Origin of the sequence: Streptococcus sp. 27098_8_82 (genome assembly GCF_041431615.1) — a bacterium.
In the GTDB taxonomy this organism is placed as follows: domain Bacteria; phylum Bacillota; class Bacilli; order Lactobacillales; family Streptococcaceae; genus Streptococcus; species Streptococcus sanguinis_K.
Genome location: NZ_JAPVYB010000001.1, coordinates 287,296 through 344,966, shown reverse-complemented (window position 1 = coordinate 344,966; position 57,671 = coordinate 287,296). Strand labels below are relative to the sequence as shown.

Genomic DNA, 57,671 nt, shown 5'->3' with positions numbered 1-57,671 from the left:
TAGAGAGGATAAGGCTTTCATAGGAATATTACAATTTCGCCGATTTAAAATATCTCAAATGCGCCTCAAATTTTCCTTAACTGGAGAAATTATGTTATACTTAGAGGAGAAAATTTTTAGGAAATAAGACAAGGAAGTAACTTTTTGTGAAAAAAATAACCAAGAATTTACTCAACTTCATGAGTACGAGACTAGGTTTTGTCTTGATTTTACTGGTCCTCTATTGGATAAAAACCATGTGGGCCTACACGATTGATTTTAACCTTGATATTCAAGGTGCCTATCAAGTATTTTTAGCTATTATCAACCCTTTCCCTATCAGCCTCTTGCTGCTAGGACTAGCACTTTATGTAAAACGAACCAAATTATTCTACAGCCTAGCCTTCGGAATCTATCTGCTCCTCTTTGCTTGGCTGGTATCTAACTCCATTTACTACCGCGAGTTCAGTGACTTTGTTACAGTCAATACTATGCTGGCTTCTAGCAGCGTTTCAGCTGGACTTGGGGAAGCAGCACTGGAGCTCTTTCGCCCTTGGGATATTCTTTATCTGATTGATTTCCCAATTTTGGCCTTCTTATTTTTTAAGAAATACATCCGAATGGATGACCGGCCTTTCAATAAACGCGCCAGCTTTGCTGTGACCTCCCTGTCTGCCATGCTGTTCTCTGCCAACTTATTCTTGGCTGAAATTGACCGGCCTGAGCTCTTGTCACGTGGATTTTCCAACTATTATGTCGTTCGGGCTCTGGGCTTGCCAGCCTTTCTAGGTTACAGTGCTAACCAGACATATACCGCCAATCGTGAGCGCTCCAAAGCTTCTGAAAAAGACTTGGAACCAGTAACAGAATATATCCAATCCCATTATGCGGAACCAAATCCAGAATATTACGGGATTGCCAAAGGCCGCAATGTTATCTATGTCCATCTGGAAAGCTTCCAGCAGTTCCTGATTGACTATAAGCTGCAGGCAGATGGGAAAGAGTACGAGGTGACACCTTTCCTTAATTCCCTCTACCACTCCAATTCGACTCTGGCTTTCTCTAATGTCTTCAATCAGGTCAAGGCTGGTAAGACTTCTGATGCTGAAACCATGATTGAAACTGGTCTCTTCGGTCTCAATCAAGGATCCTTCATGGTCAACTACGGTGGTACCAATACCCAGCAAGCTGCACCTTTTATTCTTTCCAAAAACGGCGGCTACACTTCTGCTGTTTTCCATGGAAATACAGGAAGCTTTTGGAACCGCAATACAGCTTACAAGCAATGGGGTTATAACTATTTCTTTGATGCGTCTTACTTTACCAAGCAGGACGACACCAACTCCTTCCAGTACGGCTTGAATGATAAGATTATGCTGAAAGATTCCATTAAATACCTGGAACACCTACAGCAGCCTTTCTATGCTAAATATATCACAGTTTCCAACCACTATCCTTACACGACTAGCTTGATTGGTGACGAGATTGGCTTCCCTCTGGCTAAGACCAAGGATGAGACCATCAATGGCTACTTTGCCACTGCCAACTACCTAGATTCTTCTGTCAAGGCCTTGTTTGATTATCTTAAAGAATCTGGCCTCTATGACAACTCTATTATCGTTCTCTACGGAGACCATTTTGGAATTTCCCAAACCCGCAATCCTAACTTGGCCCCTCTTGTAGGCAAGACTTCTGAGACTTGGTCCAACTACGACAATGCCATGATGCAGCGCGTGCCTTACATGGTTGTAGTCCCTGGCATGGACAAAGGAAAGATAATTGATACCTACGCCGGTCAAGTAGATATGCTGCCAACATTGGAGCATTTACTGGGCATTGACTCTAAAAACTACCTTCAGGTCGGTCAAGATATGTTATCAACTCAGCATCAGCAAATCACAGCATTCCGATCCAGCAATAACTTTGTCACTCCAAAATACACTAGCTTCAACGGACGGACCTACTACACCCAGACCGGTGAGGAAATTACTAATCCGGACGAAACCATCAAGAAAGAACTGGATGAGATTCGCAATGCCGCCAATACCCAGCTTAAGATGAGTGATGCTATTCAAACCGGCGACTTGATTCGCTTCTACAAGGGAAATGACTTAGGCAAGGTCAACCCTAAAGATTACTCTTATCTTAATTCAATGAAGGCCTTGTTGGCTATTGAAAAGGAAAAAGGCGGCCAATCAACCAGTCTTTACTCTAAGCGAGGCAATGTCTCCACTGTGGACCTCTTTAATTCGCCAAGCTATCGTGCACTGCATCCAGAGCAGTTCCAAACTAGCAGTAGCGACGAAGACAGCAGTCAAGAAGACTCGAGCTCTTCCAGCTCTAGTTCCACAGCCAATCCGTAGATAGCAAGAGCCTTAAGTCCAATGGACTTAAGGCTTTTCAGGCTCTATAATTTCTGTAGTGGGTAAAACCGCTGTAGGAATGATGGAGCCTATTTGTTGTAGAAAAAAAGTCCCATAAGTCCTATAATGAAAAGCAACGATTCGCAATCACTTTCTGCGCTATTCCAGACAGGTCCGAAACCAAGTCAAAATCATTACCATGGACATGTTTAGTCCCTACTACGATATTGCCAGAAAACTATTTCCAAACGCTAAAATCGTTCTGGATCGTTTTCACATTGTACAACATCTCAGCCGGGCTATGAACCGCCTTCGCATCCAAATCATGAATCAGTTGGATAAAAAATCGCACAAATATAAGGCACTCAAACGCTACTGGAAACTCATTCAACAGGATAGCCGTAAACTCAGCCATAAACGTTTTTATCGTCCAACTTTTCGCATGCACTTGACCAGCGGAGAGATTCTAGAAAAACTTCTCTTTTGCTCTCAAGAACTCCGAGAACACTATAAACTCTACCAACTCTTTCTGTTTCATTTTCAAGAGAAACAGGCTGACCATTTCTTTAGTCTCATTGAAGATACCATTTCTTATGTAAATCCTATTTTTCAAACTGTTTTTAAGACCTTCTTGAAAAACAAGGATAAGATCCTGAACGCACTGGAACCGCCCTACTCAAATGCAAAACTAGAAGCTACTAACAACCTCATCAAAGTCATCAAGCGAAACGCTTTCGGCTTTCGGAACTTTGACAATTTTCAAACTAGAATCCTCATCGCTTTGAACATCAAAAAGGAGAGGACTGATTTAGTCCTCTCCAGATTATAACTTTTCATCAACCCACTACAGTTGACAAAGAGCCCGAAAAAGAGGGATAAGTTGCAGATAAGTGAAAACCTCTAAAGTTGGAAAACTTTAGAGGTTCATGCTAAGGTTGAAAATGCTGGTGCAAGATAGCAAAGTAGTCTTCTGGATTGTGGAGAAATGGGAAGTGGCCGCTGTTTTTAATGGTGAACACCTGAGCGCTGGGATAGCGGCTGATGACAAAGTGCATGCTAGCACCAAAAATATCATTGTCACCGAAAGTCACGGTAATAGGAAAAGCAGGATCTTCTAGTCGGGGCAAGAGAGGATAGGCCATAATTTCCTTTCTTGTCTGATTGCCTGCTTGGACTGAAACATTGCTCATGTCTAGTTTCACATCATGAAAGGCTGGATAGTCGGCATTGTAATTACGGACAACTTGGCGAAAGAGAGCTTGCGAAGCCTTGGAACTACCAAGATTGCCGAGCAGAGAATAGATTCCCATTTTTAGCCATTCGATAGTCGTGCAGTGATTTTTATTGTAATTCATCATCTCTTTTTCCATTTGCTGCCACTGCTTGCTCGTGCCTGTTCCCGGAGAGGAAAGAAAGAGACTAAGAACCCGCTCAGGGATTTTGCTGGCGTAGATTTGCGCGTACAATCCGCCCCAGGAATGTCCCAAAAGGTGAAATTTATCTACATTGAAGTGGTCGGCAATCGTGTTGATGTCCGCAATGTAGGCTTCCATGCTGTAGTCGCCACTCAGGCAGGGCGATTTTCTCGTTCCCCGCTGGTGAAAGACAATCAGTTGATAATCTTTTTCGAGCTTAGGGATAAAGAGCTTGAAGTCATCAGGCGTTCCCGGTCCACCGTGTAGCAAGATAATCGTTTCTTTGTCGGGATTGGGGTAGCAGATGGTGTAGAGCTGGTCGGAGCCATTTCGGATCATCGTTTCGATTTTTTGAGAATGGGTCATAGCTTTCCTTTCTTTTAATAGAGCGTCCACCACTGATAAAGAGACCAGTAGAGGAGATTGAGTATTGTAATAAGCGAAGCGCTGCTGGTCAAGTAGGTCAAGATTTTTCGACCCTTGCTCACTTGGAAGGTTGAGCGCAGGAAGAATGAGGCAATAAGGCTAACCAGGAGGCTAACTCCCACAGCTGCAAAGCCCATAGAAAGCCAAACACGGCTGTTTGGTGAGGAATGTAGACTCAGGACGCTTTGGATAAAGAAGTAAAGCAGGAGCATGGTAGATAGAATGAACCCGCAAGTCAGGTATTGCCAGAGCGACCAAGCAAGCGGTGTAAGTTTGTGATTTTTCCGCTTGAAAAGAAGCCGATAGAGTTTGACCAGTAAAGCAGATACAGGGATGAGGAGGGCATAGAAAGCAGCGAGGCACCACAAGACGAGACTGCCGTAATCCTTGACTACATCCCATGTGGAAAGTTTAAGGTAGTCTGCGATAGGCAATTTCAGCAGTTCTTGCTTGCCGTTTTTCTCCAATTCCCAGTATTTTTGAGTGACAAATTTACTATTTTTCTCAAGATAGTTAGTTATTGGCGGAGCAATGCGCGTGATTGATAAGGCATTGGTGAAAACGCGACTTGAGCGATAAACGCCCGGTTTAAACTCTGCTTTTATCTTCTCTGAAGTAGTTGCCTTGTTTCCATAAATCAGCTCAGGAATTTTTTTAAGATAGTTACTTTCGTATTGTTGATTGGTTAAAATGACGGTAGCGATACCTGATTTGAAATCCAAAGTTAATATGGATGAAAAGCCAGCCGTATTACCACCGTGACCGAGGATAACGCGGTCTTGATAAAGGTCACTCCAAAATCCGTGAGCATTGATTGGGAGTTTGCTATCAGGAAAAGTCGAAGTCGCCGTATAAAGGGTGTCCCAAGTTTCCGCGCGCCTAAAAAGTGTCTTCTTTTGCAGGAGTGCTTGGGCAAAGGTCTTAAAGTCTTTCAAAGTTCCTGTTGCTCGCCCGCTCGGATAGTAAGGATTAGGCTTGTTTGCCTCGCCAATCAGCTGACCGTCTGAGGTGTAGCCCTTGATTTCCTTGCGTTTTTCGACCACATAGTCATTATCCGAAAAATCGGGCAAAATAGCGGTGTGCTTCATACCTAAGGGCTGAAAAATATGCTCGTGCACATAGTCAGCGTAAGATTGTCCGCTAATCCGCTCGACGATGTAGCCAGCAAGCACCGTTCCAAAATTGGAATAAGCAGTTATTGTCCCCGGCTCATAGGCTTGAATAATCGGCGCCTTTTGTAGCGTATGGGCTAGGTCTTTGTCTTCATTTTTGGCCAAGTCAACATCTGCGAAGCCTGCTTGGTGGTTCATGAGGTCAAGCATGGTAATGGGTTTGTCAAATTTGAGCTTGCTTTTGAGAAAATCCTTGGGCAGATACTCTTTGATGTCGGTTTTTAGGTCAATTTTCCCCTCTTCCCAGAGCTGCATGACGCTGACCCAGACGGTTAATTTCGTTACAGAGCCCCACTCGAAAACTGAGTTGTCATCCACCGCCCACTTTTTTTCCTTGTCTACATAGCCAAAATTATTTTGGTAAATGGTTTGACCGTCCTTGTCAAAAATAGATGTTGCCAGTCCTGCGCTGGTTTTCTCGTTTTTCTGATAATAATCCTCAATCTTCTGTCCGATTTGGTCGTAAGATGTCCCCGACGGCAATTTTTGCTCATCGGCTCGAACTTGCGCTACTCCAAAAGCGAGCAAGCCGCAAGTCAGCAGCGCCACAGTGCTCTTCAAAAATGATGTTTTCATGATACTTACCTTTCTATTAAAGTGCCCACCATTGGTACAGGCCCCAATAAAGGATATTGAGAACGACGATAAGTGAAGCGCTGCTGGTCAAGTAGGTCAAGATTTTTCTGCCTTTGCTGACTTGGAATTTTGAACGCAGAAGAATTGGCAAAACAGAACTAGCAAGAAGCAGCAGACCCGTTATTGCAAAGATGACATAGAGCCAAGCACTGTTATTTGGCGAGCCGCTGATGTTCATATTATATTGCACGATGAGAATGGTTATGAGTACAGTGGACAAAACAAGTCCGCAAGTCAGATAATGCCAGAGCGACCAAGCAAGTGTCACAGGTTTGCGGTTTGTCCGCTTGGCAAGGAGCCGGTAGAGCTTGACCAGTAAAGCAGATACCAAACTAAGAAGAGCATAGAAGATTGCTAACCCCCATAGGATGACACTGCCGAATTCTTTGGCAACTTCCCAGTTAGATAGTTTAAAGTAATCAGAAACTGGGCGCTTGATAAATTCTCGCTTACCGACTTTCTCCAAGCTCCAGTAAAATCGATTTTCACTATTTTTATCAATATAGAAGGTCGCCATATTTAGTCGCGCAATGGATAAAGGCCCAAAGAATTGACTAGCGTCACGATAAAAGCCGGGTTTGAGTTCTTCTTTCTTTTTGTTGGGAACATCTTTCTTTTGCCCATAGACCAGCTCGGGAATTTTCTCAACATAATTTTTCTCGCCCAGTTGGTTCGTTAAAATGACAGCAGCGATACCTGATTTTAAGTCTAAGGTCAAACTTGATGAAAAACCAGCTGTATTACCACCGTGCCCGAGGATAACTTGGTCTTGATAAAGGTCACTCCAAAAACCATGAGCATTGGTAGGAAGATCGCTATCAGGATAGTTAGAGGTTGCTGTATAAAGGGTGTCCCAAGTCTCTGAACGCTTAAAAAGTGTCTTCTTTTGCAGGAGTGCCTGAGCGAATGCCTTGAAATCTTCCAAGGTTCCTGTTGCTCGCCCAGCAGGGTACATTTCTATTAGATATGGAGCTTCGCCAATCAACCGACCGTCTCTAGTGTAACCTTTGACTTCCTTACGTTTTTCTACTACATAGGGATTATCTGATAAATCGGGTAAGAGAGCGGTGTGCCTCATATCTAAAGGTTCAAAGATATGCTCGTGGACATAGTCAGCATAAGATTGTCTGCTAATCCGCTCGACGATATATCCTGCCAGAGCCGTCCCAAAGTTAGAGTAGGCTGTCACTGTTCCCGGCTCATAGGCTTGATAGATATGTACTTTTTTGAGCGTATCTCCCAAGTTCTTACTAGTTCCCTTGGCAAGCCCCGTGTCTCCAAAGCCTGCTTGGTGGTTCATCAGATCCAGCATGGTGATTGGCTTGTCGTATGTGAGCTTGCCTTTGAGAAAATCCTTGGGCAGATACTCTTTTATATCTGTTTTAAGGTCAATCTTGCCTTCTTCCCAAAGCTGCATGACGCTGACCCAGACGGTCAACTTGGTGGCAGAGCCCCACTCGAAAACTGAGTTGTCATCCACCGCCAACTTTTTTTCCTTGTCTACATAGCCAAAATTATTTTGGTAAATGGTTTGTCCGTCCTTGTCAAAAACAGATGTCGCCAGTCCCGCACTGGTTTTTTCGTGTTCCTTGTAGTAATCCTCAATTTTCTGACCAATTTGGTCGTAAGGCGTGCCTGACGGCAACTTCTGCTGGTCAGCGTAAGCGTGACCAGCTCCCAGAGCGAGCAAGCCGCAAGTCAGCACAGTTAAGCAATGTTTAAAAAATGATGTTTTCATGATACTTACCTTTCTATTAAAGTGCCCACCACTGGTAAAGGCTCCAATAAAGGATATTGAGAACGACGATAAGTGAAGCGCTGCTGGTCAAGTAGGTCAAGATTTTTCGACCCTTGCTCACTTGGAATTTTGAACGCAGAAAGATTGGCAACCCAGCATTGACTAAGAAAATCAGTGCAAGCAGGGCAAAGAGAATGGCTTGCCAGCGATAATCGGGCATGTACTTGCCCGAAACGGCAACTATGACGAGACCTGCTAGATTGACTAGGCTAACCAAAATCAGTCCGCAAGTGCCATAATGCCAAATTTTCCAACTTCTTGGAGTCGGTCTTTTGCTTTCTTTTCCAAAAAGTGAGCGATATATCTTGCTCAAAGCAGCTAACAGAAGAACAAGTACGGCATAAACCGATGCCAGTCCCAGCAGAGCGACAGAGCCATAATCCTTTATCACCTCCCAAAGCGAGAGCTTTTCTAAATTATTATAGGTTGTTTCAACTTCTGTTCGGCCTTGGCGCTGTTGCAAAAGCCAATAGTTGCTGACTAATAAATGACCGTCTTTTATCACATCTTTCACATAAAAGGTATAAGCGGGGGCAAGGCGCGAAATAGAGGTCGGGCCTTGCTGAATGGAGCGAGAAGTTCGATACATGCCCTCTTGAAAGTCTTTTTGAGACTGGCTAGGGGCTTGCTTTTTCTTACCAAAGACCAAATCGGGTAGACCAAAAGAATAGGTGGCTTCTTCTCTCTGATTTACCATAGTAACCATGCCAATACCCGATTTGAAATCTAGCGAAATCAGGGTGGAAAAACCGGCAAAAGAATAGCCGCCGTGTCCTAAAATCGCCCCTGTCTCATACTCTGTCACCCAAAAGCCGTGAGCGTTCTTAGCGACTGCTTTATCTGAGAATGTAGAAGTTGTCTGATACAGTTCATTCCAGGTTTCTGGGCGCTTAAAGAGCTTTTCCTTTCTCAAAAGAGCTTGCGCGAACCGTTTGAAATCGGCAAAAGTCCCTGTCGCCTGTCCCGCTGGATAAATATCTGCGGGAAGCAATTTATCTAGATATAAGTTTCCATTTGTATCATAGGTTTTCTCGCCCTGCCGCTTGTCTCGGACATAGGTATTGTCCGACAAATCAGGTAAGAGAGCGGTATGGTTCATGCCCAAAGGCTGGAAAATATGCTCGTGGACATAATCCGCAAAGTCCTGTCCGCTGATGCGCTCCACGATATAGCCTGCTAGAGCTGTACTGTAATTGGAATAGGATGTCACCGTCCCTGGCTCATAAGTTTGAGCGGGCTGGCTTTTTAGTAATTCTTCCAAGCTCTTGCCTGTTCCTGTGTTCAGCGGCGTTTCATCAAAACCCGCTTGGTGGTTCATCAGATCCAGCATGGTAATGGGCTTGTCGTATTTGAGGTGTTTCAGGAAATCCTTGGGCAAATACTCTTTTATATCTGTTTTTAGGTCAATTTTTCCTTCTTCCCAGAGCTGCATGACGCTGAGCCAGACGGTCAATTTGGTGGCAGAGCCCCACTCAAAAACCGAGTTGTCGTCCACAGCCAGCTTCTTTTCCTTGTCCATATAGCCAAAGTTCTTTTGGTAAATGGTTTGGCCGTCCTTATCAAAGACTGCTGCCGCCAGTCCCGCGCTGGTTTTTTCGTGTTCCTTGTGGAAATTTTCAATTTTCTGACCGATTTGGTCATAAGGCGTGCCCGACGGCAATTTTTGCTGGTCAGCTCGAACTTGCGCTGCTCCAAAAGCGAGCAAGCCACAGCTTACTAACGCCACAGCGTTTTTCAAAAATGATGGTTTCATGATATCCTCCTTAAGATGTATTTTCCCCTTTGCACCCTTATCCTAACAAATGGACAATAGCAAATCTACCCCTTTTCGGTAAGTGGTAAGATTTCCTAAGTAAGTGGTAGAAAAAGTAGCTCTATAATTTCTGTAGTGGGTAAAACCGCTGTAGGAATGAGCGAAATGCTTTTGGATTTCGGAACTTTGACAATTTTAAAACTAGAATCCTCATCGCTTTGAATATCAAAAAGGAGAGGACTGATTTAGTCCTCTCCAGATTATAACTTTTCACCAACCCACTACAGTTGACAAAGAGCCACTTTTCATGTAGCTAATAACTTATTGAATAACTTCAAAAACAGAAACCGTCAGATTTTCAACATAGAAAGGCTTCTTATGACGGCTATTGCCCACTATGAGACGCAGCTTATCTGCATTAGGCAGATAATAGGGCAGGCCGCTGGCATTAAAAATAACTTGGTAATGCTTGTCATCCTTAATCTCAAAAATAATTAAGCCACTGCCCTGCTCTGCTGATTGAACAAAGACATGCTTATAAATATCTTCATAGGTCTGATAAGAAAAGGCCTTGCAGCTTGTCTTGAGGCGAATGATGTCCTTGATAAAATCAATGCTCTCCCGATGGTCCTGCAATAGATTCCAATTCACCTGATTGACTGCATCTGGCGCATTGTAGCTGTTCATAGCCCTTTCGCGATCACTGTGAAGAACTTGACCGTCTTCTCCAGTCGCCACTAGCTTGGTACGAGAAAATTCCTGTCCAACCTCCATGAAAGCCATGCCTTGCATGAGCAGGTTCATGGCCGTTGCCAGCTCAATCCGCTTAGTGCGAGTCAGAACATCATCGTCAGGATGCAGCTCCGCAAGCAAATCATGCAGGTTGAAATTATCGTGTGCCTCCACGTAGTTAAGGACTTGATCAGGACTGAGATAGCTGCCTAGCTCACTGCTGCCAAGGATAGCCTTAGCGACGATATCCTCCGTCGCCTGACCACTGACAAAACCAGCCTTGATGCCGCCGTAAACTTCTGCTCCTTTGACCGCATCCCGCTCTGTATCATTGAAAAATCCAATCCGTGGAAGCTGGTAGGCATTGTCTTTCTTGGCCTTGTCTTCTGGCATCAGGCCCGTTCCCATATCCCAACCTTCTCCATAGAGCAGGATTCTCGGATCCACCTTATCCATAGCTTGACGGATGGCATTCATCGTTTCCACATCATGAATGCCCATCAGGTCAAAGCGGAAGCCATCCACATTGAACTCCTCTACCCAGTACAGCAGAGAGTCAATCATAAACTTGCGGAACATCTCGTGCTCGCTAGCTGTCTCACTCCCCACACCAGTTCCGTTTTGGAAAGAGCCGTTAGGATTCATCCGATAGTAATAATCCGGTATCGTAGCTTGGAAAGCAGAATCATAGGTTGAGTAGATGTGATTGTAAACAACATCCAGTGTCACAGAAATCCCCGCATCATGGTAGGCCTGAATCATTGTTTTCAAATCGCGAATGGCCTGCGCTGGGTCGGCAGGATTGCTGGAAAAGCTAGTCTCCGGAGCATGATAGTTCTGCGGGTCATAGCCCCAGTTGTAGATTAGCTCTCCATTTTCATCGTAGTTCTTGTGACGGTCAGAGACAGGCTGAAGTTGGACAACATTAACGCCTAAATCGCTGATATAGTCAAAGCCTGTTTTTTGCCCTAGATGATTGGTAGTGCCTGTTTGACAGGCCCCCAGGAAAGTCCCGCGCAGCTGACTGTCCACGCCTGAAGTCTCCGATTTGGTCAAATCCCGAATATGCATCTCATAAATCACTGCCTGATTTGGATTGTCCAAACGCCAGAGAGCTTCTTTGCCCTGCCGAACTTGAAAACCAGCTACTTCTGTCTCATCTGCTCCAAGAATCGCTGAGCGCTTGCCATCTGGACTGGTCGCAACAGTATAGGGATCACGAGTATAGAAATTGCGGTATTCAAAGCTAACATGATAGTGATAAGTTTTGCCGGTCAAGTCTTCAGCTATTTCAGCTGACCAGACACCAATGGTATTTTCCTTATGGTCGTGAGAATATCGTTCTCCTTTTTGCATTGGGAAGATTTTATAAACAGGAGCTTGATTGTCAGCTGATTCATACACTACCAGCTCTACCTTCCTAGCTGTCGGTGCCCAAACTTTAAAAGTATGTGCACCGTCCGTCTGACGATGTCCCAACCAGCCTTGATAGCCCCAGCATTCATCAAAGTAGTCTGTTCTCAGGGCCATATCAAAGTTATGCGGCCGCCGGCGTGAATACTGGTGACTGGTCGTTGCAGACTGCAGGGAATAATAAACCTGAGCATCTCCCTCAATCAACCAAATCTCCGTCACCAGATGAGGAGGCAACAAATCAATATGATAGTCACAGGACTGGCTAGACCAGTCTGAACGTTTGATAATCACATGAGCGTGATTTAAGGGCTCCCAAGTCTCAAATGATAATTCTCCCTGAATACCAAAATAATCAAGTTTGGAAAAGGCTGCTTCCTTTCCCCATTGGTTTATTTGCCACTGCCACATATCATAGGAGAAATAATCTCCAGTAGGATTGTGGTAATGGACTAAGACTTTATAGTCTAGCATGTTCTTTCATCTCTCATCTATAATTATTCTATTGAAAGGGCCGTCTGACTGATTTCATCAATATTGGCAAAAAATTCCAAATGTCCGTGCAGCACTTCCAGTTCAACAGGCGTATCACCGCCGTATTCTCCATCCAAATTCAGCATAAATGGACCTTTTTTGTCTAAAATTTCTAGCTGCAGCTTGCTTGTTTTGAGGTATTCTACATTGATGTCCCCTACGTGTTGACCACCATTGATAGCCTGCATCATCAGGCTCAGCATATCAAAGAGATTGGCTGTCTTGACCAAAATCAAGGTAAAATTCCCGTCGTCTAATTTAGTATCTGGCGCTAGCTTTTCAAAACCACCAATAGAGTTGGTCAGAGCCGCAAACATCAGCGAAATCTTCCCTTCAAAGACACCGTGATCGTGCTTGATACGGACCTTGCGGAACTTAGAGCGAGGGAGCTTTTTTGCTCCTTCTGCGACATAGGCAAAGTAGCCTAGGCGGGATTTGACCTCGCTAGGTACGCTATAAGTCAGCTCTGTTAAGGTTCCAGCTGCTGCAATATTGATAAAATACTTGTTCCCATAGGCCCGGCCAATATCCATCTTTATGGTCTGGTTCTTTTCAATAATGCGGGCTGCCGCTACCGGATCTCCCATGGGAATCTTCAGAGCACGCGCATAATCGTTGGTTGTGCCAGTTGGAATAAAGGCCAGTTTAGGCCGTTCATCCAGATTCGCCACGCCATTAACTACCTCATTGATGGTACCGTCGCCGCCTGCCGCAATAATCAAATCAAATCCTGCTTTTGCTGCTCTTTCAGCTTCTTTTTGAGCAGAAAGAGGCGCTGGAGTGGTCTGGTAGGCGCTGGTTTCATAGCCCACATCCTCCAAAACATCCAGAACTTCCGCTATATTTTTCTTAATAATTTCCTGTCCCGAAGTCGGGTTATAAATCAATCGTGCTCGTTTAATCTTATCCTTCATACTTCAGCCTCATAAGCTATCAAGCCAATCTTCATCCCGAATTTCAATTCCCAACTCCTGAGCCTTGGCCAGCTTGCTACCGGCATCTGCGCCAGCTACTACCAGATCCGTTTTTTTAGAAACAGATCCGGAAACATTGGCACCCAGACTCTGCAATTTTTCCTTGGCTTGATTGCGGGTCAATTTTTGTAATTTACCAGTCAAGACAACCGTCATACCTGATAGGGCTGCATCTGCTGCTGCCTTTTGCCCCAGATAGTCCAGATTTACACCTGCTTCTTGCAGCTCCGCCAAAAGAATCTGAGAGCCTTCCTGCTCAAAATAGGTATGCAGGCTTTGGGCAATCACAGTTCCAAGGCTGTCAATAGCCGCAATCTCTTCTTGGCTGGCCTGAGATAGCTTAGGAATATCATGGAATTTCTCCAGCAAAATCCGACTGGCCTTGCTTCCCACATGGCGAATCCCCAAGCCGAACAAGAGACGTTCAGCCGAGTTTTCCTTGGAAGCTTGAATAGCAGTATACAATTTATTTGCTGATTTTTCCTTAAAGTTCTCTAGTTCTAGTAAATTTTCCACCGTCAGCCGATAGATTCCAGCCACATCCTTGACTAGATTTTGAGCAAAGAGCTTCTCTACTACTGCTGGACCAAGACCAGTAATGTTCATGGCATCCCGGCTGGCAAAGTGAATCAAGCCCTCCTTAATCTGGGCTGGACAGAGCGGGTTAATGCAGCGAAGAGCGACTTCATCTTCAAAGTGCACTAGCTCACTCTCGCAGCTTGGACAATGGCTTGGCACTTCCAAAGCCTCTTCTGACACCCGCTTGGACTCGACCACTCGCAAGACAGCTGGAATAATATCTCCTGCTTTATAGACGATAACTGTGTCTTTCTGACGAATATCCTTCTCGGCAATGTAGTCCACATTGTGCAAGGTCGCTCGGCTAACTGTCGTTCCCGCTAGCTGGACAGGCGTCAGATTAGCTGTCGGAGTCACAACTCCCGTCCGACCCACTGTCCAGTCAACAGATAGAAGCTGGGCTTCCTTTTCCTCAGCTGGAAACTTATAGGCGATAGCCCACTTGGGTGCCTTGACAGTAAAGCCAAGCTCCTCTTGCACCGCCAAGTCATTAACCTTGATGACAATACCGTCAATTTCATAAGGCAGGCTATCCCGCTCCTCAGCGATCTTTTCGATAAACTCCCAAACTGATTCAATAGAGTCCGCCAGAATATGAGTAGGATTGACTGAGAAGTCCAAATCTGCCAGCTTGTTTAAGACCTCTTCTTGGCTGCCAACCTGAGTAGGACTGGCTTCTTGGTATAGGAAAGTCGCTAGATTGCGCTTAGCCACAACTGCTGTATCCAACTGCCGCAAGGTTCCTGCTGCCGCATTGCGGGGATTGGCAAACTCAGGCTCACCATTCTCCTGCCGCAGCTGATTGACCGCATCAAAGGAAGCCTTGGGCATGTAGCACTCTCCGCGAACCGTAATGTCTAGCGGTTCTTTCAAGGTCAGGGGAATATCCTTGACCCGCTTGAGATTTTCAGTGATATTTTCACCAACAGAGCCATCCCCCCGAGTCGCTCCTGCTACCAAGATTCCCTTTTCATAGGTCAGGGAAATAGAGAGCCCGTCAATCTTGAGCTCACAAAGATAAGAGACTTGTGGAAACTCCTTACGAACTCGCTGGTCAAAGGCTATTAATTCTTCACGTGAAAAAGCATCCTGCAAACTAAAGAGAGGATACTGGTGTGGATATTTTTCAAATCCTTCTAAAATCTTCCCTCCCACCCGATGCGTCGGACTGTCAGGCAGGATATCGGTTGGGTACTTTTCTTCTAACTCCGCTAACTCACGATAGAGTCTGTCATACTCGCTATCCGATACACTTGGCCTGTCTGCCGTATAATACTCATGGGCATATCGGTTGAGCAATTCTACTAATTCTGACATTCTTTCTTTCATACTTCTATTTTATCACAAATACACAAAATCTTCCTCTATTTGTTCCGAATTCTTCCTAAAAAAGAAAGGGATACAAAAAGAGCGGAAATTCCGCTCTCTGCTGTCTTATTTTGTCAAATCAATACTTTTTGCAATCTGGTTAATAAGAATAGCTCCAACAATCAAGGAAGCAAATTCTCCAATGGCCGTTGTAAACCAAGTCAGGAAGAATGGCAGGCCTTGCAAGAAATGTAATTCTGCAGCAATGGTCACCATCGAAATAGAAAAGAATACTGCAAAATAGAAATGATCCAAACGAATCAAGCCTTTAATCAGATATTGATTCTTATAGCGACTGAAAAGGTAGACACCTAGTGACAGGAAGACTAAAGTGGACCCACCACCGACAAAGACATCAATGATTCCAAAACTATAGAGATTGGCAATCATACAGCCAATGGTCACACCCATGATATATTTCCGATTATAAAAGGCCATAAAGTTCATCATTTCAGAAATTCTGAACTGGTATGCACCATAGCTAATGGCATTTAAAGGCGGAGTAATCGTAAGAGCTACATAAATGGCAGCAACAATGGCAATCTGAGCCAAATCACGAACTCTCAGTTTTTCTTGTTTCATGTTTTCTCCTTTAGCGGCTTTACCGCGTGTAATATGCTTGACGAAAGAAGCTAAGCGCCAAGGGTTGCGTCATATGAGAGGAGCATCATTAGATGATTCCCCACAGATTTGGCAACCCAACTAGTATAGCATAAATCCTAGAAATATGATAGACTATCTTTATGAAAACTTTAATCAAAAAATTCTTTGACAATGAGGTTCTGTCCTATCTCTTCTTTGGTGCGGCAGCAACACTTGTTTATATGACTACTCGTCTCCTTATTTTCGCTCTTACGGGACAAACATTATTTGCCACCATTACTGCTAATATCACAGCAGTTCTTTTTGCCTTTATCACAAATGATACCATTGTCTTTAAGCAGCAACGCAAAGGTTGGCAAAAGCGACTTTTTAAATTTGCTCTGGCGCGTTCTGGCACTCTTTTGCTAGACATCGTTCTTGCAAAATTATTAGTGGATACTTATCCTAATATTATCGGGCAATTTGTCAATAATGACCGCAATCTTATCAACTCTATTGAGTCACTTTTTTCTCAAGTACTTATTATTGTTCTCAACTATGTTTTCAGTAAAGTCTTTATCTTTGAAAACAAGAAAAACTAATTGACTATGATACTTCAACCTTAAAATATCAAATCTGGACCAGATAATTCTGATCCAGATTTTTTTATTCTCAGATTTCCAAGCTTGGGTTATCAAGAGTCAGATGAGTGATTTCACCTTTGACACCAAAATAGTCCTCAATCAGAGTCTGGAGTTCTGTCATGGCTGCTTGAGCACGCACTGCCTGCTCTTCATTGATGGCCTCAATGACCAAGATGGCATCCTTGGTCTCTTCCGTCAGCATGGTTCGCTGGGCTTCTCGCCAGTTAAGACAGCGGCAGACAGCCCCCTCTTCATCATAGTAGATGATTTCTTCTGGCAGTGCCGGTGCGTCACTCTCGGCGCCTAGCGGGAAAAAGGCTTCCCAACCCTTGGCTTTTCCTAGATGAAGACCTCCGACAATCTTATCCAAATCCTCACCGCCACATGGAACCGCATAAGACAGCGAGACACTGTTGTAGATATCGACCAAAGGATTGATTGGATGAAATTCACGCCCCTGACTAACCCGCTTGAGCAGAGCTTCGATAGAGGAACGCGCTCCTTTCTTGGTCTTGAATTGGCTGAAAGCCTGCCGCCACTCCTGAATGACTTCATTCTGAGTGAAGTTCTCATCTGGGATAAAGTCTTCAGCTCGTTTTGCTCCCTTATCCAGCAGGGATTTGAAATATGGATCCTTACTTTCATCCACACTATTATCCAGCCCCTTGACCACTAAAATACTAATCTGAGCTTCCGGAAATACTTGCCAAAATTCATGTTCAACTGTAACTTTCATGATGCACCTCTTTAATCTTAATAGTTTCTTTTTTGTCCTTTTTTGACGGCTTCCCAGTCACCTGTGATGTTTGCACGCACTCGTACCAGCATTTTCTCCAAGGCTTGAACTTCCGCCTGAGAAAAGCCCTGCAGGGATGCCTCTTCAGAATAGGCATTCTCAGCTAGGATAAAAGGATAGAGTTTTTCCCCTTTTTCCGTCACAAACCATTCCTTGTTCTTCTTGTTGTCTTTGGCTGCCTTCTGCTGGACCAAGCCCTTGGCCTCTAGCTTCTTAACAGATCGGGCAACCGTTGAGCGATCCACCTTGAGCAGCTCCGACAGCTCCTCTTGGATAATTCCCGGATTCTCCGCGATTCGGACCAGATAAAGATATTGACCTCGTGCTAGCTCTATGTCACGGAACTCAATATTAGCAATGGAATCCAAAGCTCGGGCGATAATCCCAATTTCCCGCAATACTGACATATCCCCTCCTTTGATTTTTATTTGAAACTATTATAACACATTTTGTTGCAAATGCAATAAAATTAACCGAAAAGAAAAAGAAGAAAATCCTCTTTAAATTTGGCAAAAATATCTTTTTCTAGTTTTCTTCCTTATAGTATTTTTGTAATTCTTCCGCTGAATTAATGACATGTTCCTGCCCATCTAATGAATATTTAGCTGGGATAGTCACATTCTCAAATACATTCGTTCCAGGCGGAAAGAAGAGTTCGGTTACGTTTTTTACTAACTCAACATCGGTTTCTCTATTTAAGAAAGCAATACAAGCATCTTTTTCATGCATAATCTTATATACTTGGGGATATTTACTTGATAGAAGTGAATTCTCAAATTGTTTTTCTGAATAGGATCTTTCCAGAGACATCCATGTTATATGAAGTCCAACACCTTTTTTTTCATACGTTCAGCAAAATTAGTGGCGGTTGTAAAACCATTAGGAAGATCTCTATATGGATTAATTCCCTTATCTGAAACAATTCTCCCTTCATCTAGATTAATACAATATGCCTTTTCTTTATCAGTTGACTTCTGTCTTAAATAGATTACTGCATAATACTTTTGAGTGTTTGAGTCCGCTATAATATTCGAATCTATTTTTAACGGAATCAAATCAGGGTCATAGTTACGAACCATCTCAAAAACATCAAATTCTCTCTTTTTTAATTTTTTATTCTGGAATTTGTAGACTGCCAACTTCCAATATTCCCCTTTTTGAGGAATATTTCGATTAAATTCATCTTTATTCAATAGATTGGGATTAGCTTTGAGCTTCATGTAACTATTGACGAAATATCCGGAGTCAAACTCTCTTATAACATCATAATCAGGATCTACTATATATGATTTTGCTTTTTTCATATTTTCCTGTTCTTCAGAATTTACAACGTTCCAGTTATAAGCAATAGCCTTATCGTTTTCAAGAAAGCTATAAACAGGTTCATACTCTGGAACATAATATGTAAACTGCCCATACTCTTCTTGGAACTTCTTTGCCTCTTCCTTGCTCCATATAAAATACATTGCAGCTCCTAAAAGCAAGAGCAAAGCGAACACAATACTCTTCCATTTAGTTATTTTTTTACTTTTCATACTTATTTATCCTTTTCCACTCTAAAACAACATCAGTCCTCTTCCCCATCCTACTCTTTCTTCTTGAAAGTAAAGCGACCTGTGCTTTCAATTTGAAACCCTGACTCACAGCAGCTCTGGATACTGGCATTAAGCACTGCGCCAACAATCAAAATTTTAGCAATCATGATAAACCAAAACATCATCACAACCATAATGATGGAGCTGAAAAAGCGAACATCAACCAGGTGATTTAAATAATTATCCATGTAGACAGAAAAGATATTCAGCAAAGCCAGAATGGTCAGGAGCACAAAGGCACTGCCCGGCAGAACATAGCGTTTTTTGTTGATTTTCACATTGGGCAGGAAAAAATAGAACATAACCAAAACCGCAAAGAGTAAGGCGTAAATCAGAGGCTCGGTAAAATTCTGCAAGTGCTGATAGAGCTGGCTATCCAGCTTCCAATAGGTACGGAGAAAATCAAGCGACATATGACCAAACATGGTCAGAAAGAGGGCCAAGGCAAAGAGAATCTGCAGACCTAGACTCACAAATAGGCTCATGACGCGATGAGAAATCAGACCCCGGCTCTTAGCCACCCCATAAGCTTTATTAAATGCAATCTGCAGGAAATTCATGGACTTGGAAAAAGTCCAAAGAGCTGACAAGACTGAGAAGCTCAGCAGACCAGTCGAAGGCTGGGTCAGCACTTCACGCATGACTTTTGCCACAACATCATATAAAGTCTCTGGCAGCATGTCCTTGATGGCTGTCAGAAAATCCGCCACCGGAATGTGAAAATAGGGCAAAATATTCACCACAATCAAGAGCAAGGGAAAAACAGAAATCAGCCAATAATAAGCAACTGCAACGCTGCTCAGCTCACTATCTGCCTCTTTATAAAAACGGAAAAATTCTCTTAAAAACTGATTTCTGCGAATCTTGGCAAAAAATTTCTTCACTCTCTTCTCCTTCAAAAAAAGCTGAGACAAGTGCCCAGCCTTTGATTTCTAATAAGTCCCTTCTTCTCCCTGGCTGGTCAGAATGACAGGTCCATCTTTTGTAATGACAAACTGATGCTCATACTGACAGGACAGGCCGCCATCCAGCGTTTTATGTGCCCAGCCGGTCTCAAAGTCCGTATCAATTTCCCAGGTACCTGTATTGATCATGGGCTCGATAGTCAGAACCATTCCCTCACGCAAGCGCAAGCCGCGTCCTGCTCGACCGTAATGCGGCACCATAGGCTCCTCATGCATGGTTGGGCCAACACCGTGCCCTACCAAATCCCGCACAACGCCATAGCCATGACTTTCAGCATATTCCTGAATAGCTGCACCGATGTCGCCGATACGATTGCCGACCTTAGCTGCCGCAATTCCACGGTAGAGGCATTCCTTGGTCACATCCATCAGCTGCTGAGCCTCTGGGCTAATCTTCCCTACTGCATAGGTCCAGCAAGAATCTGCCACACCGCCCCGGAAGCTCTCTGTGTGCTGCTTCATCTCTGCTACATTGTCAAAATCTAGCTTGGACACATCCAGCTCTGCCTTATCGACCAAGCCAACCACCATATCAACGCTGATGACATCACCTTCTACCAGCTTCTGATGACGGGGAAAGGCATGGGCTACCTCGTCATTAAGAGAGCAGCAGGTCGCATAAGGATAGTCCATGACAGAGCCTTCAACACCAATTTGCAGAGGCAGGGCATTGTCTTCTTTACAACGCTTGCGGACATACTCTTCGATGTCCCACATGTCAATGCCTGGCTTAATCAAGTCTCTCAAACCAATATGGACAGAAGCCAGAAAATCTCCACTCTTGTCCATCAAGTCAATTTCACGCTGTGATTTTAAAGTAATCATTCTTTCTCTAAATTCCTCTTCTTAATTAATTTTCACTGTAATCGTGGCTTTGGCAACCAGCATCGCTTCCAAATACATCTCAAAGTCAATAATGGCTGTCCGCCTAGTCTGACGGATAATACGCGGCTGGATATGCAGCAGATCATCAATCTGGACCGCCTGAAAGAAATAAATCATCAGCTGGTCGATTATCAGGCTGCGGCCACTGTTGACCATGAGCTGCTGGGTAATCCGAGTCAAAATTTCTGTCAGCACACCGTTGGCCAGCACACCATTTTGCTCCAGCATAAATGGCTCAACAGTAAAGGAAAACAAATCATCCTGACGGCTAATCTTCTGTCCCACTTGCTCACTGAAAGTCGGCAGGCTAGAAATCTGAGAACGGCTCATTTTCTCCATAATGTCCCGCCGCGTGATTACACCTAGTAAGGTCTGGTTGCTGCGCACTACTGGTATCATTTCAAAATCTTCTGCAATCATGCGCTGGCTGATATTGGCAATATTAGCAGATAAGCCTGTCATAAAGACATTTTTCGTCATGACCTTATCCAAGGTTGTCAGAGGAGACTTATCCCCTGCATCCCGCATGGTTACTACTCCCACCAGCATCTGCTGCTGGTTGATAACCGGAAACCGGCTGGCACGATTGCGACGAACCAAGTCCAGATAATCACGCACAGTATCAGTATCATGCAAGAAGCCGTACTCGTGGCTGGAGCGATAGACCTGCTCCACTGTTAAAATATCGGTCTTGATCTGCATATTGGACAGGGCACGATTAATCATGGTTGCGACTGTGTAGGTATCGTGCTTGGTCCTGAGAACCGGTATATTAAGCAAATTAGCCATCTTCAGAACTTCCGAGCTGACTTCAAATCCTCCGGTTACCAACACCGCATTCTCGTTTTCCAGAGCCAAGAGCTGAATTTTCGTCCGGTCTCCAACAATCAGGAGACCACCCTCTGTCAGATAGCGCAGGATATTCTGCTCCGTCATGGCCCCGATGGAAAACTTATTAAATTCTTTTTCTAGACCATCTTCTCCAGCCAATACTTCTGAGCCAGTAATATCAACAATTTCCTTGTAGGTCAGATGCTCCAAGACAACTTTCTTGGACTTAACCCGAACCGTACCACTCCGAGGCCTGGTCTCAACAATACCGCGGTTCTCCGCTTCCTTGATAGCTCGATAGGCCGTCCCATCACTAACTCCCAGATAGTTTGAAATACTGCGAACACTGACCCTCTTGCCGATTGGAAGATTTTCAAGATAGGTTAAAATTTCCTGATGCTTACTCATTAAAATCTCCTCTCTCATAACGGTACTCCAGATAATCTCTCATCTTCCTGGTGTACCGATCGCTCCCTTTAAACTGCCGGTAGAGGCTAAAGCCAGATTTTTGAGCTACCTTTTGACTAGCTAGGTTCTCTGCATGAGTGATAATGCTGAGACGCTTGAAGTCAAAGCGGGTAAAAGATAGAAAAGCAATCTCTCGGACAATTTCTGTCATCAGCCCTCGTCCCCAGTAGTCTTGCCGCAGAAAATAACCTAACTCAGCTTCTTTCTTGATCTCGTCCATCTTTTCAAACTTGACAGAGCCAATCATTTCCTGCGTTTCCTTGTGACAAATAGCCCAAATCCCCAGAGGATTTTTCATAAAGAAATTGGCAATGACGTATTCACTTTCCTCTAGGCTTGCTTCTGTCGGAAAGATGAACTGAGTATTTTCCGGATTGGACGCAATCTTATATAGGGCCCCTGCATCTTCAAAGACAATGGGTCGCAAAAAAGCATGCTCCGTCTCAATAAATGAACAGGCCGCCAAATGTGTCCATAAATTCATCTGCTACCTCTACAAAAAATAAGCGAAAAACGCTTATTCTTCTATCAACTGGATATCTGCACCCAGACTTGTTAATTTTTCAATAATATTAGAATAGCCACGCAGGATAAACTCGATATTAGTAATCTCTGTCTTTCCTTGAGCCATCAAACCTGCAATAACCAAGGCAGCTCCTGCTCGTAAATCGGTCGCCTTGACCTGAGCTCCCTGCAGTTGATTTGGTCCCTCATAGACAATCTGATCGCTACTGGTCGAAATCTTACCTGCCATCTTAGCCAGCTCCGCCACATGGTTAACCCTCTTCTCATAGATGGTGTCCGTAATCTTACCATGGCCATTAGCCGTCAGCAAGAGCGGAGTAATCGGCTGTTGTAGGTCAGTTGCAAAGCCTGGATAAGGGGAAGTCTTGATGTTTATAGCTCGCAGGTTTTGCTGCTCTTCGACAAAAATACTGTCTTCAGAAACCGTCATCCGAACACCCATTTCCTCAAGCTTGGCAATAAAACTCTCCAAATGCTCATAAAGGACATTATTAATCTGAATTCCCTGACCAATAGCTGCAGCAAGGGCGATATAAGTCCCTGCCTCGATACGGTCTGGAATTACTTGATGACGCGTTCCATGAAGGTGTGGAACCCCCTCAATCGTGATAATATCAGTACCTGCTCCACGGATGTGCGCTCCCATATTATTCAAGAGAGTTGCCACATCAATGATTTCTGGCTCCCGCGCTGCATTTTCAATAATAGTCCGACCTTTGGCCTTGACAGCAGCTAACATCGTATTGATGGTAGCACCCACGCTGACCGTATCCATATAAATGCTAGCGCCTTTCAGCTGCTGACCTCCTGTGGATAGGTTCATGTAGTTGCCGTCCATGGTCATCTTAGCCCCCATGGCTTCAAAAGCCTTGAGATGCAAGTCAATAGGACGCGGCCCCAAGTCACAGCCACCAGGCAGACCTACTGTTGCTTCACCATAGCGACCAAGCAAGCTGCCATAGAAATAATAAGAAGCCCTTAGACTGTTGATTTTCCCATAAGGCATAGGGACGTTTTGGATACCACGCGGATCAATCGTCAGACTGTCCTCAGAGCGAGTAACACTAGCCCCCATGGCAATCATGATATCAATCAGACTATCCACGTCCGAAATATCCGGAACGCCATCCAACGTTACAATATCATCTGCCAGAATCACAGCCGGAATCAAGGCAACAACACTGTTTTTAGCACCATTAATAGTCACCTCTCCTTTTAAGGGGCGACCACCATGTATTACAATTTTTTTCATGTTTAAAATAAAGCTCTTTCAAGGTATTGCCATTTATTATACCACAGATTCGGGAAATTTCCTATACTTTTAGATAAATAAGACAATTGAAATTAAAATGAAACAGGGAAAATGACTTTTTCAATAATTTTTCAGAAAAATCCAGTATTGCTAAGAATGAGAGAAGCGCAAGGCTAGACTGCTTGCCTTGTAAAAGCCACCTATATAAAAAAGCTCTCAACCATTACGATTGAGAACTGTCATCTTACTGCACTGCTGCTTTCAATGCCTCTACCTTATCCAACTTTTCCCAAGGCAGGTCAATGTCTGTCCTACCCATGTGGCCATAAGCCGCTGTCTGACGGTAGATTGGTCGTTTCAGATCCAACATTTGAATGATACCGGCCGGACGCAGGTCAAAAATCTGACGAACCGCTTCCTGCAGCTTGCTTTCTGCAACAGTACCTGTTCCAAAAGTATCGATGCGTACAGAAACCGGTTGAGCCACACCAATAGCATAGGCTAACTGCACTTCTACTTTCTTGGCCAGTCCAGCAGCTACGATGTTTTTAGCGATGTAGCGAGCTGCGTATGAAGCTGAGCGGTCGACCTTGGTTGCATCCTTACCAGAGAAGGCACCGCCACCGTGACGAGCATAACCGCCGTAAGTATCCACAATAATCTTACGTCCAGTCAAGCCAGAGTCACCTTGCGGGCCGCCAATTACAAAGCGACCTGTTGGATTGATGAAGAATTTCGTCTTCTCATCCAGATACTGAGCTGGGATAACTGCTTTAATTACCTTTTCAATAACGTCATGATGAATCTCTTCATTGGTCACTTCTGGATCATGCTGAGTCGAAATAACAACTGTATCCACCCGCACTGGTTGGTCAGTTTCATCATACTCAACAGTCACCTGTGACTTAGCATCTGGACGCAGGTAGGCAATATCTCCTGATTTGCGCAACTCTGCCAATCGACGGACTAGCTTGTGACTGAGCGAGATAGGAAGCGGCATGAGCTCTGGCGTTTCATCCACAGCAAAGCCAAACATAAGCCCCTGATCTCCAGCACCGATCAAGTCCAATGGATCTTGGTCCGCATTCCCACGAACTTCCAAAGCTTCATTGACACCCTGAGCAATATCTGGCGACTGCTCCACCAAAGATGGATGCACACCGACTGTCTCAGCTGAAAATCCATACTCTGTATTGGTGTAGCCAATGTCTGCAATGGTATCTCGAACCACACGGTTAATGTCTACATAAGCTGTGGTCGAAATTTCACCAAAAACATGAACCGAGCCCGTATAAACGGCTGTTTCAGCAGCCACATGAGCATCTGGATCCTGACTCATGACAGCATCCAAAATAGCATCGGAAATTTGGTCTGCAATCTTATCAGGATGCCCCTCCGATACAGACTCAGACGTGAAAAGTTTACGTTCTGACATAGAAATGTCCCCCCTTAAAAAATATTAAACAAATGAACAAACTCCAAAATGATGAAAATCTTGTCACCTACGAGTTACGACGCGAAAGAAATAAAAACGATATCTTTTTATTTCTGAGCTAGTGAGGCGCATAGGCTGTCCGCACCATAGCGGCAACCGTAGAATGACGAGTGACTTTGGAGCCGTCATTGTTTGCGAGTTACAAAGTACTGATAGAAGTTTCCTACCACCTTATCGGGACTATATAACTTTCTCATTATACCACTTTTCGCTAAAAAATTCAGAATTTTTTTAATAGAAAAAGCTATAGCCGAAAACTATAACATTATTCTTTGGATTTACTTGGATTGAATAGGCCACTAAACTCACATATTCAAAGTACACTAAACCAAATCCGTCTGAGCAATGGCCTTCTTGACATCATCCAGCGGCAGATGAACTAATTCCACCTCTTTCTCCTTGTAGAGATACTGAGCATAGTCATCTATGCGATATTGGTTGATGTAGACTACCCGTTTGCAGCCGACCTGAAGCAGTTGCTTGGTACAGTTGAGGCAGGGAAAATGGGTCACATAAGCCGTAAATCCCTTAGGAACTCCCCGCTCGGCTCCTTGCAAGATGGCATTAACCTCAGCATGCAAGGTCCGAACGCAGTGACCGTCAATAACCAAACACTCATGGTCAATACAGTGCTCAGTTCCTGAAACTGAGCCATTGTAACCAGTTGAAATAACCTTATTATCCTTAACCAAGACAGCGCCAACCTTGGCCCGCTTGCAGGTTGAACGATTAGCGATTAAGAGAGCCTGAGCCGCAAAATACTGATCCCAAGCCAAACGATTCTCTGACATGATTTCTCCATTCTACTGATTTTTTATTTACATAAATGTCTGTTTTTTTCTATTATATCGTAAATCCCTATTTTTAACTAGCTTTATCATGAAAGCTGTCTTATAAGCAACAAGCCTTTATCTATACTATAAGTGGCATGGCAGGCTATTTCTCTCTTCATACTTTTCATTAAGAGTTATCAAAAAAGAACCAAGGAAATCCTCAGTTCTTATTTTAATTATTTACCAAGCTTAGCTTTAGCTGCATCTGCAAGAGCTGTGAAAGCTGCTGCATCGTTAACAGCCAAGTCAGCCAACATTTTACGGTTAACTTCAATCTCAGCCAATTTCAAACCATGCATCAATTGTGAGTATGAAAGGCCGTTCAAACGAGCTGCCGCATTGATACGAGTGATCCAAAGTTTGCGGAAGTCACGTTTTTTCTGACGGCGGTCACGGTATGCATAGTAGTAAGAGTTCATTACTTGCTCTTTTGCAGTACGGAACAAGATATGTTTTGCTCCATAGTAACCTTTAGCTAATTTTAAAATACGTTTACGGCGTTTGCGTGATACAACGCCACCTTTAACACGTGCCATTTATATTTCCTCCAATATTTCCTAGATAATTGTTACAGTAGCTCTTATTTCAGACCTGTAAGCATTGCTTTGATACGCTTGAAGTCTCCTGCATGCACCATTCCTGCTTTGCGAAGATGACGGCGTTGTTTCTTAGTCTTTCCGTGGAAACGGTGAGAAGTGTAAGCACGGAAACGTTTCAAGCCACCAGAACCTGTACGTTTGAAACGTTTAGCTGATGCGCGGTGTGTTTTTTGTTTTGGCATAATGTTTTCTCCTTTTTCTATCTTTCTGACAATCTATTTTTTGTCAGGAATTGGCGCCATCTGCATGAACATCTGACGTCCATCCATCTTAGGCTTTTGCTCAATGATAGCAACATCTTGAGTCGCTTCAGCAAAATCTGCTAAAACTTTAGCCCCGATTTCTTTGTGGGTAATCATCCGGCCTTTGAAGCGGATAGATACCTTTATTTTATTTCCTTTTTCAAGGAACTTGCGTGCGTTGCGAAGTTTAGTGTCAAAGTCTCCCTTGTCGATGGTTGGACTCAGACGGACTTCCTTCACAGTAACAACACTTTGTTTCTTGCGTTGTTCTTTTTGTTTTTTCTGGTACTCAAATTTGAACTTGCCATAGTCCATAATTTTTGCAACAGGTGGTTTAGCTTGTGGCTGAATCAGGACCAAATCGACATTTGCTTCATCCGCAAGAGACTGCGCTTCGCTTAGCGGTTTAATACCTAATTGTTCGCCGTCAAGACCGATCAAGCGAACTTCACGCACACGAATTTCATCATTGATGAATAAGTCTTGTTTTGCTATGGTTTTCACCTCTTTTTTTATTTTTAGAGAAAAACAAGTGCGGACCTGCTAACGCAAACCCGCACTACACGATAATATTTCATTACTGAAACTGAATCCTGTAGAGCCAGACAACGTTAGTCGCAAGGCGAGAAGCTCTCACTTCTGCTTTTCTCAACTCTACTATCATACCAAGTTTCATTTTATTTGTCAATTATTTTTTTCGCTTTTTCTTCGATAAATGCAACAACTTCAGAAATACCAACACCCGTGGTATCAAAATGAATGGCATCGTCTGCAGGTCTCAATGGCGAAACCTCGCGGTGACTATCCTTATAATCCCGCTCTGCAATTTCTTCTTTCAGTTTCTCCAAGTCAGCAGGAATACCTTTAGATAGATTTTCCTTGTAACGGCGCTCAGCTCTTTCCTCAACCGAAGCTACCAGATAAATCTTGAGCTCAGCCTGAGGCAAGACAACCGTTCCAATATCACGGCCATCCATGACAATCCCTCCCTGAGCTGCAATTTGCTGCTGCAAGGCCACCAGTTTCTCACGGACTTGAGGAATGGCAGATACCCAAGAAACATTATTGGTAACTTCATTTTCCCGAATCGGGTGAGTCACATCCACGTCGCCGACAAAGACTAGCTGCTCGCCATCTTCCGCTCGACCAAAACTGACCGAATGATTATTGAGCAAGTCTACAATTTCAGTGGCATCTGCTTCTGTTAGATGATGCCGCAAAGCCAGATAGGTTGCAGCCCGGTACATGGCTCCTGTATCTAAATAAGTATAGCCAAAGTCCTTAGCAATAATCTTGGCAACAGTCGATTTTCCACTGGAAGCAGGACCGTCAATCGCAATTTGAATCTGTTTCATAGCTGGCTCCTACTCAATCTTCACAACGTCACCTGGATTGGCATACCAAGAACCAGTAGACATATGAGAAGGGTTAAGCTGTTCCAGCTTGGCAATGGAAATACCTGCACGCGCCGCAATTGCAGCCTCGCCTTCACCAGGCTGGACAGTCAGAGTTCCTTCAGATGATTCTGTCGTATTTGCCGCTGTCTGCTCTGCAGTAGAAGACGCTTCACTGCTGGAACTTGCTGCTGAAGTGCCGTAGAAACCTTCCATTTGGGTCTGTCTATTACTTCCCCCAGTAGACAGATAGGTCAAGAAGCACACCACCGCAACCACTAAAATACAGAAAATAATGGTTAATATGGTCAACAAACGATCAGCATTCAAGGCGCTAAATTTCTTGGTTCGTTTCAACTTATCTTCTCCGTTATCGTATACATCTTCTTCCCATGGTTCTTTTTCCATGACTTCCTCCTTGAGTTTTTCTTAAAATCTTATTACAATATGGGTATGAAAGTAACACTCATTCCCGAACGGTGCATTGCCTGCGGGCTTTGTCAAACCTACTCAGATCTTTTTGACTATCATGACAATGGCATCGTCAAATTTTACCAGGACGACCAGCTCCTAGAAAAGGAAATCGCTGAGGATCCCGATGTCGTGGAAGCCATCAAAAACTGCCCAACCCGAGCTCTTTTGAAAGACTAGGATTTTTTGGACTGACTGCCATAGTATGCTTCAAAATAGTCAATATGGGTAAAATTATCTACTAATTCTACCTCACCCTTAAAATGCTCATTAAGGGCCAGAGCATTGACAAAATATTTCTTAGGCCACTTGCGCATACAAAAACTCCGGCTGCGGTTCTGCCCTTTAAAATATAAGGTAATTGACGTCTTAGTCACTTCGACTTTTTCAATATCTGAAATCTTGACCTTTATCGGAGTAAAGGGATTGGCTGTGATAATTCGCAAGGTTCCATCATCATAAATGGTAAAATAACGATGAACTCCCATTCCCAGCAAAACCATGAACAAGAAGAAAGAAAACAGAACAAGAGTCGGCACTCGTGAGCTTTCATACATCAAAGCCAGGCCAACAAAAATCGGAATGACCGATAAAGACCAATATATTATCAGGATAGCTACATCTGGCTGCCAGTGATAGCGAACCTTACCGAAAATCTTTATCATGCTCACACCCCCATACTACTAGTTTAGCATAAATTAAGAAAAAATAGAACAGGTAGACTTGCCTATTCTATTTTTTATTTATGATTTTGCTGTCTTAAAGAAGCTATCAGACAAGTAACCCTTTCCTCTGACCATATCATACTCAATCAGTTTCAAATCATCTGCTATTTCTTGAGCTTCTTCGTCCAATTCCTTTTTATCGACACTTGCTTTATGCAATACTTCTGTTAATAAAGCATAGTAAGGTGATACTTTGGAATTGGTCTGCTCCAGTAAGAGAGCGGAGAAATCACTAGAATTGACTCTTGGATAATCGAGTTTAGGAGTTTCATAATTACTCCAAACGAAATAATCTGTCAGATATTGGCTTTCTGGATTTTCTTTAAAGGCTGACTGAGGATAGAGACCAGGCAAATGGTCACCGTAAAAGACGACTGTTACTTTTTTATCTACCTTTGAAAGCTTCTCCAAAAACTCCTTGGTCGCCTGATCTGTATGGTAAAGCATTCTGACATAGCTGGAAAGAGATTCGTTCCCTTCCTTGCTAAAATCAGGATAGCTGGCAGACATGTAGACAGGATTGGGCTCACTCCAAGGCATGTGGTTCTGCATGGTCATGACAGAGAAAAACTGTCCCTGCTTGCCATTCAAATGCTCCAAGACTTGATTATAAGTCGTTTTATCGCTGTAATTACCACCTATATTATCCCCCTTCAGGCCTTTGGTACCATAGTGAATAAAGGTATCAAATCCCAAATCCTGGTAAATGACATTTCTGGCATAATTGCTAGGGGAGGCCAGATGGATTACTGTCCGATTCTTAGATGAATAAGCATCGCTAATGGAAGGGAATCTATTCATCCTCGGGACAATTTCAGTATAGAGAACCGAAATAGATGGAGACAGATTATAAAAAGGCAAACCAGTCAGAGTTTGAAATTCCATGTTGGCCGTTCCCCCACCATAGCCGTCTGACTTCATAAGTCCACTGGTGGTGCGAGTTTTAACTTCCTGAATATAAGGAATTGGATTCTCAGACATAGTAACACCGTCAACCCGAGCAGGGTCAGAAAAACTTTCACTCAGGAGGTAAATGACCGTTTGATCTTCGATTTTATTCTGGCGTTCTTTGTTAATAGCTTCCGCAAGATTCTTATACTTTTTTTCTATCTCTTGAATCTTTTCCTTAGAATAGCCACGCGGCTCAATCATGGTTGTATCCGACATCTGTGAAAACCAGACAAAAGAAAGGGAGCGCAGCTGTGAATTGACAGTATTTCCCATCCAAGTCAGGTCATGGAAATTATTTAAGATCGAAATAACTGGGATATTCTCTACTATTTTGCCATTCTTTTTAGTAGCAAATATATCCATGACTCCCAAGAAAAAGACCAGGGGCAGGACTAGCAAGAGGAGCTGGTATTTAAGAACGGTAATGAGCTTGCCTGGCAAGATTTTCTTACGCAAATACCAATAAAGAGCGCCTAGAGCAGCTAGTCCCAAGATAGCATAAAATCCATAATTGCCTCCGAGAAAGTCAAAGAGGGTCTTGGGATTTCTCAGCCAGACCATATCACTAGGCAATATTGGCTCTTGGCGATACTGAAATTTCAGACTGCTGGCTATGGTAGCAACCACTACTAGCGCTGTTATCAGGATAGTTGGCAGGAGAAAATGATTGAAAATCAGGTAAAGAGCCATAAAAATCATGAAAAAAACGATGATTTGAAAGAGACTGGCTCCAGTGAAAAGATACTGATCCAAAACAATCACATCTCCTCGGATACTATTTTGGATTGTATAGTTAAAGACAAGGGCAAACACTGCACTCAACACAAAAGCAACAGAAACACTGGCTTTATTCTGAGCGAGATCACGCAATCCCTTAACAGCTAGCAAGCTGGGGAGAGAAAGCAGGATAAAGATTAGTGCGATAAGGCAGAGGAAAGTTAGCACAAAGTTCTGCGTTATATCCAACTTGCCTTCCTCAAGGAAATTCACTAAATAGCTTTGGTGATGCAGCAATTCCGGCATCTTATCGTCCATCAAAGCAAGAAATAGAAAGAATTGGGAGAGAAAAAGATTTTCCAGTACCTCTCTATTTTTCTTATTAACCTGCAAGAACTTACCTGGAAAGCGTTTTTTAAGCTTTGGAAAATGGATAAAAATATACGCAAATAAGAAAATCAAAAGCAAGCCAGGCAGGGAGTTAAACTGCCAAAAATGATTGCTGAAAACCCGTTCTGCTTTGAACTCAAAATCATTGACATGCTGCGTTACTGTCAGTAAGTAAGAAAATCCTGTATAGAGAGCGTAAATAATAGCTGACCATAGGAAGAATCTTTTGCTGAAGAACTGAGACAAAAGCTTGCCCAAGCCAAACAAAAGAGGGAGCAACATCAGAAAAGCCAGCCACAATGCAGGATAATTCCGTAAATCTTCGCCTTCCTTCAATAGTAAGACTGTTGTAACAGAGACTGTATCTAAAAGTAAAAAACTAATCAGCAGGTATGAGAACTGCTTATAGTGGTTGAGTAAAAATTTCATTTTTCTTTCTGGTAAATAGTTATATTCTCTAGTGAGATTTTTGTGAATTAAGAATCTCACTTTTTCTTTAAAAGATTGGACAAACGATTTCGAATCTTTTGAGATAAATTTTTCTGACTTAATTTTTCTTTTTGCTCGGTCAATTCTGCCCTCTTCCTCTGCCAGTCCAGTAAAGAGGGTAGAGAAGATAAGAGCATAATCTTGAAATCGTAATGACTGTCCCAAGCTAGATAAACTAATAAATGCTCTAAAACATCAGACAGCTCCTGATCAGAGGATGGCAAACTTTCTAAGCTCTTCATCTGGAACAAACTAGCCAAAGCAGAATTTTTGAACCATAAGAAGCCGCCATAGACTCTCGTCAGAGAAGAGGCGGTCATAAAGTCAAAAGACTTATGCAAACCAGCTTCCTGCCAGACAGCAGACAGACTTGGACGCGGCGGTTCTATCTCAAACAAGCCATCTCTGACTAGGCGCGGCAAATCTGGAATAACCAGCCCTTCAGCAGAATCCTGCTCCAACGCTTCTATACTTGCATCCGCATAATCCACCATCATATTTATCAAATCAGAGCGCATAGCTTGGTCAAAAACTGCCTGATTCTCCACCAATCGATGAGTAGATAGATGGCCGATATAAGCATAGTTTTGCAGAATTTCCTTCTGCTCTAGCATGGCAAGCCAGGCATGAGATTTCTGACTTAGGATAATCTGCACTTTATTGCCTAGATGACCCAGAGCTGTCTGCAGCTGTTTCAGCACTTCTGGCTGGTTTGTTGTCAATAAATACTGATACTGAGATGACAGAGAGAATAGCTTGTCCTGATACTGCTGAAAAATAGGAAAATCCGTTACATGAATATGCAGGAGGACAGGCTGAACTGTCCGGTAGTTCGAAGTTGCCTGAGACAAATACTTGTCCTGCAGCAAACAAGGAAGGTCTGGACCAAAATGATAGAACAGGTGTTCCCTAATAAGCGAAGCTGGATAGGATGAGTTGGTTTCAAGATCTTCCAGCAAATACCTAGCTAAAAAAGGATTACCCGTGAGAGCCTTCACCTTTAGAAAAGGAATCTTTGCTTCCAGAATCCTAAGAGGCTTATAGTATGAAAAATCTGGATGAACCAATTCTCCTGCTTCTTCCTGACGGGTATCAAGGAGAGCTTGATATTTGAATCCTGCCTCTACAAAACGTTTGGTAAACTGGGTCTCGTAATGTTCTATCACATCTTGAACGTCAGTAAAATCTTCTACCTGAGACCAAAATTCACGGAAAGACTTGTCTTTAAGAACTGACTGCTTAAAGGTGACAAAGTAGCTCTGCAGGTGTTCTTCAAAGTACCTGGTCTTGCGAAAATTAGTCATTCCCCAAAAATCGACTTGCGAATCCTCCTCAAAGCGCTGATAAATGGGCGCCAAATCCCATAGTGGACCAAAGCAAGTGTCGTTCATGAGAGTCAGAGAGTCTGAGTTCTGCAAAGTGTCAAAAACCAGTCGGTTCATACCGTCACGCCAGGCTGCAAAATCAAAGCCTCGGTTATCCCGCTCAAGCAAGTCAGCAATTCCCAAGTCTTCTCTCAGCCGGCATTTGTCCTCATCGGTCAAAGGACTATTTGAAATAAATATGATCTTAGAAAAAAGCGGCTTTAGCTGCTCCAATTGATAGAAGACATGACCGCTTATATGATTGCATTTATTGAAATGAACATAGAGTAATATTCGTTCCATGAAAATACCTTATTCTTTATGATTGAGAAATCTTCCAACTGCCATTACGCTGGATTAAGCCAGTGGCAGAATCCTTAGCAGAGACATCGTCATCCTTAATATCCTGGCGATTGACCAAGATAACTGGGTTGTTCTGAGAGTCTGCAAAGGCTAAAATCTGTTCTTCCTGATCCCGCACCGAAACCTGCAGTTTTAACTTAGCGTTATTTATCTGTGACACATGACACTTGTAAGTCAAGCGCTTCTGTCCAGGTCCTTCTGTCGGCTGATCCATGGAATTATCATTGTAAAGCCAGATAGTTCGATCGATATCTGTCAGAGAAAAGGAAACATAGGTCGGAAGGTCTTGATTTACCTGATAAGAAATTTCAAATTCAATTTCTTGTTCAGGTGAAATCTGAGGCGAATGCAAGAGCTTAACCTTCAAATCAGAAACTGCCGCATTCTCAACCTGGAATCCCTCGTTCATGGCTTTTGTTTCAGTCGCATTGTCCAGACTGTACTGGTTTGCCACATCATCTGGATTGCCGATAGCCTTGACCAAGCCATTTTCAATCAAGACGGCCTTATTACAATACTTTTTAACAGCTCCCATGTCATGGGTCACCAGAATGGTCGTCTTGCCTGACTCCTTGCGATCTTTGAAGTAATCATTACACTTACGCTGAAAGGCTTCGTCTCCAACAGCCAAGACCTCGTCCAAAATCAGAATATCACCCTGAGCCTTGATGGCCACAGAAAAAGCCAGACGCACCTGCATACCGCTGGAGTAGTTCTTAAGCTTTTGGTTCATAAACTCTCCTAGCTCAGCAAACTCCACGATATCATCGTACATGGCGTCTACTTCTTCTGTTGAGAATCCCAGCATGGCACCGTTCATATAGACATTTTCGCGGCCAGTTAGTTCTGGATTGAAACCTACACCCAGCTCAATAAAGGAAACCAACTTACCATCAATAGTTACCTTGCCCTTCTCCGGAATATAAATCTCAGAGATAATTTTCAGGAGGGTAGACTTACCAGAGCCATTGCGGCCGACAATACCGTAGAAGTCACCCTTTTCGACCTCAAAGGAAATATCTTTCAAAACATGCTGTTCTTTGTAGCCTTTGATCCCCTTAAAACGATTGACCAGACTGGTTCTCAAACTCTGAGTAGCCTCAGTAGGCAATCGAAAGAATTTACTTACATGGTCGACTTTTACTGCAATATTATTTGACATTATAAAATCTCCGCAAATCTCTTAGCATTTTTATTAAAGAAGAACAAACCTAGAGCCAATATCACAAAAGGAATCAAGTAAGGGATGAGGGCGATTAGTTTGTTATTCACAATATCCCAGCCTCTGACATTAACAGGAGCAACAATGAAATGGCGCATATCCTGCAGCATCTGGGCAATCGGATTGAGCATCATAATTTTAGCTACAAAAAGTTTTTTACCATCCAAAAGGAAGTTCAGAGAGTAGATAATCGGGCTGGCGTACATTCCTGCTTGAAGAGCCACTTCCCAAATCGGTCCAATATCCCGATACTTCACAAACAAGGAAGAAAGCATGAGGGCACAGCCCATTGCCAAGACCAATACTTCCAGAAAAAGAGGAATAATTACTAGCGTATGCAAGCCGAATTCCACCTGATTGATCAAGGCGAAAAGGAAAACAACGACTAGATTAATCAGAAAATTGATAGCTGCTCCAAGAACCGATGAAAAGACGATGGTATGTTTTGGAAAGTTCAATTTACGAAGCAAATCTCCCCGAGAAACGATGGAAAGCATGCCCATATTGGTGGCTTCAGTAAAGAAAGACCAGAAAACCATCCCCAGCAAAAGCCCTACTGTATAGTGGGGTGTCCCGTCATCAAAGCGCAAAAAGCGGACAAACACCAGATACATGATAGTAAACATCATCAATGGCTTCAAAATCGACCAGAGATAGCCGACCAAAGATCCTTGATAACGCAACTTAAAATCCGTCTTGATTAATTCTTTCAAAAGAATTCGATTTTTTTTACTAAAAAAATCCATGAATATTACTCCTTATAAGCAAACTTTGTGAGAATGAGGCTTGTAAAAACAAGGGTATGGAAAGTGCGGTTTTTACGGTAGCCATACTGGCGAATCCTGCGCCAGCGCTCCTTGGTAGAAACCTCCATAATGGTCACAAAGTTCTCAATTAACTCTCTATTTTCAGCAGTCAGCGGCAGGACCAGCAAATTTCTAGCCTGGGTCTGACTGTCTTTTATCAATTTCCAATATTTGGTAAAAAGAACATGGGGACGCACCCAGTTTTTTACTCGTTTTCTGAGCGTTCGAGCTCCCAGCACATTATTCGAATGCTGACGATAGAGCTCACCCGGCTTGTCAATATAGACTAGATTGCCAAAAGCCGCAGCCAGCAAGCCCAAATACCAGTCGTGCATGAGCAGTTCATGTTCTTCTTTCCCAGTCCAAAGTTGGGCCAAGGCGCGATTAATCATAGAAACGCCACCCGTCACCGTATTCTCCGTCAACTCTTGGACTAGTTCTGTATTAGCGTGATCTGACTGAGTGCGAATCATACTTTCATGAACAACCTGTAGCTCTTGATCCACGACCTTCAAGTCAGTATACACCAGCAAGGGCTGACTGCTATCATACTTGTCTGCCTCAGCCAATTGCATGGCAATCTTGTCTGGTAGCCAAACATCATCTTGGTCGCTAAAGAGATAGAAATCCGAATCTTGGTATTGAAGCAGGCTATGAAAACTCTGAATGACACCTAGATTTTGTGGATTTTCCCGATTGATAAAGGCAATGCGGTCATCCTTGCAGCAAAAGTCTTCGATGACAGCCCGCGTCCCATCCGTAGAGCCATCATCACGAATCAGCAGCTGCCAGTCCCTATATGTCTGCTCTTGAATACTCTTAATCTGCTCGGCCAGAAACTGCTCCCCATTATAGGTGGACAGAAGAATGGTCACTTTCATGATAAAAATAAATCCTCGTATTCACCCACAATTTTTTCCCAGGTGTAGTTTTCTTTCATATTTTCTTTAGCGGCTTGACCTAGCTCCGTAAAATCTGTTTGAGTATCTACTCGGTCAATCAGCTGGCCCAGCTGGCCAGGTTCTTTTTGCCAGTACAGAGCCGTTTCTTTTGCTACCTTACGGTTAAAGTCCACATCCAGCACCAGATTGGCATCTGTCTGAGCCAGTGCTTCCAAGAGTCCCGGATTAGTCCCGCCAACCTCATGGCCATGTATGTATGCAAAAGCATGATTACGGATATATTTGAGCAGATTCTGGTCATAAACCGTCCCGACAAACTTAATGCGAGAATCACGGTCAAAGCCTGTTTTCTGCTTGAGCTCTTCAAAATAGGGATTGCCCTCATGATTGCAGATAATCAGCAAATCACGTTGGGTCTTGGATTTCATGAATTCTTGAATGATGGTTTCATAGTTGTTTTCCGGAACGAAGCGTCCGACAATGAGGTAATAGTCTTTTTCCTTACTGGCCCACTTTTCAAAGAAGACCCTGACCTTGCCTTCGTTTTCCGTCAGATTGGACAGATAAAGGTCGGTTCCATAAGCGATACAGGTCGTTTTAGACCAAGGATAAGCTTTTTGAATATAGCTTTCAATGCCTTGATTGTCCGCAATAACCAAGTCTGAATGCTTGGTCATGACCTTTTCAGAATACTTGAGATAGGCTTGGACTGGCTTAGACCATTTGGCACGCTTCCACTCCAACCCGTCAGGATTGATAAAGAATTTACCGCCTGCCTGATGGATACGACGAGCAAAAGGAAAGATAAAAGCACCAATCGTATTTCCAAGAATGTAAAAAATAGGCTGTTCAATCTGCTCTTTTTTAGCAAACTTGAGGGCATAGGAGACAGCCATCATGTCATAGGCAATTACGCGGGCCGGACCAAGCTTGGGTGGCTTGACTGTAAAGCAGTCTACTCCCTTGTAGTCAAAATGATGAAAAGCTCCATCATCTGATAAGCAAGCCACATGATATTGGATTTGAGAAGAGATTTGATGTTCTGTCAATTTTTCGACAAAGGTTTCAAATCCTCCATATTTGGCAGGAAGTCCCCGACTCCCGATGATGAAGACATGTTTCATGATTTCCCTCAATTCAAGATTTTACAATCCATTCTATTATACCACTTTCTAGTGTGTTTGTATAATACAAAAAGGACAGGTAGAGCCACGGCTGCACTTGTCCTTTTCTTTCTTTAACCTCTTCTACCAGAAAACAGCTTATTTTTCACTTTGCGTAAGAAAGAGCTGGCTGGTTGAGAGGGTAAATTTGTATCCAATAAGCACTTGACATGACGCAAGGAGTTAGCCTGATACATTTCAGTATTTTCAATCTTATCCAATAAGGTTTGGTAAACACTCTGAACTGTGTAGCGCTCTTGAATCTTGCCTAGATTGGCCACCGACTGGTCTTTTAATCTCTCAAAGTTTGCCAAAGCAATGTTTATCTTATCAGCCAACTCCTCGATATTGCCAGATGAATACAGCTGACCTTCTTCAAAGATTTCATAGGCGGATAGATGACCAGGATTGTCCGACAAAATGGTCGGAAGGCTATTCATAATCGCTTCAATATAGACTAAGCCAAAAGTTTCCATTGCAGACGGAAATACCGCAAGATCTGCTGCCGTCACCTCTGCCCAAGGATTGTCCTTGTGTCCCAGGAAGCTAATATTTTTTACCTGATGTTCAGAGATATAAGTATCGCATCTTTTTTTGTACTCCTCATCCCAGGCACCGATAAAAACCAAAGCCGGTTTTGGCTGAGATAGCTGATTATAGGCTTTTATCAATTCTAATTGATTTTTCCGCTCTGTCAAACGTCCGACTGACACAATACGTCTTTCGGCTCTATCCTTTTCTCCTGTATTAGTAGGATGAATTTTCGTAAAAGGGGCAAAAGACAAGACTTTTCTGTTTGGCAGCAGCTCCTGTAACTGTCTCTGCAAGGCACCTCTAACTGCAAATATTTCCTGCGAATAATCACTGATAAAATCCAGCTTTTCCTTATAGTAACCAAACTCTCCGTCAGGAAATTCATGAATCAGCCAGAAATGCGGAACATTCTCGCAGGCCGCTGCCACTGCACCTTGAAACATATTGACCGTGTTGGTAATAACCAAATCAATCTTTCGCTCCGTTAGTGTCTTTCTGAGCGCTGAGGTATTATCCTGATAAGAGCGAGCTCTAGACTCAGGACTGTCTGGCAGGCCACCAGGCGCATCCTCCCACCACCATTTAACTGCCGGCAAGGCTATAGTCTCAATACCCAAGGCTGCCAGGCTGGAGATATAGTCCTGCTGAACGGCTACATGATAATCCGGAATCGCATTGATAACCTGATGGCCCGTCTCTACCAAGTATTCCATCAAATTGACAATGGAGATTTCAGCCCCATTATCCAGCGTTCCCGTCGGCGAAATGAATAATATCTTTTTTTTCATAGCTTATCCTAATACATTCCAATAAAAGGGAACCATCAAGTAGAGGGAAACCAAGAAGTTAGCTACCAGAGTCCCAACCATCATTCGATTCACCACTCTGTCTTTAATGTCCAAGGTTCCTAGATTAGCAACAGTTGGTAGCAGTAAGATCAAGAAGGGTGTAAAATAACGCCCCTGAGCACCAACTGATATCATGGCACCTTTACCGAGGACAATGGGTGTCCACTGCAGATACATAATTGACACAACAGCAATCACTTGAACCAGAAACAGATACCGCGACATGACTGCGTAGCCCTTGGTCATAAAATCTTTCTGCGATTGCAAGAAGATAAGCGCCAAAACTGCCACATCGATAAAAATCAGCCAAAGCGGCAGCTGGATAGTAAAATTCCCCAAAAAACCAAACATACCGATTGTCAAAATTGTATTCAAGTCGCCATTAACACTTTGCTTAAAGAGCGTATTCAGCAAGACTTGGCCATAGTGCAAGAGCCCTCCCTGATTGCGAAATGCCAGATGCAAGGCAAGAAAGAAAGCGGAAAAGCCAAGTACATAGAAGATAGGGCGATAACGAGCTACAAAAGCTTTGCTTGCAACAAAAGGCTTGTTCAGAACCGCAAGGAATCCTTCAAACTCAAAATCAACAAAAGGCAGCAATCCTAATAAAAGAACATTATTCGGTTTGGTGACAAAGAGGCCTATAGAAATCACCAAAAGCTCCAGTACATTTCTATTAGTGAATTTCTTATGATAGGCAATATTGGTCAAAAAGCCAATCGCCAACATAATTTCCAGGTAGTTCATCACATCGTAAGACAGAGAAGCAGCCTGCTGGACCATAATAGGCAAAAGAGATAGGAAAAGTAGAGCTTTTTTGCCATATTTGAAGTATTTAATCAGCAGATAAACCCCGAAGATATATGCCAAGGCATTAAAGAGCCGCCCCATCACTACGATGAAGCCTACTGACGGATAAAGCAAGCTTCCCAAGGTCATACCTAGCAGCTGAGGAAGGAAAGAGACAGCCTTGAGATTAAAGCCAAAGGTAAACTCTTCTTGCGCCAGATCTATCTTCTCTGAGAACAGCTGCTTGTACTCTGTCGGCGAAACATTCGGTGTGGAGGGGATTTTGTCCATCCATTTATATGTTCGACTGGTCGATTTATGGAAGATTTCCCATGTCATACGAGCGTGATTGGTCTCATCAGGAACTCGATTAATCGGCTGTGCAATCATAAAAGTCAAGACAAAGATACTTGCCAATAATAAGAAAATATTCTCGACTTTTACTTCTTTATTTCTTTTCAAAATAAGTCACCATTTCATCTTTTTTATCTAAACTGCAATTTTCTAATACAAAAGCGTAGGCATTCTCCGCCAGTTCTCTGCGTAAATCCGCAGAAAGAATCAGGCTTTCCAGCTTTTCTTTCCATTCACTATCTTTAGCCAAAAGTCCCGTCTGACCGTCTATCATCATGTCTGCAAAGGCACCGATATGACTGGCAATCGTTGGTACCTTGACTAGAGCTGCTTCTATCCACTTGATTTCTGACTTGGCCCGATTAAAGACTGAGTCAACCAACGGAGCTAGATTAATATCAACCTGACTAATCAACTGAGGTAAGGCCTTCCAGTCCACATAGTCATGGACGACAATACGCTGGGTATATTGTTTCATATCCTGCGGGATATCCAAGTGGCCTACAATATGAAGCTCCACGGATGGGTAGTTGTCCAGCACTTCTTTGATAGCCGGCTTGATGAGCTCAAAATTTTCATTGTGGCTGATGGAGCCAGAGAAATAACCGATTTTGATTCTGTCGTCTGCACCAAAGTCTTCCTTCAAGAACTGCGAGCTAACCGCAATCAATTCGCTGGACGCCAGATTACGATTCAGCAGAACGGAGTCCTTGTATTTGAGCAATTCCTCTTTTAACTGATTAGTGGAGGTAATCGCCCCATCACAAGCTGCTAGCATTTTTCCATAATTCTTGACACCAGCATCGTAATTGCCCTTTTCCTTCTCAGACAAGCCTTGGGTATAACTCAGCTGATCCGTGTAAAGGGTATCAAAGACCAAATCATCAATATCAAAATAAACTGGCTTATGCTCCTCCCTAGCCAAATCGCATAAAAGCTGGAGATGGGCGGACCAAGGAGCGCGGTAAATAATGATGTGACTAGCATACTGGGCCTGAGCCAGACTAAACTCAGACGCATTGACCACTTTCACTGCAAAACCATTCTTTCTAAGCTGTTCTGCCTTATTGAGAACACGGTAGCGCGTACACTGCGGAATGATATTCTCTACACCGTCAATGATGAGGATATATTGATCACGAGGCACATCTTTGAATTTTTGAACAATGTTCTCAAGAATTTCTACTGGATAATCTGTCTTCTCCCGAACATAGTCCAATACATCAGGAACCTCTGACTCTCTTTCCAGACCCTGCCATAAAAACTGCTGATCATCATAATTCTTCAAAGAAGTATACTTAATCAGAGGACTACCCGCTTTTAACATCCTTAATGGATGAATATACATAGCCGAATCCTGATTTTCACGAACCAAGGCATCATAACGATAGCCCAAGTCAGCAAAGTACTTGGTAAAAGTTGTTTCATGCTTCCCGATTGCCTCTTCCCGTGAATCCGTGTCAGTCAGTACTTGCCAATAGTCGTAGAATTCTTCGGACTGAAGCAGCAAAGGCTCAATCACTAAAAAATAAGACTGTAGGTGATTGGGAATGTAACCATAGCGGTTAAATCCAGTGATATCTTCCTGAGTCTCACCATAGGAAATCCCCCAAAAGTCAAGATTTCTGCCAGCCATAGTTTGAAAGACAGCCGCCAAATCACTCATAGGTCCGATATTGGTGTCATTGACGAGCATCAGCTGAGAACAATGTTGCAGCTTTTCCTTTCCTAAGGAAAGAATGCCTTCACGAAAAGCTGCTGTATCATAGCCGGTATTATCCCGCACCAAGACTTGCCCATACTGCTCTAAAGTTTCTAAATCCTCTGCAGCCAGTCCGCCGTTAACGACGATGAGAGTCTTATCAGCCAAAGCCGCTAACTTTTCTAAAAAGATGACCTTATACTGCTGCAAGCGTGGCTCGGATTCAAAAATGACATAAATTAAGACTTTTTCGCCACTTGAAACTGAAGCTAAAGCTTTTTCTCGTTGAGAATTCCGCAGCCATTGATAATAATAAACCTTAGGAGACTTAACTTGGCGTTTCAAACGAATCACTTGTTGCTTAATCCGACTTAAAACAGCTTTGATACTGCGAGGATTCTTGATTATCTGAGCCAGACGTTTCAATGGCGTAATCATGCCATTCCCCAGTCGATAGGAAATAGATCGGCGAATACGAAACTGCTCCTGAATAGCCTCATCCCGCTGTTCCTTTATCGTTCTCAGTCTGGATTTCAAGGAGTCTAGATTTTTATGTAACTGCCGCTGATCCTCCTGCAGTTCAAGAACATAGTCGTTCACTTTATCCATATGCTGAATCAGTTCATCCAAACGACCTTCCAGTGTAAATATGTTCTGGCCCAGAGCTTGGTAAATATCGTCTGGTATCTGTCTCACATACTTACGCAGGATTTTCAGATACATTTCGTAATGATATCTCGTAGAATCCCGTTTAGAGATTGATTCCTTATCAAAGACCCGGTAATTCAGCTTTGTTTTTGCATCATAAACTGGTCTCGCTCCTTGATTGATAATTAAGTTTAAAAGGAAATCATAGTCTTCCAGTTTTTCACGATTCAGATCTTCATCATAATAAATACCATCAGCAACCGAACGACGAATGAGAGAACAGTTGGAAATAAAATTTTCCGTTAAGAAAGCTAGCTTGTCAAATGGCCGTGATTTAAGGTAAACTTCCTTTTTATCAGGATCATACAAATCACCATAGACAATATCTGCCTCCTCTTGCACCATGCTTGTATAGAAGCTCTCAATATAGTCTGAATCCAGAAAATCGTCACTATCCACAAAAATAAAATAAGTGCCTTGAATTTGCTGCAAAGCTTTGTTTCTTGTCTTGACAACCCCCATATTTTCATGGCTTTCAAACCGCGTCGAAAAAGGGGAATTCACCAAGACAGACTCTATGATTTTAGCAGAATGGTCAGAGGAGCCATCATCCAATACCAGTAACTCAATATTTCGATAGGTCTGCTCAAAAATACTGCGCAAACACTGTTCAATGTAATCTTGATGGTTGTAACAAGTTACAACAACAGATATTAAATCTTTCATATACTTTCCTTGTAAATAACTCTATTAGTTTGAGTTAGCATCTTGACTCTTCATGTATGCTTTATTTATCAGATTTGCCACCCACTTTGGCCAGAAAAGCTGATAAATGAACAAATCTTCTTTAGTCCGAGTGTTATCTGAAATGGTCTTGGTTGTTTCAGACTCTCCATGAATTCGGTGACACATAAGCTTCTCAGAAATATAAGCAAAGCGACCCTTATAGGCGCTAATCTTGTACCAAGCATACCAATCCAGACTCACGCGCATTTCCTCATCAAATCGAAAATCCTTTAATGCCTCTAAGTTGTAAGTTACCGCCGGACAGGAAATAGGATTTCCAAAAGCCAGGACACGATTTCTCCAAAAACGACTGGATGGCATCAGATTCAAGGTTTTAAGCATGAGAGTCTTGATTTTCAGATTGGTATTAGCCGGAATTTTAACTCCATTTTTCTCTTCAAAATAGTCTGTATAGGCAATGAGAATGTCCTTCGACTGCTCTATTTTTTGCATCACTACTTCTAGATAAGTTGGCTCATAGTAGTCATCCTGATGAGCAATGGTAGCATAAGAAGTCTCAACAAAGGTAAGGGCATTATTCCAGTCCTTACCGATACCACCGCCTTCTTTCGTGTAAAAAGGAATACCGTACTTCTGGCACAGCTGCTTGATTGAATCCAACGGTGTTGAGCTATAGCAGATAATCTTTGATGACAAGGTTTGGGCTTGCAGAGACAGGATACAAGCTTCTAAAAATTCACTTTCGCCATAGGCGCAAATCACCCAGGTATGGTTATTTTTCATCTTTTTCACTCTCTAACTTGGACATTCTTTGCTTCATGATGGACAGTTCTTGCACCAACTGCTTGATTTGCTCCTTTTGTTTGGAAATGGAAATAGTATGTAAAAAAACAATAACCAGCAGGAAAAAGATGGCCAAGGACATGACAAAGTTTGAGGTCAACTCAAAGCCCAACAATTTGGCAATCGAAACGGGAATCCAATCAAAAATAGAAATAACAATCAGTACAAAGCCAATAATAATCCACATAAAGGCTTGCTCAAATAAAATATTATTTTGATTGATATTCCGAAAGACAAAATACAGGAATAGGACTGAAGCCACTAGCATAACAATAGACAAAATGGACATTATTCACTCTCTTTCATAAAAGCAGCAATCAAGATCGAAGAGCAAACTTCAATCATATAGCGAATGGACTTAATCGGAGTAATCGAAGAGACTCCTCCTGCACGTTCAAACATATTGGCTGGTGCTTCCACCACTTTATATTTCCGCTTCAAGATATGGACGATTGATTCTGGCTCAGGATACTTGATAGGATAGCGCGCAGCGAATTGTCGAATAATGTCACGATTGGCCAAACGATAGCCTGATGTGGTATCCAGAATTCTTTTGCCAGTTGTCAATTTAATAAAAGCTGAAATAATGGTAATGCCAAAACGCCGCATAAAAGTCGTCTGAAATTCCGAAGACTTGTCACCGATAAAACGAGAACCAACAACCAAATCAGCCTGCTGACGACGAATAGGCTCCAGCAAAGCATCCAGCGACTCAATATCATGCTGACCATCTCCATCAAACTGTACGGCCACATCATAATCCTTCTCAAGAGCATACTTATAACCCGTCTGAACAGCTCCGCCAATCCCTAAATTCATAACCAAATGAATAGCATTCAGATGATGGCTGTCCAAAATATCCTTGGTTCTATCAACTGACCCATCATTGATAACTACGTAGTCTAAGTCAAAATCAACTTTCTTCCGATATTCTACAATGCTCATAACCGTATTTAAAATACTTTCTTCCTCATTATAAGCAGGAATTATCATTAAAACTTTCAATTATCTTTCTTCCCTTTACAATAAATTTTAGCAAATAATGGAACTAACTTTAACTTCTCCAAGCTCAAAAAAACAATAAGTGAAATTTTAGTCTGAAACCTTTCGCCCTGAACCTTCTTAGACAACGGAGAGATAGTACTGATGAGTTTATTCTCTTTTAACCATTCCTTAATCCTAATATACTGATGAATAAACTCCTGATCTGATGAGGATTTACCAGAAAAAAGCAAATACCAAACATAATATCTTTTCAAATAATATACTACTAGCTCAGATGGCTTACCCAGCTCTAATATTTTTGAAAAAAGAACTAAAATATCAATTTCAGGAGAAAAACCTCTCTGAGAAGTGTTAGAAATACTCTGATTATTATAATACCAATTATATCCTTTATAGTCTAACAACCCTATTTTATCTGTTGTCTTATAGGCAGCTAGGTTAAAAATGATATCTTCTCCTATACCATAGTCAAAAAATTCTAGATTATTCGTTTTCAAGAACTCCGTGCGGTAAACTTTGGCCCAAGGAGCCATTATAATATACTTGGACCACTCTGACTGCTGTATATCTTGACTAAAGATAATCTGGTTATCCTGATTGACACGTTTGTACCCACCAATAACCAAGTCTAGATTTTTCTCATGTATAGCCTGATAAAAAGTTTCAATGTAATCACTATCAACAAAATCATCATTATCCATGAACATAATATATTCTCCCTCAGCTAGAAGAATCCCCTTATTTCTAGTTACTGCAACTCCTTCATTTTGTTTGTCAATTACTCTTACAAAACTATACTTCAATTCATATTCTTTTAAAATATTTAAAGAGTTATCTTTCGAACCATCGTTCAGAAGAATAATTTCAAGATTCTTAAATGATTGATTCAAAAGAGAATCTACACAGCGTTTAATCCCGTCTTGTGCATTATAAACTGGAATAATAACTGAAATAGCTGGTTTAGACATATTTTTCCTTTCATAACTAATCCACTCTATTTATAAAACTTCAATAAAACAGGAAATAGTTTTATTGAAAATTTCATCCCCAATAAATTGGCTAATAGACCTGTTAATTTAAATGCTCGGTTCTCTATATCTTTTGCATACTTTAGCAAATACTTATACTGATAAAGCAACTCTTTAATTTTAAAATTATCAATGTATTGATTTACATAAGGTAATATAGAGATATAAGAGATTGCAAAATAGATATTTAAGGCTTTTTGAATTTCAACTGAATAGTTTTTCAAGTCAGAAAGTCCCGTCCTGATTCCTTCAAGAGTATCTTGAACATTTTTTTCTTTCACGACATTAGTCAAACTTCCTTTGCGGTTCTGTCGATACATGTATTGAGTACTATTAAGAATTGAAAATTTCTTTGTCATTTTTAAGATCCGAGAACAATATAAACTATCCTCAGATACCATTCCCTCCGGAAATTTCAGGCCGTTTTGAAATAATTTTTTCGATACACACTTATTCCAATTTGGACCATTAAATATTCCAAAGCAAGTAGCTTTTAAAATATTTTCCTCAAACATAGATATAGGGAAATCTAAAATTCTATCATCATAAAAATAACCGTAGCCAAAAATGATAACATCATAAATGCATTCTGTAGTTATTTCGTCAAGTTGATTCAAAAAGTGTTGATCACTCCAAAAGTCATCACCATCTAAAAACAATAAGTACTCTCCCCGGGCAGACTCAATACCTGTATTTCTTGCTTTTGAAGCTCCACCATTTGTTTGATTTAACACCCTAACTTTATTGGTATTCTCCACAGACAATTTATCAGCGACTATTGCAGTAGCGTCAGTTGACCCATCATTTATGATTAAAATTTCATAATCTTTAAATTCTTGAATTAAGACACTCTTAACACATTTTTCTAAATAATCCGCTACATTATAGGCAGGTATAATAATTGAAAATTTCATAAGTTCCTTATTTTTTCCTTCTCAAAAAAGTATATGGATTCGTCATAAAATAAATAATTAGCGAGACACTCAACCAAGCAATCATAGAGATAAGGAAAGACAAAGAGGCTCCAAAAATTCTGTATTGGGATACTAGTGGTTCAGCTGTAAGAATGGATACAAGATAGCCCGCTAAGAATGAAATAACTAAATAATGATGTTTTCTAAAAACAGTTAAAATATTATCACATACTGTAGAAAACGTACTAGCAATACCACCTAACAAAAGAATGACGAAACTAATTTGATATTGATCCAACCTTGTCCCATAAATGATATTTAAAATAGGTATGGCAGCAATCGCCCCACCAAGACAAATCAAAACACTTGTTCCCCATAAAATCTTAAACAAGTTATTTTTATACGTAATAAAATGAGAAATTTTATTCTCTTCCTTGAAAATTGCTAGTTGTGTAATCATAGGGCGTAAAAAAACAATCATTAGATTCATTGCAAAAATTGGAGTGAATAAAATACTAAAGTCTCTCTGTACTCCCGCTTCAATCAATCCCCTATTAAAAATATCGTTTAATGCATACTTAGGTTGGTTATAGATCGAAACTAATAAAAAAGCATTTATAAATAAAGGTAAGCAGTCCTTTAAAATACTATAAATATCTTTGAGCTTTACTGTAGAGATATTAATACGATGAAACAACTTAGATTTTGGAAAATCAAAAAAAAGAACTACAATGAAAGAGGTGAGTGTTTGAAAAACAATAGATAAAAGAAGATTTTTAGAAAAAAATAACAAAACAGCGAATGATATTGTTGAGATTATATTTCTAAAAAATAAGGATTGACCAGCTATATCTAATCGTTCTTTCTGCTGAAACAAACCTTGAAATACATCAGACAGTGCTTCACTAACTCTGAAAAAAGATACCCAAAATATAATCCAAAAATTTTCATGAGTAGAAGAATTTAAAATTAAATAACCTAATAAAATTAATATCATTAAAATATTAGTTAGAAATCTAGTAGTCAAATATGCATCAAAAGAATATTTTTCTTTAATATCTGTTGCTTGAAAATCTCGAACTTGAAACCCCGCAACAATAACTAGTAAATTCGCAATTGCATAAGAAAAACTATATAAGTCAGCCGACTCACTAGATAAAATACGAGTAACTATAAATAATAAAATAACAGATACAGCTGCTGAAGACAGACTGCCAAGAATATTCCAAAAGAAAATCTTTTGTGGCGATACCACTTTCAATATAATCAAACTCTCTTTCATTATAAATAAAACTTTATCCAATTATACCATAAATTCCTTTAAAAAAAGTAACCTTAGGATACTAGATACTTATTTCTTCCCCAACCTAACTAAAAAGGGCAAAACTTCTATCAAGCTTATATCTATACTTCTTCCCTTCCCGCCTCTTAAATCATCTTCAAGATGCTTCTGCAAAATTGAGCTATCTACTCTGGAGATTACTGGTCGCCTTTTATTCTTCTTTATTTTTTAAAACAATTACAATACTAAAAAACCCCGTTTTCACGGGGTTTAGTGTCTGACTATAATTGTTATTTGGGAACGGAATCGAATTAAGCTTCGATTTCTGTAACCATACCTGAACCAACGGTACGTCCACCTTCACGGATAGAGAAAGTAGTACCTTGTTCAACGGCGATTGGGTGGATCAACTCAACGTCGATTGTTACGTTATCACCAGGCATTACCATTTCAGTACCTGCTGGAAGTTCGATTGAACCTGTAACGTCAGTTGTACGGAAGTAGAACTGTGGACGATAGTTGTTGAAGAATGGAGTGTGACGTCCGCCTTCTTCTTTAGTAAGGATATAAACTTCACCCTTGAATTTAGTGTGTGGGTTGATTGAACCTGGTTTAGCGATAACTTGTCCACGTTCGATTTCATCACGTTGGATACCACGGAGAAGCACACCTACGTTGTCCCCTGCAAGACCTTCGTCAAGCTGTTTACGGAACATTTCAACACCAGTAACAACTGCTTTTTGGATTTCTTCTTTGATACCAACGATTTCGATTTCGTCGTTGACTTTAACGATACCACGGTCGATACGTCCTGAAGCAACTGTACCACGACCAGTGATTGAGAATACGTCTTCGACTGGAAGAAGCAATGGCTTGTCAGTATCGCGTTCTGGTTCTGGGATGTACTCATCAACAGTGTCCATCAATTCCATGATGATGTCTTCATATTTAGAGTCACCTTCAAGAGCTTTAAGAGCTGAACCTTGGATAACTGGAAGATCGTCACCTGGGAAGTCGTATTCTGACAAAAGGTCACGGATTTCCATTTCAACCAATTCAAGCAATTCTTCATCGTCAACCAAGTCAACTTTGTTCATGAAGACAATCAAATGCTTAACACCAACCTGACGTGAAAGCAAGATGTGCTCACGAGTTTGTGGCATTGGTCCGTCAGTTGAAGCTACTACAAGGATAGCTCCGTCCATTTGAGCGGCACCAGTAATCATGTTTTTAACGTAGTCCGCGTGTCCTGGAGCGTCGATGTGAGCGTAGTGACGCTTAGCAGTTTCATACTCAACGTGCGCAGTGTTGATGGTGATTCCGCGTTCGCGTTCTTCTGGAGCAGCATCGATAGACGCATAGTCTTTAGGTTGGTTAACTGCTGAAGGCAAGCGACGTGCCAATACAGTTGTGATAGCTGCAGTCAAAGTAGTTTTACCGTGGTCAACGTGTCCAATGGTACCAATGTTAACGTGTGGTTTACTACGATCGTATTTTTCTTTTGCCATTTGAGTAAAAGCCTCCAATAAAATATATTTTATAGATAGACAGTAGGCAATACAGTCTAACTTTCCTTACTATTTTATCAAATTTCACTGAAAATGCAAGCCTTTTAGTCTTTTTTTGTGAATTATTCCTTATCTAACTGATAGTAAGGCTGATTGGAAACAGAAGCACCAATACTCGAAGCAGCAATCCATTCTTTCCCTTCTAATTGGCTGAAATTCTCAGCTTTCCCAGTCAGAATAATACCAGAAAAGGTCAATTGATCCCGATTTTCTGCTTCACGAATATCTAGCTGACCAAATTTCTTGAGATAGGCCTCAACATCATTGTACATATTGTACTTGTTGACAGTTGGGAAAAGGTTTTTATCGGCCTTTTTCAAATAGTCTAAGAAAGTCTGTTGTTCTTGCTTAGCCTCTTCGCTCTCTTTTTTGCCGTCCGACGGATAGGGATTAAGCAGCGTACTATTAGCTCCGTAAGTCGTCTGAGGATCGGTGCGCAATGCCATACCATTTTCACCATCTTCTGACTGACTGCCAATCCAGTACCAGTTAATCTTGAGGTTACTCGGTATCATCTGCTGGATTTCCTTATAAGTGTAAGGTTTATCAAAAGTCAGAGCTATTTCTACCAATTGATTCGGCATTTCTTTGACAGATACAAGTTCCTGAGGTGCTGGATCTGAAGACTTCGTCTGTTTGGCATTGACATTGTAAAAGACCGGATATTTCTGCCGAAGCTCTCGCGTATAGGTCCCTGAGGTAGAGGAATAAGTCGCCTCTGACGTCGGATTTTTATAAGAACCTGTTAGTGAATAGTTCCCCTCATAGGCTGGATAATCCACCATCACTCCATCAAGGTCTTTAAAACGATCAGAACGTAATGTTCCCGAAAGATAAGAGGTCGGATTGTAGTATAGACTGTCATAGTCAACATTAGGATAGGCGATTTCGGACATAACTTCATACTGTTTCTGCAAGTCTCGTCCGTTACCAGAGGCTAATTCTGCCAGCCCCTTTCCTAGAAGACCTAAGAGAACTAAAGATACAAAGGAACTAATGACGACTGTCTTCCAGAGTCTCTTTCTCCTACTTTTCTTTGCAATAATTTTAAATGTTTCCATTTCGATATCCTTTCTTTTCCAGCTCCTTTCGGAGTTTAGCACGACTGCGCATCAGCTGAATCTTGACCTTGCTCACTGAGTAAGACATAATTTGGGCAATCTCCTTGACCGTGAAATCTTGAAAATAATAGAGTTCTAAAAGCGTGGCTTCCTTAAGCGGCAGTGCTTCTATCATACTTCTTAGCAGCTCATAATCTTCATTTTCAAAGGGATTGACAAGATCTTTTCCAAAAAATTCTTTTCGCAAAATCTCCAAATAATGCTTATCTCTCCTATATCTGTCGATATAGCGCCGGATGGAAACTCGATACATCCAAGCTCGCATCTTTTCCGCCGGAATAATAACCTCTGTTTCCAACATCTTGACAAAAACGTCCTGAACTACATCTTCTGCTTCCACTTTAGAAGCCCCTGACTTCTGCAGATAGGAGACAATCTCGCGAGCAAAGCCTATCAAGATTGTTTCATATTCATCTAGTTTGATAAGCTCACCCCCTCCTTCACTAGTATAACGAATTAAGTAGCCCTTTGGTTACAAAAATAGAAAAAACCGGAAAAATTCCGATTTTCTCTTTGTATTAGCCAGAGTTTCGCAGACCAGTCGCTATACCGTTGATGGTGATGTGAATCAGCTTTTCTTGATCTGGTGTAAGCTGACCGTTGCGCTGACGCTTGATTAGCTCTAACTGGATATAGTTCAAAACATTAAAGTAAGGCATACGATAGTGCAAGCTATCTCTCAGATATGTGTTTTCTGCTAGGAGCTCATCATGACCTTCAATCTCTAGAATGACATCCTTAGTTAGCTGCCACTCATCCAAGATAATATTGAAAATATCACGCACATTCTGATCTTCACAAAGCTGCGCATACTCAAAAGCGATATTCATATTTGACTTAGACAGAACCATGTCTACATTTGACAAGAGTGACTTGAAGAAAGGCCATCTCTTATACATAAATTGCAGAAAGGCTAAGTTATTTTCTGGGTCTTCATCAATGAATTCCTTGAAACTTGACCCAACACCATACCAGCCTGGGAACATAACCCGACTTTGAGACCATGAGAAGACCCATGGAATAGCTCTGAGACCACCGATTTCAGTGATGGTTTTACGGGCAGCTGGACGAGAACCGATATTAAAGCTAGAGATAGCCTTGATCGGGCTGGATTCGAAGAAATAATCGTAAAAACGCTCGTCACCAAAGACTAAATCACGGTAAATCTGATAACTGCGATTAACTACTTGGTCCATAATTCGCTCATATTTATCAGACGTATGGCTATCGCTCTTCTTATGAGTTACCATGCGGTTAATGGCAGCAGACACTAGCATTTCCAAGTTATAGTAGGCTGCGTCTTTATTTCCATATTTATTACCAATGACTTCCCCTTGCTCAGTCAGACGGATCCGGTCATTGATACTGCGGAGTGGCTGAGAAGTAATAGCTTCATAGGTTGGGCCGCCACCACGTCCCACCGTACCTCCCCGGCCATGGAAGAAGGTGATTTTCACGCCAAACTTATCACCGATGGCTGTCAGCTGCTGCTGAGCCTTGTAGAGAGTCCAGCAAGAAGATAGGTAACCACCGTCCTTATTACTGTCTGAATAGCCCAGCATAATTTCCTGGTAATTATCCTTAGAGGCAATCCACTTCTGCGCAATTGGCAGAGACAGGTATTTCTCCATGGTATTGCAGGAATTGTCCAAATCCTCAATGGTTTCAAAGAGCGGAACAATCTGGACACGTGCCCCGTTTTCATCAATCAGCCCTACTTCCTTAAGCATAATAGCCAACTCAAGTAGATCTGATACACTGGTCGAGTGAGAGATAATATTCTGCTTAATGACTTCCTCACCAATGGCATCTTTTAGCTGACGGGCTGTTTTGAAAATCTCCAGTTCTTTTTGCAGGAGTTCAGACTTAGGCTCGTGAGTAGCTGATAGGATACGAGGATCTTCAAGCAGCTGCTTGAGCAGTACTTGGCACTTCTCTTCCTCAGACAGACTACTATAATCTTGAACAATATTAGCTGAAGCCAAGAGCTCAGCCACACAGGCCTCATGAACGCTGGAATCCTGCCGCATATCAATGCTGGCCAAGAAAAAGCCAAAAACATCAACCGCTTGGAGAAGTTCAGTCAAGTCACCACTTACCAAGGCTTCGCCATGATGTTCGATAAGAGAATCATAAATGACCTGCAAGTCTTCCTTGAATTCCTGAGCTGTTTTGTAAGAAGGTGTCTCCTCTTTCTTGAGCTCAGTCAAGGTCTCGCTGATACGAGACTGGATATAGTTAGGAATGATTTCTCTTCCTTTATTGCTGACAGAAAGGTTAGCTTTCGCAGACAATTTTTCCTCAGCTCGGTCAGTCAATCGCTGACCATCATTTGAGAAATTGCCTTCTTTAAGGTAAAGCAAGGTTTGAATCAGCTTGGACTGGATATAGTGAAAAGCACGGCGGTAAGGCTCATTTTCCCGATAAACAGACTTGTCTGTAGACAGAGCTGCCATTTCTGCTACTGCCTGACTGGTTTCTGAGAGGTTGGTCGAGAGCGAAAAGGTGCGATAGAGTGTATAAACCTTGTCAATGTAGTAGTTGAGGATGACTTCACTCTGGAGGGTAGCTGATAGTTTGAGGGTTTCTGCGGTTACAAAAGGATTGCCATCTCGGTCTCCGCCAATCCACATTCCCATGGTAATAGGCTTAGGATTATCCAGCTTGATCCCCCGCTCTTCCGCCAAGCGTCTGTATTCGACCATAAAGTTAGTGATCGCTTGTAGGAAAGAGCTGTTGTAGTACTCCATGACATTGGTAATCTCATTGGTCACTTTCAGCTTCTTCTCACGGATCATATCTGTCTGCATCATGAGCTCAATATAACGGCGGAGATTTCCGAGCCACTTCTTCTCATTTACCAGGCCAGCCTTAACATCACGATGCTGACGCAGTAAACTATGAATATGATTGGTTAAGTCCAGAATAGTCTTGCGCTGGACCTGGGTCGGGTGAGCTGTCAGTACTGGCACAACATTCAGATTTTCCAGAATCTCCTGAGCATTTTCCCGCGTTGAAATCAGGTCAATAGTTGTTGACAGCTTTCCAAGATAATCCTGATTGATATTGTTTTGATGGTTGATTTCATAAGCTAGGTCCACGTCTTCTGAGATATTAATCAAAAGCGGCAAAATAGAGAAATAACGAGAAATATAAACCATTTCATCCGTCGTCAGTTCTTCCACAATCGCTTTTAACTCATGATATTTGGAGTTAACGGCCAGATCTTCCATGAGGGAGATTTTTTCAAAGGTCTCAGGGCTGAGAAGATTCCGAGTAATATCGGCAAGCAAGTCTGTCAAAATAGCGACTTCTTCTCGAATCACTTCTTTATTGCTGTAGCTTTCTAATTTGTTAAATGACATAATCTGCACCTTTCATTTTTGCAACAACTGTTCATACGAACTGCGTTTAAGCTTCCTCAGACTGGTCTTGCGCCTCCGCTTCCATCTGTTCATAGAGGGCATCACGGCGCTCGTTGGCATCAATATTAAGTACCAAGGCGATGGCTACTGACAAGACCAGAAGACTGTTCCCTCCTTGCGATAGGAAGGGGAAGGTTACTCCTGTAGAAGGAATGAGACCTGATATTCCACCGATATTGATGAAGGTCTGCATGAGTATCATACCGCCAATTCCCAAAGCCATCATGGAGTTAAATGGATTCTTGGCCCGAATCCCGACCAAGATAATTCTCAAAATCAGGAAAAAGAGTAAGGCCAGAATCAGACTGGCACCAAAGAAACCAAACTCTTCTATCACGATAGAAAATACAAAGTCCGTATGAGCTTCCGGCAAATAGCCGCGCTTCTCAATAGAGTTACCCAAGCCTAGACCAAACCAGCCGCCATTACTCATAGCATAGTAGGAATTAGCCAATTGGTGGCCAGAGCCAGACAAATCCTTGAAGGGATTGAAGAAAGCGCTGAAACGCTTGGCCACATACCCAAAGACTGGAATCTTAGCCACGCGCTCAACCCCAATTATCCAAATGCTAGTTAAAACCAATCCCGAAACACTGACAATGGCTCCCAGCATTGTAGAAAACCATCGATAGCCAATCCCGCTGACAGCTATCATTATTACGACGGTCAAAAATAGAATAGTCGCATTTCCAAGGTCTGGCATAATCGCTACAATCCCAATCAGAATAGCCACCATGGTCCGCCAGTCGTTAAAAGCTTTAGGAAACCAATGGTTGTGAGTCAGAGCTTGATAGTCATAGACCTTTATCTCCTCCTGCCTCTTTGTGAAGCGAAAAGCTAGATACCAGACCAAAATAATCTTCAAATACTCCGCAGGCTGAATACTGAAAGCTCCAAGCTTGAGCCAACCATGGGCACCGTTAATAGTCCCTGTTATAAAACGAGATAAGAGCAAGAGGATAATCTCAGCAAAGATAACTATAGTCAGGATGCCTCCTTTTTTCAGGAAACCCAAGCGGATTCTATATAGGAGCGCAATTATAAAGAGACTTATTACCCAAAAAATCCCCTGATTCAAGACCATGCCAAAACCATTTCCTCCGGCCTGAATCGAGGTAGGACTCGTCGTTGAATAGACCACAATCAATCCCAAAACAGATAAAATCAAATAGGGAATCAAGATGGAATAATTCAACAAGTGCTTCTTGTCAATTTTCATATTTCACCATTAAACTTCTAAAAATTCAATTCTCATTATACCACCTTTTGGATTGAAAAAAAAGCATTAGTGCAGAGACTGGAATAATATGAGCTTGCTTTCTATCTTTTGCATGAAAAAGTGTTAAGATAGAGGTCAGATAAAGGAGGATAACATGACAAACATTTATGATATCGAAATCCAAAAACAAGACGGAAGTCTGCAAAAAATGAGTAATTATAAAGGAAAGATTCTGCTGATTGTCAATACAGCGACCGGCTGCGGCTTCACTCCTCAGTATCAAGAACTTCAGGAACTCTATGAGCGCTATCAGAAAGACGGATTTGAAATCCTGGATTTCCCCTGCAATCAGTTTGGCCAGCAGGCTCCTGGAGACGCTGCAGAAATCAACAACTTTTGCAACCTTAACTACGGAACGAGCTTTCCTCGATTTGCTAAGATTGATGTCAACGGTCCTCAAACTGCTCCTCTCTTTGACTGGCTCAAAAAAGAAAAGGGAGGTCTTCTGGGCGAAAACATAAAGTGGAATTTCACAAAGTTTCTAGTCAGTCGAGACGGAACAGTCATCAAACGCTTCTCTCCACAAACTTCTCCTCAAAAGATTGAAGAGCTCATTCAAAAGCTATTATAAAAGGTAAGAAAAAGCAAAACGATTTAGCCAACACTCCCCCATCGTCCACAGCTTAGCTAAGCTCTTTTTAAAAAAACAAGACGTTTTGAGCTTTCAAAACGTCTTGTTTTTGCTTTATAATATTTCAATTATATTACATTTTATTCATTTTCTAGCAATTCTGGGGATATTTTTTGCTTTTTTATTTGTTTTAAGTTAAAATAAACCAGTATGAGGAAGAGGATTAAACCGCTTGCAATCCTAATTTTCTTTGCTTCTTTTATCATTTTTATTTTGATAAGCAAGCAAATTACTGACTCTCAGGAAAAGCAAGCACAGGCAAAAATTTCACAAACTAAACAAACTCCAAGTTCCTCAAAAAAAGAGGAAACATCTGATGATTCGTCCTTGGATGAAGAGTTTATTTCCAGACCAATCATTGACATTTCTGGCTGGCAACTGCCAAGTGAGATTAATTACGACATACTCGCACAGAATGTTTCAGGAGTAATTGTCCGTGTTCATAGTGGAGCGCAAGCAAAAAAAGAAAATGCAGCAACCCATCTGAATGGTCTGGACAAGTCTTATGAAAGACACATCAAAGAATTTCAAAAGCGTAACATCCCTGTTGCTGTCTATGCTTATGTGGCCGCCAATAGCAAAAAGGAAATGGAAAAAGAAGCTGAAAGTTTCTACAAGGCTTCTGCCAAGTACCATCCAACCTATTATTGGCTGGACGTGGAAGAAAAGACCATGTCTGACATGAATGCGGGGGTTGAAGCTTTCCGTGCCAAGCTAGAGTCACTTGGTGTTAAAAATATTGGTATCTATATTGGAACTTATTTTATGGAGGAGCATAGCATCTCTACCGATAAGTTCACAGCAATTTGGATTCCGACTTATGGTAATGACGACGGCTACTACAATGCCGCACCAAATACGGAGCAAGATTACGACTTGCATCAGTACACATCACAAGGTCAGCTGACTGGTTTCTCCCATTATCTTGATTTGAACCAGCTGTCAACCTTGAAAGATCAGACAGCTACCTATCAAAAGCTATTTACAGTTCCTAAAGAAAGCCAATAGCTCCGAACGACAGCTCAAGTCTTAAAGACTGCTGTCGTTTTTTATTGTCACAAAATAGGAAATTTCCAGCCGTTTCCTCTTAATAAAGCCTATATTTTATGATATAATGATTTGATAAATGAAATTAGAAAAGG

The 57,671-nt window shown here is 42.1% G+C and carries 48 protein-coding genes, 2 pseudogenes, 1 riboswitch and 1 other annotated feature; of the genes and pseudogenes, 6 read left to right on the top strand and 44 right to left on the bottom strand.

Translation table 11 applies throughout. The annotated features are described in order from the left end of the window. Positions 1-146 precede the first annotated feature (146 nt). Together O3627_RS01695 and O3627_RS01690 are read left to right on the top strand one after the other, a co-directional pair. Positions 147-2,342: an LTA synthase family protein gene (locus tag O3627_RS01695; protein WP_343091901.1), complete on the top strand. Its 2,196-nt coding sequence runs from the start codon at positions 147-149 to the stop codon at positions 2,340-2,342. 130 nt (positions 2,343-2,472) lie between these two features. Further along, positions 2,473-3,171 (top strand): annotated as a pseudogene (locus O3627_RS01690) (ISL3 family transposase); the annotation flags it as partial. Positions 3,172-3,271: 100 nt separating this feature from the next. Here the strand turns inward: O3627_RS01690 and O3627_RS01685 are convergent. From O3627_RS01685 to O3627_RS01650, 8 genes are all read right to left on the bottom strand, one after another. Further along, a complete protein-coding gene (locus O3627_RS01685; RefSeq protein WP_094758006.1) occupies positions 3,272-4,123 on the bottom strand; it encodes an alpha/beta fold hydrolase in 852 nt (283 codons plus the stop codon). 14 nt (positions 4,124-4,137) lie between these two features. Further along, positions 4,138-5,931, bottom strand: coding sequence for a serine hydrolase domain-containing protein (locus tag O3627_RS01680; protein ID WP_343091902.1), 1,794 nt, complete (start codon positions 5,929-5,931; stop codon positions 4,138-4,140). Positions 5,932-5,947: 16 nt separating this feature from the next. Beyond that, positions 5,948-7,729 carry a serine hydrolase domain-containing protein gene (locus tag O3627_RS01675; protein ID WP_002906173.1) on the bottom strand — a complete coding sequence of 594 codons (1,782 nt, stop codon included), beginning with the start codon at positions 7,727-7,729 and terminating at the stop codon, positions 5,948-5,950. Between the two features lie 16 nt (positions 7,730-7,745). Further along, on the bottom strand, positions 7,746-9,542 hold the full coding sequence (locus O3627_RS01670; protein WP_227963706.1) for a serine hydrolase: 1,797 nt from the start codon (positions 9,540-9,542) through the stop codon (positions 7,746-7,748). Between the two features lie 321 nt (positions 9,543-9,863). Next, a complete protein-coding gene (gene pulA, locus O3627_RS01665) occupies positions 9,864-12,161 on the bottom strand; it encodes a type I pullulanase (RefSeq protein ID WP_371621251.1) in 2,298 nt (765 codons plus the stop codon). Between the two features lie 23 nt (positions 12,162-12,184). Next, a complete protein-coding gene (locus O3627_RS01660) occupies positions 12,185-13,135 on the bottom strand; it encodes a diacylglycerol kinase family lipid kinase (RefSeq protein WP_002906169.1) in 951 nt (316 codons plus the stop codon). Positions 13,136-13,144: 9 nt separating this feature from the next. Then, the gene (ligA, locus tag O3627_RS01655; protein ID WP_125351137.1) at positions 13,145-15,103 is read right to left on the bottom strand and encodes an NAD-dependent DNA ligase LigA; all 1,959 of its coding nucleotides are present in this window, start codon (positions 15,101-15,103) and stop codon (positions 13,145-13,147) included. A gap of 105 nt (positions 15,104-15,208) precedes the next feature. Then, positions 15,209-15,724 (bottom strand): QueT transporter family protein, encoded by a 516-nt coding sequence (locus tag O3627_RS01650; protein ID WP_343091905.1) that lies wholly within the window; start codon positions 15,722-15,724, stop codon positions 15,209-15,211. Further along, a riboswitch (PreQ1 riboswitch) is annotated at positions 15,722-15,857 on the bottom strand. It overlaps the preceding gene by 3 nt. Before the next feature lie 28 nt (positions 15,858-15,885). Between O3627_RS01650 and O3627_RS01645 the strand changes: the two genes are divergently transcribed. Then, the gene (locus O3627_RS01645; RefSeq protein WP_002917014.1) at positions 15,886-16,326 is read left to right on the top strand and encodes a GtrA family protein; all 441 of its coding nucleotides are present in this window, start codon (positions 15,886-15,888) and stop codon (positions 16,324-16,326) included. Between the two features lie 70 nt (positions 16,327-16,396). Here O3627_RS01645 and O3627_RS01640 read toward each other — a convergent pair whose 3' ends face one another. From O3627_RS01640 to O3627_RS01570, 15 genes and pseudogenes are all read right to left on the bottom strand, one after another. Continuing rightward, positions 16,397-17,104, bottom strand: coding sequence for a phenylalanine--tRNA ligase beta subunit-related protein (locus tag O3627_RS01640; protein WP_343091906.1), 708 nt, complete (start codon positions 17,102-17,104; stop codon positions 16,397-16,399). A gap of 17 nt (positions 17,105-17,121) precedes the next feature. Then, positions 17,122-17,571 (bottom strand): MarR family transcriptional regulator, encoded by a 450-nt coding sequence (locus tag O3627_RS01635; RefSeq protein ID WP_343091907.1) that lies wholly within the window; start codon positions 17,569-17,571, stop codon positions 17,122-17,124. Positions 17,572-17,689: 118 nt separating this feature from the next. Then, positions 17,690-18,699 (bottom strand): annotated as a pseudogene (locus tag O3627_RS01630) (hypothetical protein). 50 nt (positions 18,700-18,749) lie between these two features. Beyond that, complete coding sequence (locus O3627_RS01625) at positions 18,750-19,658, bottom strand: YihY/virulence factor BrkB family protein (protein WP_223313304.1); 909 nt, start codon at positions 19,656-19,658, stop codon at positions 18,750-18,752. A 33-nt stretch (positions 19,659-19,691) separates the two neighbouring features. Continuing rightward, positions 19,692-20,549, bottom strand: a complete 858-nt coding sequence (locus tag O3627_RS01620) for a methionyl aminopeptidase (protein WP_111675599.1) — start codon at positions 20,547-20,549, stop codon at positions 19,692-19,694. Between the two features lie 21 nt (positions 20,550-20,570). Next, positions 20,571-21,848 (bottom strand): CBS-HotDog domain-containing transcription factor SpxR, encoded by a 1,278-nt coding sequence (spxR, locus tag O3627_RS01615; protein WP_009659239.1) that lies wholly within the window; start codon positions 21,846-21,848, stop codon positions 20,571-20,573. Beyond that, entirely contained in the window at positions 21,841-22,392 is a 552-nt protein-coding gene (locus O3627_RS01610; RefSeq protein WP_009659355.1) for a GNAT family N-acetyltransferase, read from the bottom strand. Before O3627_RS01610 ends, spxR begins: the two co-directional genes overlap by 8 nt. A gap of 33 nt (positions 22,393-22,425) precedes the next feature. Continuing rightward, a complete protein-coding gene (locus O3627_RS01605) occupies positions 22,426-23,685 on the bottom strand; it encodes a UDP-N-acetylglucosamine 1-carboxyvinyltransferase (RefSeq protein WP_002895048.1) in 1,260 nt (419 codons plus the stop codon). Between the two features lie 244 nt (positions 23,686-23,929). After that, positions 23,930-25,120, bottom strand: coding sequence for a methionine adenosyltransferase (gene metK / locus O3627_RS01600; RefSeq protein WP_343091908.1), 1,191 nt, complete (start codon positions 25,118-25,120; stop codon positions 23,930-23,932). Between the two features lie 383 nt (positions 25,121-25,503). Continuing rightward, entirely contained in the window at positions 25,504-25,971 is a 468-nt protein-coding gene (locus O3627_RS01595; RefSeq protein ID WP_002895042.1) for a deaminase, read from the bottom strand. Positions 25,972-26,189: 218 nt separating this feature from the next. After that, positions 26,190-26,549: a 50S ribosomal protein L20 gene (gene rplT / locus O3627_RS01590; RefSeq protein WP_000124830.1), complete on the bottom strand. Its 360-nt coding sequence runs from the start codon at positions 26,547-26,549 to the stop codon at positions 26,190-26,192. Between the two features lie 44 nt (positions 26,550-26,593). Then, positions 26,594-26,794: a 50S ribosomal protein L35 gene (rpmI, locus tag O3627_RS01585; protein WP_002895038.1), complete on the bottom strand. Its 201-nt coding sequence runs from the start codon at positions 26,792-26,794 to the stop codon at positions 26,594-26,596. Between the two features lie 33 nt (positions 26,795-26,827). Beyond that, the gene (infC, locus tag O3627_RS01580; protein ID WP_002895037.1) at positions 26,828-27,358 is read right to left on the bottom strand and encodes a translation initiation factor IF-3; all 531 of its coding nucleotides are present in this window, start codon (positions 27,356-27,358) and stop codon (positions 26,828-26,830) included. A gap of 16 nt (positions 27,359-27,374) precedes the next feature. Further along, positions 27,375-27,505 (bottom strand) — a sequence feature (ribosomal protein L20 leader region). A gap of 26 nt (positions 27,506-27,531) precedes the next feature. Next, positions 27,532-28,209, bottom strand: coding sequence for a (d)CMP kinase (cmk, locus tag O3627_RS01575; RefSeq protein ID WP_125382474.1), 678 nt, complete (start codon positions 28,207-28,209; stop codon positions 27,532-27,534). Positions 28,210-28,218: 9 nt separating this feature from the next. After that, complete coding sequence (locus tag O3627_RS01570) at positions 28,219-28,656, bottom strand: SAG1386/EF1546 family surface-associated protein (RefSeq protein ID WP_002895035.1); 438 nt, start codon at positions 28,654-28,656, stop codon at positions 28,219-28,221. A 45-nt stretch (positions 28,657-28,701) separates the two neighbouring features. On the opposite strand from O3627_RS01570, the gene O3627_RS01565 reads away from it, so the two are divergent. After that, entirely contained in the window at positions 28,702-28,899 is a 198-nt protein-coding gene (locus O3627_RS01565) for a ferredoxin (RefSeq protein ID WP_295345912.1), read from the top strand. Here O3627_RS01565 and O3627_RS01560 read toward each other — a convergent pair. The 21 genes from O3627_RS01560 to ftsW form a co-directional block, all read right to left on the bottom strand. After that, positions 28,896-29,384 carry an EbsA family protein gene (locus tag O3627_RS01560; protein WP_002900006.1) on the bottom strand — a complete coding sequence of 163 codons (489 nt, stop codon included), beginning with the start codon at positions 29,382-29,384 and terminating at the stop codon, positions 28,896-28,898. The genes O3627_RS01565 and O3627_RS01560 overlap by 4 nt on opposite strands. A gap of 78 nt (positions 29,385-29,462) precedes the next feature. Beyond that, positions 29,463-31,931 carry an LTA synthase family protein gene (locus O3627_RS01555; protein WP_371621250.1) on the bottom strand — a complete coding sequence of 823 codons (2,469 nt, stop codon included), beginning with the start codon at positions 31,929-31,931 and terminating at the stop codon, positions 29,463-29,465. A 56-nt stretch (positions 31,932-31,987) separates the two neighbouring features. Continuing rightward, positions 31,988-33,658, bottom strand: a complete 1,671-nt coding sequence (locus tag O3627_RS01550; protein ID WP_371621249.1) for a rhamnan synthesis F family protein — start codon at positions 33,656-33,658, stop codon at positions 31,988-31,990. Between the two features lie 16 nt (positions 33,659-33,674). Further along, a complete protein-coding gene (locus O3627_RS01545; protein ID WP_004190912.1) occupies positions 33,675-34,880 on the bottom strand; it encodes an ABC transporter ATP-binding protein in 1,206 nt (401 codons plus the stop codon). Next, positions 34,880-35,686, bottom strand: a complete 807-nt coding sequence (locus O3627_RS01540) for an ABC transporter permease (RefSeq protein WP_002897250.1) — start codon at positions 35,684-35,686, stop codon at positions 34,880-34,882. Before O3627_RS01540 ends, O3627_RS01545 begins: the two co-directional genes overlap by 1 nt. Positions 35,687-35,691: 5 nt before the next feature. Further along, positions 35,692-36,627 (bottom strand): glycosyltransferase family 2 protein, encoded by a 936-nt coding sequence (locus O3627_RS01535; RefSeq protein WP_125347571.1) that lies wholly within the window; start codon positions 36,625-36,627, stop codon positions 35,692-35,694. Beyond that, positions 36,624-37,772 (bottom strand): beta 1-4 rhamnosyltransferase Cps2T, encoded by a 1,149-nt coding sequence (cps2T, locus tag O3627_RS01530; RefSeq protein WP_343091911.1) that lies wholly within the window; start codon positions 37,770-37,772, stop codon positions 36,624-36,626. Before cps2T ends, O3627_RS01535 begins: the two co-directional genes overlap by 4 nt. Positions 37,773-37,885: 113 nt before the next feature. Continuing rightward, positions 37,886-39,133, bottom strand: a complete 1,248-nt coding sequence (locus O3627_RS01525) for a glycosyltransferase family 4 protein (protein WP_343091912.1) — start codon at positions 39,131-39,133, stop codon at positions 37,886-37,888. 3 nt (positions 39,134-39,136) lie between these two features. Continuing rightward, on the bottom strand, positions 39,137-40,444 hold the full coding sequence (locus O3627_RS01520; protein WP_343091913.1) for a DUF2142 domain-containing protein: 1,308 nt from the start codon (positions 40,442-40,444) through the stop codon (positions 39,137-39,139). Next, a complete protein-coding gene (locus tag O3627_RS01515) occupies positions 40,431-43,412 on the bottom strand; it encodes a rhamnan synthesis F family protein (protein ID WP_343091914.1) in 2,982 nt (993 codons plus the stop codon). The genes O3627_RS01520 and O3627_RS01515 overlap by 14 nt, the downstream gene beginning before the upstream one ends. A 24-nt stretch (positions 43,413-43,436) precedes the next feature. Continuing rightward, positions 43,437-44,216 (bottom strand): glycosyltransferase family 2 protein, encoded by a 780-nt coding sequence (locus tag O3627_RS01510; protein WP_343091915.1) that lies wholly within the window; start codon positions 44,214-44,216, stop codon positions 43,437-43,439. Further along, a complete protein-coding gene (locus O3627_RS01505) occupies positions 44,206-44,565 on the bottom strand; it encodes a DUF2304 domain-containing protein (protein WP_002912850.1) in 360 nt (119 codons plus the stop codon). The genes O3627_RS01510 and O3627_RS01505 overlap by 11 nt, the downstream gene beginning before the upstream one ends. Next, complete coding sequence (locus O3627_RS01500) at positions 44,565-45,281, bottom strand: glycosyltransferase family 2 protein (protein WP_002934741.1); 717 nt, start codon at positions 45,279-45,281, stop codon at positions 44,565-44,567. Before O3627_RS01500 ends, O3627_RS01505 begins: the two co-directional genes overlap by 1 nt. Then, complete coding sequence (locus O3627_RS01495) at positions 45,278-46,249, bottom strand: glycosyltransferase (RefSeq protein ID WP_011837191.1); 972 nt, start codon at positions 46,247-46,249, stop codon at positions 45,278-45,280. The genes O3627_RS01500 and O3627_RS01495 overlap by 4 nt, the downstream gene beginning before the upstream one ends. Before the next feature lie 26 nt (positions 46,250-46,275). Next, entirely contained in the window at positions 46,276-47,223 is a 948-nt protein-coding gene (locus tag O3627_RS01490) for a glycosyltransferase family 2 protein (protein WP_011837192.1), read from the bottom strand. Positions 47,224-47,230: 7 nt separating this feature from the next. After that, positions 47,231-48,505: an oligosaccharide flippase family protein gene (locus tag O3627_RS01485; protein WP_371621285.1), complete on the bottom strand. Its 1,275-nt coding sequence runs from the start codon at positions 48,503-48,505 to the stop codon at positions 47,231-47,233. 311 nt (positions 48,506-48,816) lie between these two features. Next, positions 48,817-50,013, bottom strand: a complete 1,197-nt coding sequence (tuf, locus tag O3627_RS01480; protein WP_002895003.1) for an elongation factor Tu — start codon at positions 50,011-50,013, stop codon at positions 48,817-48,819. A gap of 122 nt (positions 50,014-50,135) precedes the next feature. Continuing rightward, positions 50,136-51,134, bottom strand: coding sequence for an anti sigma factor C-terminal domain-containing protein (locus O3627_RS01475; RefSeq protein ID WP_371621248.1), 999 nt, complete (start codon positions 51,132-51,134; stop codon positions 50,136-50,138). Next, on the bottom strand, positions 51,121-51,591 hold the full coding sequence (locus O3627_RS01470; RefSeq protein WP_002899982.1) for an RNA polymerase sigma factor: 471 nt from the start codon (positions 51,589-51,591) through the stop codon (positions 51,121-51,123). The genes O3627_RS01475 and O3627_RS01470 overlap by 14 nt, the downstream gene beginning before the upstream one ends. A 121-nt stretch (positions 51,592-51,712) precedes the next feature. Beyond that, entirely contained in the window at positions 51,713-54,559 is a 2,847-nt protein-coding gene (ppc, locus tag O3627_RS01465) for a phosphoenolpyruvate carboxylase (RefSeq protein WP_011837193.1), read from the bottom strand. Between the two features lie 46 nt (positions 54,560-54,605). Then, positions 54,606-55,838 (bottom strand): cell division peptidoglycan polymerase FtsW, encoded by a 1,233-nt coding sequence (gene ftsW, locus O3627_RS01460; RefSeq protein ID WP_002903126.1) that lies wholly within the window; start codon positions 55,836-55,838, stop codon positions 54,606-54,608. A gap of 154 nt (positions 55,839-55,992) precedes the next feature. Between ftsW and O3627_RS01455 the strand changes: the two genes are divergently transcribed. Both O3627_RS01455 and O3627_RS01450 read left to right on the top strand, forming a co-directional pair. Continuing rightward, complete coding sequence (locus O3627_RS01455; RefSeq protein WP_371621247.1) at positions 55,993-56,469, top strand: glutathione peroxidase; 477 nt, start codon at positions 55,993-55,995, stop codon at positions 56,467-56,469. 210 nt (positions 56,470-56,679) lie between these two features. Beyond that, positions 56,680-57,537 carry a glycoside hydrolase family 25 protein gene (locus O3627_RS01450; RefSeq protein ID WP_371621246.1) on the top strand — a complete coding sequence of 286 codons (858 nt, stop codon included), beginning with the start codon at positions 56,680-56,682 and terminating at the stop codon, positions 57,535-57,537. Positions 57,538-57,671 lie beyond the last annotated feature (134 nt).

Bases quoted from the DNA above. Each gene is read 5' to 3' on its own strand.
- O3627_RS01620 (WP_111675599.1), bottom strand. From the start codon at position 20,549: ATGATTACTTTAAAATCACAGCGTGAAATTGACTTGATGGACAAGAGT.
- O3627_RS01640 (WP_343091906.1), bottom strand. From the start codon at position 17,104: ATGAAAGTTACAGTTGAACATGAATTTTGGCAAGTATTTCCGGAAGCT.
- O3627_RS01570 (WP_002895035.1), bottom strand. From the start codon at position 28,656: ATGGAAAAAGAACCATGGGAAGAAGATGTATACGATAACGGAGAAGAT.
- O3627_RS01450 (WP_371621246.1), top strand. From the start codon at position 56,680: ATGAGGAAGAGGATTAAACCGCTTGCAATCCTAATTTTCTTTGCTTCT.
- O3627_RS01670 (WP_227963706.1), bottom strand. From the start codon at position 9,542: ATGAAACCATCATTTTTGAAAAACGCTGTGGCGTTAGTAAGCTGTGGC.
- O3627_RS01490 (WP_011837192.1), bottom strand. From the start codon at position 47,223: ATGAAATTTTCAATTATTATACCTGCCTATAATGTAGCGGATTATTTA.
- pulA (WP_371621251.1), bottom strand. From the start codon at position 12,161: ATGCTAGACTATAAAGTCTTAGTCCATTACCACAATCCTACTGGAGAT.
- O3627_RS01455 (WP_371621247.1), top strand. From the start codon at position 55,993: ATGACAAACATTTATGATATCGAAATCCAAAAACAAGACGGAAGTCTG.
- O3627_RS01605 (WP_002895048.1), bottom strand. From the start codon at position 23,685: ATGAAAAAAATTGTAATACATGGTGGTCGCCCCTTAAAAGGAGAGGTG.
- O3627_RS01475 (WP_371621248.1), bottom strand. From the start codon at position 51,134: ATGGAAACATTTAAAATTATTGCAAAGAAAAGTAGGAGAAAGAGACTC.
- metK (WP_343091908.1), bottom strand. From the start codon at position 25,120: ATGTCAGAACGTAAACTTTTCACGTCTGAGTCTGTATCGGAGGGGCAT.
- O3627_RS01535 (WP_125347571.1), bottom strand. From the start codon at position 36,627: ATGAAAGTGACCATTCTTCTGTCCACCTATAATGGGGAGCAGTTTCTG.
- cps2T (WP_343091911.1), bottom strand. From the start codon at position 37,772: ATGAAACATGTCTTCATCATCGGGAGTCGGGGACTTCCTGCCAAATAT.
- O3627_RS01610 (WP_009659355.1), bottom strand. From the start codon at position 22,392: ATGAATTTATGGACACATTTGGCGGCCTGTTCATTTATTGAGACGGAG.
- O3627_RS01555 (WP_371621250.1), bottom strand. From the start codon at position 31,931: ATGAAATTTTTACTCAACCACTATAAGCAGTTCTCATACCTGCTGATT.
- O3627_RS01645 (WP_002917014.1), top strand. From the start codon at position 15,886: ATGAAAACTTTAATCAAAAAATTCTTTGACAATGAGGTTCTGTCCTAT.
- tuf (WP_002895003.1), bottom strand. From the start codon at position 50,013: ATGGCAAAAGAAAAATACGATCGTAGTAAACCACACGTTAACATTGGT.
- O3627_RS01660 (WP_002906169.1), bottom strand. From the start codon at position 13,135: ATGAAGGATAAGATTAAACGAGCACGATTGATTTATAACCCGACTTCG.
- ligA (WP_125351137.1), bottom strand. From the start codon at position 15,103: ATGAAAGAAAGAATGTCAGAATTAGTAGAATTGCTCAACCGATATGCC.
- O3627_RS01595 (WP_002895042.1), bottom strand. From the start codon at position 25,971: ATGTCAGAGAATCGTTTGGCTTGGGATCAGTATTTTGCGGCTCAGGCT.
- O3627_RS01550 (WP_371621249.1), bottom strand. From the start codon at position 33,658: ATGGAACGAATATTACTCTATGTTCATTTCAATAAATGCAATCATATA.
- O3627_RS01510 (WP_343091915.1), bottom strand. From the start codon at position 44,216: ATGAAAAATAACCATACCTGGGTGATTTGCGCCTATGGCGAAAGTGAA.
- O3627_RS01650 (WP_343091905.1), bottom strand. From the start codon at position 15,724: ATGAAACAAGAAAAACTGAGAGTTCGTGATTTGGCTCAGATTGCCATT.
- O3627_RS01545 (WP_004190912.1), bottom strand. From the start codon at position 34,880: ATGTCAAATAATATTGCAGTAAAAGTCGACCATGTAAGTAAATTCTTT.
- rplT (WP_000124830.1), bottom strand. From the start codon at position 26,549: ATGGCACGTGTTAAAGGTGGCGTTGTATCACGCAAACGCCGTAAACGT.
- O3627_RS01685 (WP_094758006.1), bottom strand. From the start codon at position 4,123: ATGACCCATTCTCAAAAAATCGAAACGATGATCCGAAATGGCTCCGAC.
- O3627_RS01560 (WP_002900006.1), bottom strand. From the start codon at position 29,384: ATGATAAAGATTTTCGGTAAGGTTCGCTATCACTGGCAGCCAGATGTA.
- ftsW (WP_002903126.1), bottom strand. From the start codon at position 55,838: ATGAAAATTGACAAGAAGCACTTGTTGAATTATTCCATCTTGATTCCC.
- spxR (WP_009659239.1), bottom strand. From the start codon at position 21,848: ATGAGTAAGCATCAGGAAATTTTAACCTATCTTGAAAATCTTCCAATC.
- rpmI (WP_002895038.1), bottom strand. From the start codon at position 26,794: ATGCCAAAACAAAAAACACACCGCGCATCAGCTAAACGTTTCAAACGT.
- ppc (WP_011837193.1), bottom strand. From the start codon at position 54,559: ATGTCATTTAACAAATTAGAAAGCTACAGCAATAAAGAAGTGATTCGA.
- O3627_RS01505 (WP_002912850.1), bottom strand. From the start codon at position 44,565: ATGTCCATTTTGTCTATTGTTATGCTAGTGGCTTCAGTCCTATTCCTG.
- O3627_RS01565 (WP_295345912.1), top strand. From the start codon at position 28,702: ATGAAAGTAACACTCATTCCCGAACGGTGCATTGCCTGCGGGCTTTGT.
- O3627_RS01540 (WP_002897250.1), bottom strand. From the start codon at position 35,686: ATGGATTTTTTTAGTAAAAAAAATCGAATTCTTTTGAAAGAATTAATC.
- O3627_RS01675 (WP_002906173.1), bottom strand. From the start codon at position 7,729: ATGAAAACATCATTTTTTAAACATTGCTTAACTGTGCTGACTTGCGGC.
- O3627_RS01515 (WP_343091914.1), bottom strand. From the start codon at position 43,412: ATGAAAGATTTAATATCTGTTGTTGTAACTTGTTACAACCATCAAGAT.
- O3627_RS01680 (WP_343091902.1), bottom strand. From the start codon at position 5,931: ATGAAAACATCATTTTTGAAGAGCACTGTGGCGCTGCTGACTTGCGGC.
- O3627_RS01495 (WP_011837191.1), bottom strand. From the start codon at position 46,249: ATGTCTAAACCAGCTATTTCAGTTATTATTCCAGTTTATAATGCACAA.
- O3627_RS01635 (WP_343091907.1), bottom strand. From the start codon at position 17,571: ATGTCAGTATTGCGGGAAATTGGGATTATCGCCCGAGCTTTGGATTCC.
- cmk (WP_125382474.1), bottom strand. From the start codon at position 28,209: ATGAAACAGATTCAAATTGCGATTGACGGTCCTGCTTCCAGTGGAAAA.
- O3627_RS01485 (WP_371621285.1), bottom strand. From the start codon at position 48,505: ATGAAAGAGAGTTTGATTATATTGAAAGTGGTATCGCCACAAAAGATT.
- O3627_RS01525 (WP_343091912.1), bottom strand. From the start codon at position 39,133: ATGAAAAAAAAGATATTATTCATTTCGCCGACGGGAACGCTGGATAAT.